Origin of the sequence: Variovorax sp. YR266 (assembly GCF_900107295.1) — a bacterium.
In the GTDB taxonomy this organism is placed as follows: Bacteria; Pseudomonadota; Gammaproteobacteria; order Burkholderiales; family Burkholderiaceae_C; genus Variovorax.
In genome coordinates this window covers 390542-446495 of the sequence record NZ_FNPM01000002.1, presented here as the reverse complement: position 1 = coordinate 446495, position 55954 = coordinate 390542, and the positions used below count along the sequence as shown (strand labels likewise).

At 66.8% G+C, this 55954-nt stretch carries 54 protein-coding genes (2 of these 54 cut by a window edge); 33 read left to right on the top strand and 21 right to left on the bottom strand.

All coding sequences use genetic code 11. The features are described 5' to 3' along the window. The 6 genes in view from BLW48_RS07615 to BLW48_RS07590 are tightly spaced (at most 43 nt apart) and all read left to right on the top strand, a layout consistent with a single transcriptional unit that may run on beyond the window. Window positions 1-73, top strand: partial view of a GlcG/HbpS family heme-binding protein gene (locus BLW48_RS07615; protein WP_093173834.1) — the 3' end only. It extends 428 nt beyond the left edge of the window; only the last 73 of its 501 coding nucleotides appear in the window; its start codon lies off the left edge, out of view; the stop codon is at window positions 71-73. After that, window positions 73-771, top strand: coding sequence for an ankyrin repeat domain-containing protein (locus BLW48_RS07610; protein WP_093173832.1), 699 nt, complete (start codon window positions 73-75; stop codon window positions 769-771). Before BLW48_RS07615 ends, BLW48_RS07610 begins: the two co-directional genes overlap by 1 nt. Before the next feature lie 43 nt (window positions 772-814). Next, window positions 815-1459 carry an FMN-binding negative transcriptional regulator gene (locus BLW48_RS07605; protein ID WP_093173830.1) on the top strand — a complete coding sequence of 215 codons (645 nt, stop codon included), beginning with the start codon at window positions 815-817 and terminating at the stop codon, window positions 1457-1459. Between the two features lies 1 nt (window position 1460). Next, window positions 1461-1697: a hypothetical protein gene (locus tag BLW48_RS07600; RefSeq protein ID WP_093173828.1), complete on the top strand. Its 237-nt coding sequence runs from the start codon at window positions 1461-1463 to the stop codon at window positions 1695-1697. Continuing rightward, window positions 1687-2796, top strand: a complete 1110-nt coding sequence (gene tadA, locus BLW48_RS07595) for a tRNA adenosine(34) deaminase TadA (protein WP_093173826.1) — start codon at window positions 1687-1689, stop codon at window positions 2794-2796. Before BLW48_RS07600 ends, tadA begins: the two co-directional genes overlap by 11 nt. After that, window positions 2793-3764 (top strand): LD-carboxypeptidase, encoded by a 972-nt coding sequence (locus BLW48_RS07590; protein ID WP_093074533.1) that lies wholly within the window; start codon window positions 2793-2795, stop codon window positions 3762-3764. The genes tadA and BLW48_RS07590 overlap by 4 nt, the downstream gene beginning before the upstream one ends. Before the next feature lie 59 nt (window positions 3765-3823). On the opposite strand, the gene BLW48_RS07585 is transcribed toward BLW48_RS07590, so the two are convergent. Beyond that, window positions 3824-4162, bottom strand: a complete 339-nt coding sequence (locus BLW48_RS07585; protein WP_093054829.1) for a hypothetical protein — start codon at window positions 4160-4162, stop codon at window positions 3824-3826. A gap of 311 nt (window positions 4163-4473) precedes the next feature. Here BLW48_RS07585 and BLW48_RS07580 point away from each other — a divergent pair, with 311 nt between their 5' ends. From BLW48_RS07580 to BLW48_RS07560, 5 genes are all read left to right on the top strand, one after another. Beyond that, complete coding sequence (locus tag BLW48_RS07580; protein ID WP_093054831.1) at window positions 4474-5421, top strand: adenylate/guanylate cyclase domain-containing protein; 948 nt, start codon at window positions 4474-4476, stop codon at window positions 5419-5421. A 131-nt stretch (window positions 5422-5552) separates the two neighbouring features. Beyond that, window positions 5553-5903 carry a hypothetical protein gene (locus tag BLW48_RS07575; protein ID WP_093054833.1) on the top strand — a complete coding sequence of 117 codons (351 nt, stop codon included), beginning with the start codon at window positions 5553-5555 and terminating at the stop codon, window positions 5901-5903. Between the two features lie 210 nt (window positions 5904-6113). Continuing rightward, complete coding sequence (locus BLW48_RS07570) at window positions 6114-7946, top strand: DUF1800 domain-containing protein (protein ID WP_093173824.1); 1833 nt, start codon at window positions 6114-6116, stop codon at window positions 7944-7946. A gap of 27 nt (window positions 7947-7973) precedes the next feature. Beyond that, a complete protein-coding gene (locus BLW48_RS07565; RefSeq protein WP_093173822.1) occupies window positions 7974-9440 on the top strand; it encodes a DUF1501 domain-containing protein in 1467 nt (488 codons plus the stop codon). Window positions 9441-9445: 5 nt separating this feature from the next. Next, on the top strand, window positions 9446-9808 hold the full coding sequence (locus BLW48_RS07560) for a hypothetical protein (RefSeq protein WP_256216662.1): 363 nt from the start codon (window positions 9446-9448) through the stop codon (window positions 9806-9808). Here the strand turns inward: BLW48_RS07560 and BLW48_RS07555 are convergent. Continuing rightward, window positions 9781-10692, bottom strand: coding sequence for a LysR family transcriptional regulator (locus BLW48_RS07555; protein WP_093054841.1), 912 nt, complete (start codon window positions 10690-10692; stop codon window positions 9781-9783). The genes BLW48_RS07560 and BLW48_RS07555 overlap by 28 nt on opposite strands. A gap of 102 nt (window positions 10693-10794) precedes the next feature. Here BLW48_RS07555 and BLW48_RS07550 point away from each other — a divergent pair, with 102 nt between their 5' ends. Both BLW48_RS07550 and BLW48_RS07545 read left to right on the top strand, forming a co-directional pair. Beyond that, a complete protein-coding gene (locus BLW48_RS07550; RefSeq protein WP_093173820.1) occupies window positions 10795-11778 on the top strand; it encodes an aldo/keto reductase in 984 nt (327 codons plus the stop codon). Between the two features lie 36 nt (window positions 11779-11814). Next, window positions 11815-12645 carry an SDR family oxidoreductase gene (locus tag BLW48_RS07545; RefSeq protein WP_093173818.1) on the top strand — a complete coding sequence of 277 codons (831 nt, stop codon included), beginning with the start codon at window positions 11815-11817 and terminating at the stop codon, window positions 12643-12645. A 10-nt stretch (window positions 12646-12655) separates the two neighbouring features. On the opposite strand, the gene BLW48_RS07540 is transcribed toward BLW48_RS07545, so the two are convergent. Genes BLW48_RS07540 through BLW48_RS07520 form a run of 5 tightly spaced genes read right to left on the bottom strand, consistent with a single transcriptional unit; the run spans window position 12656 to window position 19190 of the window. Beyond that, on the bottom strand, window positions 12656-13012 hold the full coding sequence (locus BLW48_RS07540) for a response regulator (RefSeq protein ID WP_093074520.1): 357 nt from the start codon (window positions 13010-13012) through the stop codon (window positions 12656-12658). Next, complete coding sequence (locus BLW48_RS07535) at window positions 13009-14238, bottom strand: hybrid sensor histidine kinase/response regulator (protein WP_093173816.1); 1230 nt, start codon at window positions 14236-14238, stop codon at window positions 13009-13011. The genes BLW48_RS07540 and BLW48_RS07535 overlap by 4 nt, the downstream gene beginning before the upstream one ends. Next, window positions 14228-14845, bottom strand: a complete 618-nt coding sequence (locus BLW48_RS07530; protein WP_177142292.1) for a chemotaxis protein CheB — start codon at window positions 14843-14845, stop codon at window positions 14228-14230. The genes BLW48_RS07535 and BLW48_RS07530 overlap by 11 nt, the downstream gene beginning before the upstream one ends. Then, window positions 14842-15678, bottom strand: coding sequence for a CheR family methyltransferase (locus BLW48_RS07525; protein WP_093054948.1), 837 nt, complete (start codon window positions 15676-15678; stop codon window positions 14842-14844). The genes BLW48_RS07530 and BLW48_RS07525 overlap by 4 nt, the downstream gene beginning before the upstream one ends. A gap of 35 nt (window positions 15679-15713) precedes the next feature. Then, window positions 15714-19190 carry a response regulator gene (locus tag BLW48_RS07520; RefSeq protein ID WP_093173814.1) on the bottom strand — a complete coding sequence of 1159 codons (3477 nt, stop codon included), beginning with the start codon at window positions 19188-19190 and terminating at the stop codon, window positions 15714-15716. A 190-nt stretch (window positions 19191-19380) separates the two neighbouring features. Between BLW48_RS07520 and BLW48_RS07515 the strand changes: the two genes are divergently transcribed. The 3 genes from BLW48_RS07515 to BLW48_RS07505 are packed head-to-tail and all read left to right on the top strand — an operon-like array spanning window position 19381 to window position 22854. Continuing rightward, the gene (locus tag BLW48_RS07515; RefSeq protein WP_256330730.1) at window positions 19381-21663 is read left to right on the top strand and encodes an ATP-dependent DNA helicase; all 2283 of its coding nucleotides are present in this window, start codon (window positions 19381-19383) and stop codon (window positions 21661-21663) included. Next, window positions 21650-22267, top strand: a complete 618-nt coding sequence (locus BLW48_RS07510; protein ID WP_093173810.1) for an alpha-ketoglutarate-dependent dioxygenase AlkB — start codon at window positions 21650-21652, stop codon at window positions 22265-22267. The genes BLW48_RS07515 and BLW48_RS07510 overlap by 14 nt, the downstream gene beginning before the upstream one ends. Then, entirely contained in the window at window positions 22264-22854 is a 591-nt protein-coding gene (locus BLW48_RS07505) for a DUF4304 domain-containing protein (protein WP_093054858.1), read from the top strand. Before BLW48_RS07510 ends, BLW48_RS07505 begins: the two co-directional genes overlap by 4 nt. A gap of 7 nt (window positions 22855-22861) precedes the next feature. Here the strand turns inward: BLW48_RS07505 and BLW48_RS07500 are convergent, their stop codons facing one another. The 6 genes from BLW48_RS07500 to BLW48_RS07475 are packed head-to-tail and all read right to left on the bottom strand — an operon-like array spanning window position 22862 to window position 29945. Next, window positions 22862-24427 (bottom strand): ABC transporter substrate-binding protein, encoded by a 1566-nt coding sequence (locus BLW48_RS07500; RefSeq protein ID WP_093173808.1) that lies wholly within the window; start codon window positions 24425-24427, stop codon window positions 22862-22864. Window positions 24428-24462: 35 nt separating this feature from the next. Further along, on the bottom strand, window positions 24463-26127 hold the full coding sequence (locus tag BLW48_RS07495) for an ABC transporter ATP-binding protein (protein ID WP_093173806.1): 1665 nt from the start codon (window positions 26125-26127) through the stop codon (window positions 24463-24465). Continuing rightward, on the bottom strand, window positions 26124-26951 hold the full coding sequence (locus BLW48_RS07490) for an ABC transporter permease (protein ID WP_093173804.1): 828 nt from the start codon (window positions 26949-26951) through the stop codon (window positions 26124-26126). The genes BLW48_RS07495 and BLW48_RS07490 overlap by 4 nt, the downstream gene beginning before the upstream one ends. Before the next feature lie 5 nt (window positions 26952-26956). Further along, window positions 26957-27901, bottom strand: coding sequence for an ABC transporter permease (locus BLW48_RS07485; RefSeq protein WP_093054864.1), 945 nt, complete (start codon window positions 27899-27901; stop codon window positions 26957-26959). Window positions 27902-27916: 15 nt separating this feature from the next. Then, entirely contained in the window at window positions 27917-28798 is an 882-nt protein-coding gene (locus BLW48_RS07480) for an alpha/beta hydrolase family protein (RefSeq protein ID WP_093054866.1), read from the bottom strand. A gap of 13 nt (window positions 28799-28811) precedes the next feature. Further along, a complete protein-coding gene (locus tag BLW48_RS07475) occupies window positions 28812-29945 on the bottom strand; it encodes a C45 family autoproteolytic acyltransferase/hydrolase (RefSeq protein WP_093173802.1) in 1134 nt (377 codons plus the stop codon). A 166-nt stretch (window positions 29946-30111) separates the two neighbouring features. On the opposite strand from BLW48_RS07475, the gene BLW48_RS07470 reads away from it, so the two are divergent. From BLW48_RS07470 to bioD, 6 genes are all read left to right on the top strand, one after another. Next, window positions 30112-31005 (top strand): LysR substrate-binding domain-containing protein, encoded by an 894-nt coding sequence (locus BLW48_RS07470; RefSeq protein WP_093054870.1) that lies wholly within the window; start codon window positions 30112-30114, stop codon window positions 31003-31005. Between the two features lie 105 nt (window positions 31006-31110). After that, window positions 31111-31422, top strand: coding sequence for a plasmid stabilization protein (locus BLW48_RS07465; RefSeq protein ID WP_093173800.1), 312 nt, complete (start codon window positions 31111-31113; stop codon window positions 31420-31422). Between the two features lie 13 nt (window positions 31423-31435). Next, window positions 31436-32305, top strand: coding sequence for an NmrA family NAD(P)-binding protein (locus BLW48_RS07460; RefSeq protein ID WP_093173798.1), 870 nt, complete (start codon window positions 31436-31438; stop codon window positions 32303-32305). A 283-nt stretch (window positions 32306-32588) separates the two neighbouring features. Continuing rightward, complete coding sequence (gene bioA / locus BLW48_RS07455) at window positions 32589-33971, top strand: adenosylmethionine--8-amino-7-oxononanoate transaminase (RefSeq protein ID WP_093173796.1); 1383 nt, start codon at window positions 32589-32591, stop codon at window positions 33969-33971. Beyond that, window positions 33955-35187 (top strand): 8-amino-7-oxononanoate synthase, encoded by a 1233-nt coding sequence (gene bioF, locus BLW48_RS07450; protein ID WP_093173794.1) that lies wholly within the window; start codon window positions 33955-33957, stop codon window positions 35185-35187. Before bioA ends, bioF begins: the two co-directional genes overlap by 17 nt. Beyond that, on the top strand, window positions 35184-35924 hold the full coding sequence (gene bioD, locus BLW48_RS07445; protein WP_093173792.1) for a dethiobiotin synthase: 741 nt from the start codon (window positions 35184-35186) through the stop codon (window positions 35922-35924). Before bioF ends, bioD begins: the two co-directional genes overlap by 4 nt. On the opposite strand, the gene BLW48_RS07440 is transcribed toward bioD, so the two are convergent. Further along, on the bottom strand, window positions 35907-36959 hold the full coding sequence (locus BLW48_RS07440; RefSeq protein ID WP_093054881.1) for an aldo/keto reductase: 1053 nt from the start codon (window positions 36957-36959) through the stop codon (window positions 35907-35909). The two genes, bioD and BLW48_RS07440, sit on opposite strands and share 18 nt — an antisense overlap. Window positions 36960-37203: 244 nt before the next feature. Here BLW48_RS07440 and BLW48_RS07435 point away from each other — a divergent pair, with 244 nt between their 5' ends. Both BLW48_RS07435 and BLW48_RS07430 read left to right on the top strand, forming a co-directional pair. After that, window positions 37204-38196, top strand: a complete 993-nt coding sequence (locus BLW48_RS07435) for an AraC family transcriptional regulator (protein ID WP_093173790.1) — start codon at window positions 37204-37206, stop codon at window positions 38194-38196. Window positions 38197-38355: 159 nt separating this feature from the next. Next, a complete protein-coding gene (locus BLW48_RS07430) occupies window positions 38356-39588 on the top strand; it encodes an SAM-dependent methyltransferase (protein WP_093173788.1) in 1233 nt (410 codons plus the stop codon). A 49-nt stretch (window positions 39589-39637) separates the two neighbouring features. Here BLW48_RS07430 and BLW48_RS07425 read toward each other — a convergent pair whose 3' ends face one another. Beyond that, window positions 39638-41371, bottom strand: a complete 1734-nt coding sequence (locus tag BLW48_RS07425; protein WP_093173786.1) for a carboxylesterase/lipase family protein — start codon at window positions 41369-41371, stop codon at window positions 39638-39640. A gap of 125 nt (window positions 41372-41496) precedes the next feature. Further along, entirely contained in the window at window positions 41497-42429 is a 933-nt protein-coding gene (locus BLW48_RS07420) for a LysR substrate-binding domain-containing protein (protein WP_093173784.1), read from the bottom strand. 127 nt (window positions 42430-42556) lie between these two features. Here BLW48_RS07420 and BLW48_RS07415 point away from each other — a divergent pair, with 127 nt between their 5' ends. After that, window positions 42557-44044: an MFS transporter gene (locus BLW48_RS07415; RefSeq protein ID WP_093074484.1), complete on the top strand. Its 1488-nt coding sequence runs from the start codon at window positions 42557-42559 to the stop codon at window positions 44042-44044. A 6-nt stretch (window positions 44045-44050) separates the two neighbouring features. On the opposite strand, the gene BLW48_RS07410 is transcribed toward BLW48_RS07415, so the two are convergent. Genes BLW48_RS07410 through BLW48_RS07390 form a run of 5 tightly spaced genes read right to left on the bottom strand, consistent with a single transcriptional unit; the run spans window position 44051 to window position 48127 of the window. Beyond that, a complete protein-coding gene (locus tag BLW48_RS07410; RefSeq protein ID WP_093173782.1) occupies window positions 44051-44482 on the bottom strand; it encodes a GNAT family N-acetyltransferase in 432 nt (143 codons plus the stop codon). A 56-nt stretch (window positions 44483-44538) separates the two neighbouring features. Further along, window positions 44539-45402, bottom strand: coding sequence for a substrate-binding periplasmic protein (locus BLW48_RS07405; RefSeq protein WP_256330729.1), 864 nt, complete (start codon window positions 45400-45402; stop codon window positions 44539-44541). A 13-nt stretch (window positions 45403-45415) separates the two neighbouring features. Beyond that, complete coding sequence (locus BLW48_RS07400; protein ID WP_093173778.1) at window positions 45416-46246, bottom strand: ABC transporter permease; 831 nt, start codon at window positions 46244-46246, stop codon at window positions 45416-45418. Then, window positions 46243-47052, bottom strand: coding sequence for an ABC transporter ATP-binding protein (locus BLW48_RS07395; RefSeq protein WP_093173776.1), 810 nt, complete (start codon window positions 47050-47052; stop codon window positions 46243-46245). The genes BLW48_RS07400 and BLW48_RS07395 overlap by 4 nt, the downstream gene beginning before the upstream one ends. Before the next feature lie 10 nt (window positions 47053-47062). Next, window positions 47063-48127 carry an ABC transporter substrate-binding protein gene (locus tag BLW48_RS07390; RefSeq protein WP_093173774.1) on the bottom strand — a complete coding sequence of 355 codons (1065 nt, stop codon included), beginning with the start codon at window positions 48125-48127 and terminating at the stop codon, window positions 47063-47065. 215 nt (window positions 48128-48342) lie between these two features. Between BLW48_RS07390 and mgrA the strand changes: the two genes are divergently transcribed. The 8 genes from mgrA to BLW48_RS36010 form a co-directional block, all read left to right on the top strand. Beyond that, window positions 48343-49383, top strand: a complete 1041-nt coding sequence (gene mgrA / locus BLW48_RS07385; RefSeq protein WP_093173772.1) for an L-glyceraldehyde 3-phosphate reductase — start codon at window positions 48343-48345, stop codon at window positions 49381-49383. A gap of 106 nt (window positions 49384-49489) precedes the next feature. Further along, window positions 49490-49687 carry a hypothetical protein gene (locus BLW48_RS34955; RefSeq protein WP_143047731.1) on the top strand — a complete coding sequence of 66 codons (198 nt, stop codon included), beginning with the start codon at window positions 49490-49492 and terminating at the stop codon, window positions 49685-49687. A gap of 175 nt (window positions 49688-49862) precedes the next feature. Then, on the top strand, window positions 49863-50711 hold the full coding sequence (locus BLW48_RS07380) for a hypothetical protein (RefSeq protein WP_093173770.1): 849 nt from the start codon (window positions 49863-49865) through the stop codon (window positions 50709-50711). Window positions 50712-50724: 13 nt separating this feature from the next. Then, a complete protein-coding gene (locus BLW48_RS07375) occupies window positions 50725-51051 on the top strand; it encodes a hypothetical protein (protein ID WP_093173768.1) in 327 nt (108 codons plus the stop codon). 145 nt (window positions 51052-51196) lie between these two features. After that, a complete protein-coding gene (locus BLW48_RS07370) occupies window positions 51197-52207 on the top strand; it encodes an LLM class flavin-dependent oxidoreductase (protein ID WP_093173766.1) in 1011 nt (336 codons plus the stop codon). A gap of 42 nt (window positions 52208-52249) precedes the next feature. Beyond that, the gene (locus BLW48_RS07365) at window positions 52250-53590 is read left to right on the top strand and encodes an LLM class flavin-dependent oxidoreductase (protein ID WP_093173764.1); all 1341 of its coding nucleotides are present in this window, start codon (window positions 52250-52252) and stop codon (window positions 53588-53590) included. Next, the gene (locus tag BLW48_RS07360; RefSeq protein ID WP_093173762.1) at window positions 53590-54129 is read left to right on the top strand and encodes a GNAT family N-acetyltransferase; all 540 of its coding nucleotides are present in this window, start codon (window positions 53590-53592) and stop codon (window positions 54127-54129) included. The genes BLW48_RS07365 and BLW48_RS07360 overlap by 1 nt, the downstream gene beginning before the upstream one ends. Next, window positions 54126-55954, top strand: partial view of an amino acid ABC transporter permease/ATP-binding protein gene (locus BLW48_RS36010; protein WP_093173760.1) — the 5' portion only. The gene runs 7 nt beyond the window's last position; only the first 1829 of its 1836 coding nucleotides appear in the window; its start codon is at window positions 54126-54128; its stop codon lies off the right edge, out of view. The genes BLW48_RS07360 and BLW48_RS36010 overlap by 4 nt, the downstream gene beginning before the upstream one ends.

Genomic DNA, 55954 nt, shown 5'->3' with positions numbered 1-55954 from the left:
CGGCGCGCCCGGCGGCCACCTCGACGAGCAGTGCGCCAACGCGGCGCTCGAGAAGGTCAAGGGCCTGCTCTGATGGTGGCGCGCGGTATCTGGTCGGGGGTGCTGGCGGCTGCGCTCGGGTTGGGCGTGACGGTAGGCGCGTTCGCCCAGGTGCCGCCGCTGGCGGCCGAGGTGCTGGCCTACGAGGGGCTGCACCAGGCTGCGTGGCATGGCGACCTGCCAAAGCTGAAGGCGCTGATCGCCTCGGGCGCCAATCTCGATGTGCGCGACACGCGCGGCCGCACGCCACTGCATGTCGCCACGCATGCGCGGCAGCGCGAGGCGATCAAGCTGTTGGCCAAGGCCGGCGCCAACCTCGACCTGCTCGAAGACGACCGCTACGACGCGGTCACCATCGCCTCCGTGGCCGACGATGCCGCGACGCTCTCGCTGCTGCTTTCGCTCGGTGCCAAGCCCGGGCAGACAACGAGCCGCTACGACGGCACGGCGCTGATCGCGGCGGCACACCTCGGGCATGACGAGGTGGTGCGCAAGTTGATTGCCGCCGGCGCGCCGCTCGACCACGTCAACAACCTGCACTGGACGGCAGTGATCGAATCCATCGTGCTCGGCGATGGCGGCCCGCGCCATCAGCGCACGCTTGCCGCGCTGGTCGATGCTGGCGCCAATCTCAAGCTGGCCGACCGCCAGGGCAACACGCCGCTGCAGCTGGCGAAGGCGCGTGGCTACATCGCCATGGTGAAACTGCTGGAAGCTCCGCGCGCAAGATAGGCGGCTCGGGGACAATGGCGTTTCTCCACGAGGAAACCGCCCCATGTACATGCCCCCGCAGTTCAATGCCAAGGACCCGGCCATCGCGCTGGAACTGATGCGCTCGCACCCGTTCGCGAGCCTGATCTCGAACGACGACGACGGGCTGCCGTACGTCACGCACCTGCCGCTGGTGGCCGAGCAGCGAGAGGGCGATGAGCTTGTGCTGTGGGGCCATTGCGCCAAGCCCAATCCGCACTGGCGTTACTTGCAGGCGCGGCCCAAGGCGGCAGTGACCTTTCTCGGTCCGCACTCGTACCTGTCGCCCTCGGTCTACCCCGACCTGGCCCGCGTGCCGACGTGGAACTACCTGGCCGTGCACTGCACCGTCGAGGCCCGGCTGATCGAGGAGCCGTCCGAGAAGGACACACTGCTCAAGAAGCTCATCGGCGAGCACGAGCCCGCCTACGCGCAGCAGTGGCGCGACCTGGGCGAGGAATTCCAGCTCAAGATGCTGGCCGGCATCGTCGGCTTCGAGCTGCGCGTGACGGCGCTGCAATGCAAGATCAAGCTCAACCAGCATCGCCGCGAGTCGCATGCGGCAATGCACGCGGTCTACAGCGCAGGCACGCCGGACGAGCAGGCGCTGGCCATGTGGATGGATCGCCTCGGCATGAACGCCGCGGCAACCGTGGCGGAAGGACGCTGAGATGCGCGCGTTCGGGCTGATCGGCCTTGTGCTGGCGCTGGTGATCGTCGGGCTGGTCGCGAAGAAGCAGATGACGAGCATGGCTTCTTCCACGCGGCCGGCCGTGCCCGGCGTTGCCGCGCCGGCCGCCGGCGAAGCGCCTGCGAATGCGCGCGATCAGGCGCAGCAGGTGCAGCAGCAAGTCAAGGAAGCGCTCGACGCGGCGGCGAAGGCGCGGCAGATGCCGGATGACAACTGAGGCCCTTACAACGTCGGCGGCGAAAGACGAGCACTGGATGGCGCTCGCGCTCGCCCAGGCGCGGCTTGCCGCCGAGGCGGGCGAGGTGCCCGTCGGCGCGGTGCTGGTCAAGGATGGCCAGCTGATCGCGGCGGGGCGCAACACGCCGGTCGCGCAGCACGACCCGAGCGCGCATGCCGAGATCAACGCACTGCGCGCCGGTGCCACGGCGCTCGGCAACTACCGGCTCGACGGCTGCGAGCTGTTCGTCACGCTCGAGCCTTGCGCGATGTGTTCGGGTGCCATGCTGCATTCGCGCCTGGCGCGCGTCGTGTATGGCGCGGCCGATCCGAAGACCGGCGCGGCCGGCTCGGTGCTCGATCTCTTCGCCGAGCCGCGCCTGAACCATCACACGCAGGTGCAGGGCGGCGTGCTGGCGCAGGAATGCGCTGCAGTGCTGCAGACCTTCTTCCAGCAACGCCGAAGCGCCGCGCGCGCACAGGCCGAGCCCTTGCGCGACGACGCGTTGCGCACGCCAGCGGAACGCTTCGACGCATTGGCCGGCTACGGCTTCGCACCGCAGTACGTGCAGGACCTGCCAAGCCAGAAGGGCTGGCGCATGCACTATGTCGATGAAGGTGGCGACGCCGCCTGCTGCCTGTGCCTGCACGGCCCCGGCGAATGGGGCTACTTCTTCCGGCATCTCGTGGGCCTGCCCGGGTTGCGCACGCTCGTGCCCGACCTGATCGGCTTCGGCAAGAGCGACAAGCCAAAGCGCGAAGCACCGCATCGCCTCGAATGGCACCGCGATGTGCTGCTCGAATGGCTGGCCCGCGTGCAGCCCGCACCGGCGACCATGGTGCTCGCGCACAGCGCGGCCGCCGCCGACCTGGCCGCGCTGCTGATGGCCGCGGCACCTGAACGCTTCGCGGCGGCGCTCGCCGTACCCGAGGGCGATGAGCACACCGAAGACGCATGGCGCGCACCTTTCCCCGACCGTGGCTACGAAGCCGCGCTGCGCGCGCTCGGCCCCATCGCCACATCGTCGGGACCAACGCTGGTGCAAGCCCGAACGTTCGTGCCGCAGGCGCGAAACGCAATGGGATACTCGAACACGTGACCAAACACATCTACATCTATTCCCCCTCCAGCGCGGTGCGCGACAAGGCCGCCTTCCGGCGCGGCGTGAAGCGGCTCAAGGCACTGGGCCATGAAGTCGAAGTCGACGATGCGGCACTCTCGGTGCATCAACGCTTTGCGGGCGATGACGCCACGCGGCTCGCCGCGATTTCACGCGCGGCCGCGAGTGGCGCCGACGTGGCGCTCATTTCACGCGGTGGCTACGGCCTCACGCGCATCCTCGACGCCATTCCGTACAAGGCCGTGGCCAAGGCGATCGACAAGGGCACCGAGTTCGTCGGCTGCAGCGACTTCACCGCACTGCAGAACGCACTGCTGGTCAAGACCGGCGCCGTGACCTGGTCGGGCCCTGCGGTCGGCGAAGACTTCGGTGCAGAGGCCGGCGCTGACGACATCATGGAAGCCTGCTTCGACGACCTCGTCACAGGGCAGGGCGAAGGCACCGGCTGGCGCATGCCGGCGCGCGATGCGGACCTGAAGTTCAAGCCCGTGCAAGACGCGGTGCTGTGGGGCGGCAACCTTTGCGTGCTGGCCAGCCTGATCGGCACGCCGTACTTTCCCGTGGTGGACAAGGGCGTGCTCTTCATCGAGGACATCAACGAGCACCCGTACCGTATCGAACGCATGCTCGACCAGTTGAAGATGGCCGGTGTGCTGGCGCGCCAGCGCGCCATCGTGTTCGGGCAATTCACGGGCATTCGCAAGGCGCCGGGCTACGACCGGGGCTTTGGCCTGAACACGGTGATCGACCGGCTGCGCGCATCGCTCAAGGTGCCTGTGCTGGCGGGACTGCCGTTCGGCCATGTGCCCACGAAGGTGCTGCTGCCCGTGGGTGCGAAGGTGTCGATGGCGGCGGAGGGGCGCGATGTCTTTCTCGTCTGGGGTCATCGTCACACGCCAGCGCATGACGATCATCACGGCCATGACCATCATCATCACGGCCACTGACCCGGCAATGGGGGGAGAAAGCGGGAAAAAGAAAACGGCCCCGAAGGGCCGTCGCAACTTCAACCGTTGTTGTTGGTAAAGCGCTGATGCGCGCGAGGCCCCATCGAACCGGGCAATCCGCCCTTGAACATGCTGTTGATGGTTTTCATCTGGCGGCGTGCGGCGGTTTCGCCGTCGATGGCGCTCAACGCCATCATCACGTCCTGCCGCAGGTACCAGAGGGCTTCGACGTCGGCCGCAAAGCGCACGCGCTGGCTCACGCGCTGCACCGAGTGGCCGCCATGGCCCTGGAGCACCGACAGCATCGCCGTGCGAATGCGCCCCAGCTGACTTTCCGTCGCCTGGCGGGATCCGAAGCCGGGTACGTTCAGCAGACGAAGAATGCGGCGGAAGAGCATGGGGACGAAAAGCGTATTGCCGGAAGCCAGAACGGCCGCTACCTTAAGCCTCAGTTAACCATTTCACAAGATCTGAAACGGTGTTTCTTGTTTGTAAACAACACGCTTTACTTAGCGTATTTAACAGACGTTGTATTTTGTAATCCAAAGTACTACAAATTGAGGAATGCCCCTCTTGCATCTGCTCCGTTGCCTGCGGCGTATACCTATATGGTCAACACGATAGGTGCGAAGACCGTTTCTCCCGTGCGTAAATGAACGTATGCCCTGAGCATTTACAACCTGCGATAGAAATCGAGAATCACAACAGTATGGGTGTCAATTCCACAGTCGTATTCGCGGACTTGACGGGGAGCACCAGGGTCTTCGAGGCCATGGGGAATGCTCGAGCCACCGAGACCGTGACGCGGCTGACGCAATGGATCGGCGGCGTGTGCCAGGCGCACGGCGGACGGGTGGTGAAGTCGCTCGGAGACGGTGTGTTCGCCATCTTCACCAGCGGCGCCGCCGCCACGCACGCGGTCGTCGAGCTGCAGCGCTATCACCAGAAGCGCCTGCTCGCATGGCCGGCGCCGTTGCGCATGGCGCTGCAGATCGGCGTGGCCAGCGGCGAGGTGGTCGAGGTCGAGGGCGACTGCTACGGCGACGCCGTCAACCTGGCCTCGCGCCTGAGCGACCTGGCCGGCCCCGGCCAGATCTGGGTGACCGACGCCGTCATTTCCCAATTGCGCGAAGGCGCGGTGCAGCATCGCGACCTGGGCCTCATCAACATCCGGGGTCGAAGCGAGATGTCGGTCGTGCACCGGATCGACTGGCAGGAAGAGGTGACGAGCTTCCTCACCGTGCCCGCCGCGCTCGCCCCGTTGCGCATGCCGGATTCTTCCTTCGGCCAGATCGAGCTGGCCTGGCTCGACGTGCGGTCGATGTTCCGCACCGAAGAGCTCCCGATTCATCTGGGTCGCGTCGACGACGCGCAGTTCGTGGTCAACGACCCCCGCGTCTCGCGGCTGCATGCGCGCATCGAGTTGCGGCAGGGCAGTTGTGTGCTGATCGACGTCAGCACCTATGGCACCTGGGTGCGCTTCCATGGCAATGGCGGGCCGAGCACCGAGATTGCCCTGCGGCGCGAGGAGTGCGTGCTGCACGGCCGCGGTGAAATCGGCCTGGGCGCGCCGCTCAGCGACTTCAGCGCGCCGACCATCGCCTTCAACACGAACAGCGGCGACGTGATGTTGTCGCGCCGCGAAATCGCGGGTTGAGCGTTGGTTGCAACGCACCGCGCGGCAGTGACGTTTGGCAACCAGCCTTCGCGGTGACGGGTGCACCACGGGTACGCGTTGGGCGTTGCGTATCAACCTGGGCGCTGTCCGCCCTTGGCCTTGGAGCCTCAGTGAACTTCAAACATCAATCTTCTGTTTTCAAGTGGGCCGCAATCGGTGCCGTCGTTGCCGGTGCATTGCTGGCGGCGGGTGCCGCCAACGCGCGCGGAAGCTGGTCAGTGCAGATCGGCACGCCCGGCTATGTCGCCGGCGGCTACCCGGCGCCGTACTACGCCCCCCCGCCGGTCTATCCGTATCCGGCCCCCATCTATTACGAGCCACCTCCGCCGGTCTACTACCGGCCGCCGCCACCGGTGTACTACCGCCCGGCGCCCATCTACAGCCCGCCGCCCGGCCGCATCTACTACGGCCCCGGCTATCCCTATCGTCCGCCGAACGGCTGGGACGACGAGCGCGACTGACGACTGGCACTGTCACCTGAATGTTTGCTGAAACATTGGCATGTGCGCTGGCATGCCAATTTTGTTTCAAGGGGTGACTAAAAAGTCACATTGGCACACATTTATGTGGCGACTTCGCCAGTTTTAGACACCCGCCCAGCTGTTTTCCGCAGGGCATGCCGCTTGCCTTGATTGCTCGACCGGCGTTGATGCGCCGCAGGAGCGAGGAACATGGTGGAACAGTTCGAGGCCGGCTGCGCAAGCCCGGTCGACGAGGTGGTGCGCGTTACTGCGCCGCCTGCGCATGCAGCAACAAGAACGGCGGCGGCAATCGATGAAACAACGCGGCCCCTGAAGGCCGCGGCTGCGTTCTCCATCGCGGCGGCACTGGCCGCATGCGGTGGTGGCGGAGGAGGAGGCGGCTCTTCCGGTGGCTTCGGCTTCCCCATCGGCGGCAGCCCCAATCCGGGCGAGCAGCCCGACACCGGCCCCTATCACTACACCCAGGCGCAGAACGACGCGGAGGCCGCGCGCTTCTTGCTGCAAGCCCAGTTCTCGGCCTCGGATGCAGAGATCGCCGCAGTACGCGCCAAGGGCTACATGCCATGGCTCAGCGAGCAGTTCAGCGCGGCGCGCGAGCCCACGGCCTGGGAATGGGTCAACGGCAAGACCTACGGCACCGTCGACACCGACGCGATGATCTGGCGCCAGCTCATGGTCGCAGCCGACCCGGTGCGCAAGCGCATGGCTCTGGCGCTCAGCGAAATCTTCGTGGTCTCGGGCACCGAGATCGGGTCGAGCTGGCCCACAGCCATGATGGCCCAGTACTGGGACACGCTGGCCAACGGCATCACCGGCAACTTCCGCCAGCTGCTTGAAGACGTCTCGCTCAACCCCGCGATGGGCTTCTATCTCAACACCCGCGGCAACCGCAAGGAAGACGCCTCGGGCCGGCAGCCCGACGAGAACTACGCGCGTGAAGTCATGCAGCTCATGACCATCGGCCTGTACCAGCTCGAAGCCGACGGCACGGTGAAGACCGGCGCCGACGGCCAGCCGCTCGAAACCTACGTGCAGAGCGACGTGTCGAACCTCGCGCGCGTCTTCACCGGCTACGACCTCGACATCCGCTCCGCGGAGCGCAACGCCTTTCTTCCGCCCGCTGCAAGCAGCCGCATCGAGACCAACGCCTGGACCACGCGCCCCATGGCCTACACGGCGGGCAACCACTCGATGCTCGAAGCGCGCTTCCTCGGCGCCACCGTGCCCGCCGGCACACCCGGCCCGGCGGCGTTGAAGATCGCGCTCGACGCGCTCTTCAACCACCCGAACGTCGGTCCCTTCATCGGTCGCCAGCTCATCCAGCGGCTGGTTACCAGCAACCCCAGCGCGGCCTACGTCAAGCGCGTGGCCGACATCTTCGCCAACAACGGCGCGGGCGTGCGCGGCGACATGAAGAGCGTGTTCGCGGCTGTGTTGCTCGACGACGAGGCACGCGGCCCCACCGGTCTTTCCGACCCGAACTTCGGCCACCTGCGCGAACCTATGCTGCGGCTCGTGCAATGGGGCCGCACCTTCGGCATCGGCTCGGCGCAAGACACCTGGGCGATCGGCAATACCTCCGACACGAGCCAGAGCCTGGGCCAGTGTCCGCTGCGCTCGCCCTCGGTGTTCAACTTCTTCCGGCCCGGCTACGTGCCGCCCTCTACCGCCATCGCCAGCAACAAGCTGGTGGCGCCCGAGTTCCAACTGGTCAACGAGACTAGCGTGGGCGGCTACCTCAATTTCATGCAGGGCATTCTGCAGAACGGCTTCAACAGCAAGGACGTGGTGGCGAACTACGCGGCCGAGAAGACGCTGGTGACCGATCCCGCCGCGCTGGTGCGGCGGCTCAACCTGCTGCTCACGGGCAACCAGCTGTCAGCCGCCACGGTGGCGTTGATCACCGACGCGCTGACCAAGGCGCCGCTGCTGAACCCCACCACCGACGCCCGCAAGCTCGACCTCATCTGCGCCGGCGTGCTGCTGGTGATGGGCTCGCCCGAATACCTCGTCCAGAAGTAATAAAGAAGAAGCCGGAGCGAACCGACCATGCACCTGATAAATCCTGCCCAGCATTCGCGCCGCGCCTTCCTGCGCCGCACGGGCCAGCTCGCGATGGCCGGCACCGCGCTGCCGTTCGCGCTCAACCTCGCCGCCATGGGTGAAGCCGCTGCGCAGGCCGCGCCCGGTGACGACTACAAGGCGCTGGTCTGCGTCTTCCTGTTCGGCGGCAACGACTACGCCAACACCCTCGTCAACTACGACGCCGACAGCTACGCGAAGTACAGCGCCATCCGCGGCGCCATCGCGCTGCCGTCCGATGCGGCTCTCGCAGCCACCGAGCTCAAGCCCACCGTCTCGCTGGCCAACGGACGCAAGTACGCGCTGAACCCGGCGATGACCAAGCTCGCGACGCTGTTCGACGAAGGCAGGATGGCGGTGCAGCTCAACGTCGGCCCGCTGGTCAAGCCACTCACGCGCGCGCAGTTCAACAGCTCCAACCGCAAGGACTTCCCGATTCCGCCCAAGCTGTTCTCGCACAACGACCAGCAGTCGATCTGGCAATCGTCCTCGCCCGAAGGCTCCACCATCGGCTGGGGCGGCAACCTCGGCGACCTGATGCTGGCCGGGCAGCGCAATGCGTCGCTCTTCACCTGCGTCTCGGTGGCGGGCAACGCGGTGTTCCTGTCGGGCGACGAGGCGCTGCAGTACCAGGTCGGCACGCGCGGCGCGGTGCGCATCAACAGCGTGAGCAGCGCCACGGGCAACGTCTACGGCTCGTCGGCGGTCAAGGCGGCCATGCAGCAGCTGGCGCAGCAGGCGCGCAGCCACACGCTGGAGAACGAATACAACAAGGTCACGCTGCGCGCGGTCGAGGCGGAAGGCAAGATCACCGCCGCCATCCAGCCCGACGACCTGAACGGCAACTTTCCCACCGGCAACAACCTGGCCGACCAGCTCAAGATGGTGGCCCGCCTCATTCGAGGGCGCGTCTCGCTGGGCGTGAAGCGCCAGGTGTTCTTCGTTTCCATGGGCGGCTACGACCTGCACGACGACCTCGACACGAAGCAGGGCGGCCTGATGCTGCGGCTGTCCGAGGCCATGTTTGCCTTCCAGCGGCAGATGAAAGCTCTGGACATCGACGACAAGGTGACGGCCTTCACCGCCTCCGACTTCGGCCGCACGCTTTCGAGCAACGGCAATGGCTCCGACCACGGCTGGGGCAGCCATCACTTCGTGGTCGGCGGTGTCAATGCCGTGAAGGGCAAGGCGTTCTACGGCACGCCACCGCCGGTGAGCATCGGCAACACTGCTGCCGACGACGACCAGTGGCACGTCGGCCAGGGCCGGCTGCTGCCGACCACCTCGGTCGACCAATACGCGGCCACGCTGGCCAAGTGGTTCGGCGTGCCTGACGCGGACCTCAACGGCATCCTGCCCAACCTGAAGAATTTCAACAACGTGACTGCGCCGAGTGGCATCAGCTATCCGCGCGATATGGGGTTCATGACATGAACGCAATGAGCAGCATGGCCGCCATCGGCGGCCTCAACGGCATGGAAGGTGGGGCCAGCGTGAACTTCAGCGCGGACCCTCCCGAGGCGCCCGCACTGGCGCGCAGCAAGGCCGTGACGCACGTGCGCCCCTTCACCAGCGTCGAGGCCGCCATCGCGGCACTGGAATCGCTGGACCGCGAGCTCAAGAAGTTCGAGCTCGCGGTGGCCGACAGCCTGCAGGACTACCTGGGCGTGCAGATGGCGCAGATCACCGACTGCGCGCTCGCACGCGGCTGGGAGCCGGTCAGCTTCTTGCAGAAGGACGGATTCCGCGTGTATCGCTACGAGGCCATGCGCAGCTACAAGGGGCGCAGCAAGAGGCGCTGAGTTTCCGGAGGCCGCAACGCCTCCACGACGAGCATCAAGGCTGGCGAAGCGCGTCGGCCGGCATAGTAGGCGTGATACCCGTCAAAGGTTGCCGCCCAATCATCGAGTACCGGCACCAGCCGGCCTGCCTCGATGTGTTTCTCGACGAGGTCGGAGGGCAGCCATGCCAGCCCGTGCCCGGACAGCGCCGCGGCGACGATCAGCTCGCTCGAGTTGAAGACGAGCCGGCCCGTGACGTGCGCGTTGACGCCTTTCCGGCGCCGCGTGAATTCCCATTTCAGAAGGCCGCCGTGGGATGCCAGGCGCAATCCGATGCAGTCGTGCAGGGTCAGATCCTGCGGGGTAGACGGCCGGGGGTGGCGCGAGAAGTAGTCGGGGCTGCCCACCACGGCCATGCGCATGTCGGGCGCGATGCGTACGGCGATCATGTCCTTGGCCACGTCGCCGCCCAGTCGCACGCCGATGTCGAAGCGCTCGGCAACGATGTCGGTGAAGCGGTTGTCGCCGCTGATCTCCACCTTGATGTCGGGGTACAGGGGCAGCCATGGTTGAAGCCTGGGCCAGATCAAGGTTCGCATCGAGTGTTCGGTCGCCGTGATGCGGACCATGCCGGCGGGCTTGCCGCGCATCTCGCCCAGAACGGCGAGTTCTGCTTCGATGTCCTCGAAACGCGGGCCGACGGCTTGGTACAGGCGTTCGCCCGCTTCCGTGGGCGCGACGCTGCGCGTGGTCCGGTTGAGCAGCTTCAGGTCGAGGCGGCGCTCCAGCGCGCGGACGGTCTGGCTGAGCGCGGACTGCGTCACCCCAAGCTGGGCCGCCGCGCGCGTGAAACTGCCTGCGCGCACCACGGCCGCAAAACTGGCCAAGTCGTCGAAGCGTGCCATTGATTAGCCTGCCTTCTAGGTACATGTCGATCCAGCAGTCTAGTCATTGGCAAGCAGGCTGCCTAAAGTTCTTGTGATCGGTTAGCGACAAGGACACACACCATGAAAACACGTCAACTGGGCCGCGGCGGCCTCACCGTTTCGGCCCTCGGTCTCGGCTGCATGGGCCTGAGCTTCGGCTATGGGCCGGCGACCGGCACGGCCGAAGCGGTCAAGCTCATCCGCGCGGGCTTCGAACGCGGGATCACGTTTTTCGACACGGCGGAAGTCTATGGGCCCTTCGTCAACGAAAGCGTGGTCGGGGAAGCGCTGGAACCTGTGCGAGATCAGGTCGTGATCGCGACCAAGTTCGGGTTTCGCGAGGGTGATGCCGGCAAGGGCCTCGACAGCCGGCCGGAACGCATCCGGCAGGTGGCCGACGAGGCGCTGAAGCGCCTGCGCACCGACCGCATCGATCTGTTCTATCAGCACCGTGTCGATCCGCAGGTTCCGATGGAAGACGTGGCGGGCGCCGTGAAAGACCTGATCCGCGAAGGCAAGGTGAAGCACTTCGGTCTTTCCGAGGCCGGCGTCGACAGCATTCGCCGCGCGCACGCGGTTCAGCCGGTCGCCGCCCTTCAGAGCGAATATTCCCTGTGGTGGCGCGAGCCGGAGAAAGAGATTCTTCCGCTGCTGGAGGAGCTGGGCATCGGCTTTGTGCCATTCAGTCCGCTCGGAAAGGGTTTCCTGACGGGAGCGATCGACGCGCAGACATCGTTCGGCGCGACAGATTTCCGCAGCACAGTGCCTCGTTTTGCACCGCAGGCGCGCCAGGCGAATCGCGCCCTGGTCGATGTTCTGGCGGAGATCGCCGCGCGCAAGCAGGTCACGCCTGCCCAGCTTGCACTTGCCTGGCTGCTCGCCCAAAAGCCGTGGATCGTGCCGATTCCCGGCACGACGAAGTTGCTCCGCCTCGAGGAAAACGCCGGCGCCGCCTCTGTCGTGTTGTTGCCGGAAGACCTGAAGGAAATCGAGGCGGCCGTCTCGGGTGTCCAGGTCCAGGGCGACCGCTATTCGGCGGATCGACAAAAGCTCGTCGGCCGCTGAGCGATGACGACTGACGCCGAGCAAAAGGAATTGATCATGACCCAAGTAGTTGTTGTCATCGGAGCTGGGTCCATCGGCCAGGCCATCGCCCGCCGTGTCAGCGCGGGCAAGCACGTTCTGCTCGCCGACTTGCGGCAGGAGGGGGCCGACGCAGCGGCCAAGGTGCTCGCGGATGCCGGCTTCGAAGTGAGCACGGCAGTCGTGGACGTGTCTTCGCGCGCCTCGGTCCATGCGCTCGTGGAGACGGCCACCGCGCTTGGCAGCGTCACCGGCCTGATCCACGCTGCGGGCGTTTCTCCTTCGCAGGCATCGCCGGCCGCGATCCTCAAGGTCGACCTGTACGGCACCGCGCTCGTCCTGGAAGAGTTCGGCAACGTTATCGCGGAGGGAGGCGCTGGCGTCGTCATCGCGTCGCAGTCCGGACACCGGTTGCCGGCGTTGAGCCCTGAACAGAATGCGGCTCTCGCGACGACGCCGACTGAAGACTTGCTTGCGTTGCCGATGCTTCAGCCTGACCAGGTGAAAGACTCCCTGCACGCGTACCAACTTTCCAAGCGTGGAAATTCCCTGCGGGTCATGGCGGAGGCCGTGCGATGGGGCAAGCGTGGCGCCCGGGTGAACACCATCAGCCCCGGCATCATCTTCACGCCGCTCGCAAGAGACGAACTGACAGGCCCTCGCGGCGAAGGCTACCGGCGCATGATCGAAGCGTCGTCCGCCAAGCGCGGTGGCACACCGGACGAGGTCGGCAACGTCGGCGCGCTGCTGATGGGGCCAGACGGCGGCTTCATCACCGGCAGCGACTTCCTCATGGACGGCGGCGTCACCGCGGCCTACTGGTACGGAGAGCTCGCTCCGGCGAAGTGACTCGCCAGGCTCAGGTCTGTGCCAGGATTCGCCCCAGCTCGTCGATATCGATCGGCTTCTGCAGATGGTGGTCGAACAGCCCCTCGGCCGCCTTGCCGCCCGCATCCTGCGCCGAGAAACCCGAGATCGCGACCAGCAGCTTCGGCGTGCCTTCCGCCGTGCTCGCGCGCAGCCGTCGCGCGACTTCCGTGCCCGGAAGGTCGGGCAGCGTGAGGTCGATCAGCGCGGCGTCGAAGCTTTCGGCCGCTGCCGCGTCCAGCGCCTGCTGCGCGGTGTAGGTGCAGCGGGCGGTGTGGTCGTGCAGGCTCAGCAGCTCCTGCAGCAGATCGGCCGCGGCCTTGTTGTCGTCGACGATCAGCACGTTCACAGGGGTGTCTCCTTTTGGGTGTCGGCCGGGGGGGCCGGTGGTTGCAGCGGCAGGTCGACCACGAAGCGCGAGCCTTCGCTCGGCGCGCTTTCCACGCTGATCTGCCCGCCGTGCAAGGTCACGATCTTGCGCGTGATGTAGAGCCCGAGGCCCAGCCCCGCGGCGTGCTTGCGGCTGTCGTCGGTGCGCTCGAACTGCTCGAAGATGCGGCCCTGGTCTTCGGGCGCAATGCCTATGCCCTGGTCGCGTACGGCCACCTGCGCGGTGTTTCCCACTTGCTGCACGACCATCTCGACCGGCTTGCCGCCGCCGTAGCGCAGCGCGTTGGTCAGCAGGTTGGTCAGCACCTGTTCGATGCGGAACTCGTCCCATTCGCCGCGCAGTTCGGCCGGCGCCGCGAGCGTGATGACCGAGCCCGCGGCCTCGGCCTGGTGCCGCAGGCTCTCGACCACCGCCTGCGCCAGCGTCGCGAGGTCCACCGGTGTGGTCTTGATCGACAGCGCGTCGCGCCGCATGCGGGTGACGTCGAGCATGTCGTCGATCAGCCGCACCATGTTGCGGATCTGCCGCTGGTCGCGCTCGATCATCGTGGGCAGCCGCTCGGGCGTGAAGTTGGCGAGGTTGCCTTTCGACAGATGCAACTGCCGCAGCTGCGCTTCGAGGTAGAGCGTGTTGAGCGGCGTGCGCAACTCGTGCGACACCATCGACATGAAGTCGTCGCGCATGCGCACGGCGCGTTCCAGCTCGTGCTGCGTCTGCTGCAACTGCTGCACCAGCTCTTCCTGCTTCTTGTGCGCGGCCGCGAGCGATTCCATTTCGTGGCGCAGCGCCTTGCGGTGCTGGTACAGGTCGACGAACACGTTCACCTTGCTGACCACCGCGTGCGGGTCCAGTGGCTTGTGCAGGAAGTCGACCGCGCCGCTCTCGTAGCCCTGGAAGGCGTAGTTCAGCTCGCGCCCGGCTGCGCTCACGAAGATGATGGGAATGTGCCGCGTGCGCTCGGTGCCGCGCATCAGCTCGGCCAGCTCGAAGCCGTTCATGCCCGGCATCTGCACGTCGACGATGGCGAGCGCGAATTCGTGCTCCAGCAGCAGCGCCAGCGCCGCATCGGCCGAGTCGGCGCGGTACACGAGGCGTCCCGGCGCGCGGATCAGCGCTTCCAGCGCCAGCAGGTTCTCCGGCAGGTCATCGACGATCAGCAGCTTGCTTTCGATGTCAATGTTCATGGGCGGCCTCCAGCTGGAGCAGCAGCGTGCGCAGTTCGCGCAGGGGGAGCACGTAGTCGGGAATGTGGCGCGCAATGGCGGCTTGGGGCATGGTTGGAATAAGAGCTTCTTTCGGTTCCTGGACGGCGGTGAGTCCGCCGGCCAGATGAATGCGGTGCAGGCCTTCGGCGCCGTCGTCGTTCGCGCCGGTCAGCAAGAAGCCGGCAAGGGCGGGGCCGTAGACGTCGGCGGCGGAGCCCATCAGCACGTCGATGGACGGGCGCGAGAACAGCACCGGCGGCTCGCAGCTCAGCGAGAAGGTGCGCTCGCGCTCGATCGACAGGTGGTAGCCGGGCGGCGCGAAGTACAGGCTGCCGGCCGCCAACGGCATCTTGTCGTTGGCCTCGTGCACCGGGATCGGCAGGCGCTGCGCGAAGATCTCGGCGAGATGGCTCTCGTGATCCCCGGGCAGGTGCAGCACCACGGCCATCGGAATGTGCCAGCCTGCGGGCAGGTCGTGCAGCAGCGTGGAGAGCGCATCGATGCCGCCGGCCGAGGCGCCCAGCACCACGGCGTCGACGCGCTTGCGAACGGGGGGGCGAAGGTGGCGCTGCATGTGGGTCGTCATGCGGCCTTCTTGCGGTAGATGCGCTCGACGCGCGCGTGCGTGTCGAAGCGGTCGGAGTAGCCCGAGAAGTCGATGCTCTCCTTCGAGCCCAGACCGAGAAAACCGCGGTGCGACAGCGACTCGTGGAACAGGCCCAGCGCCCGGTCCTGCAACTCCCGGTTGAAGTAGATCAGCACGTTGCGGCACGACACCAGCTGCGTTTCCGCGAACACGCTGTCGGTTGCCAGGCTGTGGTCGGCAAAGATCACGCCGGCGCACAGCGAGGGGTCGAAGCGCGCGGCATCGTAGGCGGCGGTGTAGTAGTCGGAGAACTCGCCGCGTCCGCCCGCGCGCTGGTAGTTGGTGGTGTAGCCGCGGATCGCTTCCAGCGGAAAGATGCCCTGGCGCGCCTTCTCCAGCGAGGCGGGGTTGATGTCGGTGGCGTAGATCTGCGTGCGCGCGAGCAGGCCCTCTTCGCGCAGCAGGATGGCCAGCGAGAACACTTCCTCGCCCGTGCTGCAGCCCGCCACCCACACCTTGACGGACGGGTAGGTGTGCAGGATCGGCACCACGTGCTGGCGCAAGGCCAGAAAGTAGGCCGGGTCGCGGAACATCTCGCTCACCGGGATCGTCAGGAACTGCAGCAGCCGGCCGAACAGCGACGGGTCGCGCAGCACCCGCTCCTGCAGCGCCGAGATGCTCGGCAGCCCGAGTTGGTCGAGCGCGTGCAGCACGCGGCGCTTCTGCGAGGCCACGGTGTAGTCGCGGAAGTCGTAGCTGTACTTGAGGTAGATCGCCTCCATCAGCAGGCGCAGCTCGATCTCCGTGTCGCTCAGCGGATGTAGCGGCGGCATATGCGTGGCGGTCTTCGAGGTGCCGTGGCGTGTTGTCACAGGCGCTCCATCTTCGGCATCCACACGCGCAGCAGCGAGAACAGGCGCTCCAGGTCCACCGGCTTGGCAAGGTAGTCGTTGGCGCCGGCGGCAAGGCATTGCTCGCGGTCGTCCTTGGTGGCCTTGGCGGTGATGGCGATCACCGGCATCTTCTCGAAGCGTGGGTCGCCGCGCAGGCGGCGCGTGGCTTCCAGGCCGTCCATCTCCGGCATCATCACGTCCATCAGCACGAGGTCGATCTCGCTCACCTGGTCGAGCCGCGCCAGCGCCTCGCGGCCGTTGCGGCCGATCTCCACGATGGCGCCACGCTGCTCCAGCGCGCTGGTCAGCGCGAAGATGTTGCGCACGTCGTCGTCCACCAGCAGGATGGTGCGGCCCTCGAAGATGCGGTCGCGCCCGCGCGCCGTCTTCAGCATGCCCCGGCGCTCGCTCGAAAGCTCGGCCTCCACCTTGTGCAGGAACAGCGTCACTTCGTCGAGCAGGCGTTCGGGCGAGCGCGCGCCCTTGATGATGATCGAGCGCGAGTAGCGCTGCAGCTCGGCTTCTTCGTCGCGCGTGAGGTTGCGCCCGGTGTAGACGATGACCGGCGGGAACGACACGATTTCTTCCGCCGCCATGGCCTTGAGCAGCTCGCTGCCCTGCATGTCGGGCAGCTTCAGGTCGGTGATCATGCAGTCGAACACGCGGGTGCGCAGCAGCTCCAGCGCTTCTTCGCCGGAGCCGACGGCAACGATCTCGATGTCGTCGTCGCCGATCAGCCTGATGACGCTCTCGCGCTGCAGCTCGTCGTCTTCCACCAGCAGCACGACCTTGACCTTCTGCGTGAGCTTTTCTTCCAGCCGGCCGAACACCTTCATCAGTTCGTCGCGCGTGGCCGGCTTCAGCGCATAGCCGATGGCGCCCATCTGCAGCGCCGCGCCCTGTACGCCTTCGGCGGCGGACACCACGTGGATCGGAATGTGGCGCGTGTGCGGCGAATCCTTCAGCCGCTGCAGCACGTCGAGGCCGGTGCTGTCGGGCAGGCGCATGTCGAGCAGGATCGCGTCGGGCAGGAACTGCGTGGCCAGTTCGAAGCCGTCGGCCGCGCCGTGCGCCACCAGGCAGCGGTAGCCCAGCTCGTGCGCCAGGTCGTAGAGGATGTGCGCGAACTGCGGCTCGTCCTCGATCACGAGCACGCGGCGCACCTGGTCGCGCGGGATGGAGCGGTCGTCGGCGAACTGCGGTGCGGGCACCGGGGCAGGGGGCTTCGGCGCCAGCGAGGCAACGGATGGCGCCTGCGCGGGCCGGGGCGTGTAGACCGCCGATGGCTGAAGCGCTGCCGGCGAAGCCTGTGGTGCCTTCGCCGGCAGTTGCAGGACGAAGGTGCTGCCCTGGCCCGGCTCGCTCTGCACCGTGAGCGTGCCGCCCAGCAGCTGCGTGAGGTCGCGCGAGATCGACAGGCCCAGCCCGGTGCCGCCGTAACGTCGGCTGGTCGTGCCGTCGGCCTGGCGGAAGGCTTCGAAGATCAGCTCGTGCTGCTGCGGATCGATGCCGATGCCCGAGTCGGACACCGCAAAAGCGGCGCCACCGTCCGCGGTCGGCGAGACGGTCAGCGCCACTTCGCCGCGCTCGGTGAACTTGATCGCGTTCGACAGCAGGTTCTTCAGGATCTGCTCGACCCGCTGCCTGTCGGTGACCAGCGAGGCCGGGGCATCGGGCCGCACTTCGAGCCTGAAGCTCAGGTTCTTCTGCATCGCGAGCGGACTGAACGTGCTCTCCAGGCTGCGGCCCAGCTTGGCGAGCGTGACGTCTTCGGGCACCACTTCGAGCTTGCCGGCCTCGACCTTCGCGATGTCGAGGATGTCGTTGATCAGCACCAGCAGATCGTTGCCCGACGAGTAGATCGACTCTGCGAACTTCACCTGCTCCGGGGAGAGATTGCCTTGCGGGTTGTCGCCCAGCAGCTTGGCGAGGATGAGCGCGCTGTTGAGCGGCGTGCGCAGCTCGTGCGACATGTTGGCGAGAAATTCCGACTTGTAGCGGCTTGCGCGCTGCAGTTCGTCGGCGCGGTCTTCGAGGTCGCGCTGCACGCGGCGCAGCGCGGTGTTGCGCTGGTCCAGTGCCTCGGTGCGTTCGGAGAGCTGGCTGTTGGTCTGCTCCAGTTCGGCCTGCTGGTTCTCCAGCATGGCCTGCGAGGCGCGCAGGGCGCGCGACTGCTCTTCCAGTTCTTCATTGGCGGTGCGCAGCTCTTCCTGCTGCACCTGCAGTTCCTCGTTGAGCTGCTGGGTTTCGCCGAGCACCTCCTGCAGCTGCTCGCGGTAGCGAGCCGCCGCCAGCGAGGTGCCGATGTCGTCGGCCACCAGGTCGATCAACTGGCTGCCGCGGTCGTCCAGCGCGCCTGGCAGGCCGAGCTCGACCACGCCGTTGACCATGCCGCTGCTTGCAACGGGTACCAGCAGCACGGCCTTGGGCGCCATCTCGCCAAGGCCAGAGTTGACCTTCAGGTAGTCGGCATCGACCGGGTCGATCAGCATGCGCCGGCGCTCGGCAGCCGCCTGGCCCACCAGGCTTTCGGTAGGGGAGAAAACCTGCGGCGTGGCCTCGGCCGCGCTCGAAAAGCCGTAGCTCGCCGCCCGGCGCAGCGGGCCGTGGCGCTCGCGCACGTACATGGCGCCGACCGAGGCGCCCAGGTAGCGCGAGAAGAACGCGAGCACCTTGCGGCCCATGTCCGGCGCGCTGAGTTCGCCGACCAGCTCGCCCACCAGCCCGGTCTGCGCGTTGCGCAACCACGCTTCGTGAGCGAGCCGTTCGGCGTGCGCAGCCTGTTCCTTCAGCACCACGTCGTAGCTGTCGGACAGCAGTACCAGCTGGCGCCGCCCGAAGTAGGCCATCAACCCGGTGAAGCTCAAGGTGAACAGCAGGAACAGCCCGACGACCCACCAGGCAGTGCTGTTGGCCGCGTTGTTGCGCTGGAAGCGCAGGGCCTGCTCGGTCTCCATGAAGGCGGTGAACTCGGCGCGCATGTCGTCCATCAGCCGCTTTTCGTCGCCGAGGCGCACGGCGGTCTGCGTGCCGCTGCTGGCGTCGCGCGCGGCAATCATGCCGTTGGCAAATTCGAGCCAGGCTGTCTGCAGCGTGGCGAGGCGATCGATGCGCTCCACCTGCTGGGGGTTGTCCGACACCAGGTTGCGCAGCCCGACCGTATCGCCCTTGAGGCGGGTCAGGGCGCTTTGATAGGGCTCCAGAAAGCTCCGCTCACCGGTGATCAGGAAGCCGCGCACGCCGGTTTCCATGTCGATGGTGCGGCGCTGCAACTCGCTGGCGGCGCGGGTGACACGGTCGGTGTGCTCGACCCAGCCGATGGTGTTGAGCAGGAACAGGATCAACCCCACGAACACCACGGCGCCGAACACGCCGCCGATCAGGGGCAGCTTGATGTTCCGGCTGAGCAGGCGCTCGAAGTCGTCGGGGTCGATCGCGGTGGGAGTGTTCATCGGTCGCAGTTGTAGGCAAAACTTGTCAAGTTTTGTCGATAAATCGAAGACGCCCTGTCGGAGAAGGCCCCGTCACGGTCTTGATGCGGATAGGGAAACCGCAAGCGGCGTATTGGCGTGGCTATACTGTAAATTCATACAGCATTCCCAGATGGGCTCCGAACCCTCCAACCCGCAGGATGCGGCCTCCATGATCGCGCATGTAGTTTCCGTCAAGGCCCTGTGCGCCTTCGGCGCGAAGGCGGGCGACCTCGACCTGCGCTTCGTGCCCGCACCCAGCGCGCTCGAAGGCATGGCCGGGCACGCGATGGTGCAGCACCGGCGTGATCCCGAGCACTACGCCTGCGAGGTCGGGCTCGAAGCCACCTGCGGCGCGGTCCGCGTGCGCGGCCGGGCCGACGGCTACGAGGCACGCGCATCCCGCGTCGAAGAAATCAAGACCTTCCGCGGCGATTTCGACGCCATCCGCGGCAACCACCGCGCACTGCACTGGGCGCAGGCCCGCACCTACGGCTGGATGCTGTGCGAACTCAACGGCCACGAAGAGATGACCGTGGCGCTGGTGTACCTCGACCTGGCCACCGGCGACGAAACCGTGCTCGAAGAGCACCACACCCGCGAAGCGCTGCGGGAGCACTTCGAGCAGCTGTGTGGCCGCTACAGCGCCTGGGCGCACAGCGAAGCCGGCCACCGCGCCGCGCTCGACGCCACGCTAGGCCAGCTCGAGTTTCCGCACCGCGCCTTTCGCACCGGCCAGCGCGAACTGGCCGAAGCCGTCTACCGCGCGGCCGTGGGCGGACGCTGCCTGATGACGCAGGCGCCCACGGGCATCGGCAAGACGCTGGCCACCATCTTCCCGCTGCTCAAGGCCCGCGCGGCGCGCAAGATCGACAAGCTTTTCTTCCTCACCGCCAAGACCTCAGGCAGGCCGGTGGCGCTCGACGCGCTTCGCGTGCTCGACAAGGGCAGGGGACAGGGTCGCCTGCGCGTGCTCGAACTCGCGGCCCGCGAGAAGGTCTGCGAATACCCCGATCGCGCCTGTCACGGCGATGCCTGCCCACTCGCCAGGGGCTTCTACGACCGCCTGCCCGCCGCGCGCGAACAGGCCGCGCAGGTGGCGTGGCTCGACCGCGAGGCGCTGCGCAACATCGCGCTCGCGCACGAGGTGTGCCCCTATTTCCTCGCGCAGGAAATGGCGCACTGGGCCGATGCCATCGTCGGCGACTACAACTACTACTTCGACAGCAGCGCCTTCCTCTACGCCACCATGCGCGACGCCGACTGGCGCGTGGCCGTGCTGGTGGACGAGGCCCACAACCTGCTGGAGCGCTCGCGCGGCATGTACACCGCGCAACTCGAAGGCGCGGCGCTCGAAGAGGCGCATCGCGTGGCGCCCGCCGCATTGCGCGGCCCGCTGGCCCGGCTGTTTCGCGAGTGGGATACGGTGCAGCAGTCGCAGGTGGCCGACTACGAAACCGCCGACGAAATTCCGGAACGTTTCCTGCGAACCCTGCAGGCATCCAACACCGCCATGGCCGAGTATTTCGCGGCCACGCCCGATGCCTCGCAGGGGCCGCTGCAGCGTTTCTTTTTCGACGCACTGCACTTCGCCCGGCTGGCCGAGGCCTTTGGCGACCACTCGGTGTTCGAGCGCACGCTAGGGGCCACGCAGCAGGATCGCAGCCTGGCCATCCGCAACCTCGTGCCCGCGCCGTTCCTTGAAGCGCGCTTCGGCGATGCGGTGTCGGTCACCTGCTTCTCGGGCACGCTGTCGCCTTTCGAGTTCTATCGCGATGCGCTGGGGCTGCCCGAAGACACCGCGCTGCTCGATGTGGCCTCGCCCTTCGACAGCCATCAATTGCGCGTCGAAGTGGCGATGCATGTGTCGACGCGCTTTCGCGACCGCGCGGGGTCGCTGCGCAACGTGGCCGACATCATCGGCGCGCAGTTCGAGCGCCTGCCGGGCAACTACCTGGCCTTCTTCAGCAGCTTCGACTACCTCGAGAAAGCCTGCGCCGCGTTCTCGCAGCGACACCCCGGCGTACCCGTGTGGACGCAGACGCGCGGCATGCGCGAGGCCGACCGCCACGGCTTCATCGCACGATTCGAGGAGGGCGGGCAGGGCATCGGCTTCGCGGTGCTCGGCGGCGCGTTCGGCGAGGGCATCGACCTGCCAGGCAGCCGGCTGATCGGCGCCTTCGTCGCCAGCCTGGGCCTGCCGCAATACAACGAACTCAACGAGATCACGCGCGAGCGCATGCAGACGCGCTTCGGCAAGGGCTACGAGTACACCTATCTCTACCCCGGCCTGCAGAAGGTGGTGCAGGCGGCCGGCCGCGTGATCCGCACCGAGGAAGACCGCGGCGTGCTGCACCTGCTCGACGACCGCTTCGCGCGCGCCGAGATCCGAGAACTGATGCCGCGCTGGTGGCATGTGCAACTGGCCGGGGGCAACGAAGATGCGCTCCGCTAGACGCATCGAACACGCAGGCCAGCCGGACCTGTTCGGTGAAGCGTCCGTGGCCGCCATCGAAGGCCTGCGCTACGAGCGCGACTTCCTGTCCGCCGAGGAAGAAGCCGACCTGCTGCACATCGTGCAGGGCCTGCCGCTCAAGGAGATGCGCTACAAGGAATACACGGCACGGCGGCGCGGCACCAGCTTCGGGGGCAGCTACGACTTCGAGAACAACCGCCTCAAGCCCGGCGTGCCGCTGCCCGAAGCGCTGCATCCGCTGCGCGCGAAGGCGGCCGCGTGGGCCGGCTTCGCGCCCGAAGAACTCACTCACATGCTGATCGCCGAGTACCGGCCCGGCACGCCGCTGGGCTGGCACCGCGACGTGCCGGACTTCGAGGACATCATCGGCGTCTCGCTGCGCAGCGACGCGGTGATGCAGTTCCGGCCCTACGTGCCCGGCACACCGGCCTCAGGCCCCGCCACGCTCGAATTCCTGATCGAGCCGCGCTCCGTGTACCTGCTGCGCGGCCCGGCGCGCTGGGCATGGCAACATGCCATCGCACCGACCGAGGCCTTGCGCTATTCCATCACCTTGCGCACACGGAGAATTCGCGTCCCATGAACCGCACCACCTTCCTCAAGCTGCTCACGCAAAAACTCTTTCCTGTCCTGAAGGCCGAAGGCTTCGAGGGTTCGGGCCAGACGCTGCGGCGCATCGACGGGCCGCTGATCCATGTGTTCAACGTGCAGGGCGCGAGCGGGGGGAAGGCGTGCTACCTGAACCTCGGCGCGCATCTCGACTTCCTGCCGACCGAAGGCGGTGCCCAGGTGGCGCCCGATGCGCTGGAGGAATCGCATTGCGTGTTTCGCGACCGGATGGAGCCGCCGCCCGGCGCCGCTTTCGGATGGGCCTATGGCGCGACGAAAGAGCAGGCGGAAGAGAACGTCGAGTTCATCGTGAGCGAATGGGCGGGCCCGGGGCGGGCTTTCTTTGCACGGCATGGCAGCTACCCGCAAAGCTTCGAGCAGATGCTGCGCGAGACCGACCCGAACCAGATCCATGCGCGAACGGCTTTGCATCTCGCGCGCATTGCGGTGCACCTGGGCGATCGGGCACGAGCGCAGGCCCTGGTCGATGCCGGGCTGGCGCGCGCGCCGGAACGGGCCACGTCCTTGAAGGCGGACCTCGCGAAGGTCCTGACGGCCTAGCGCTCGGCTAGCTGCGCGCAGCAGCAGCTGAAACGCCCCACATGCGCGGCTTGCCTTCCCACACCGCAAACCCGCTGATGCGCTTGCGCACCGCCCAGGCGTCGAGGCCGTTGAACAGCATCACCATCGGCACCTGCTGGATCATCAGCGCATGGATCTGGTCGAAAAGGGCCTGGCGCTTCTTCGGGTCAGACTCGGCGAAGCTGTCGTCGATCAGCTTCAGCGCCTGCGGGTCTTCCCACACCTTGCGCGCCTGCTTGTCCTTCGGGCCCGAGAACTGTTCGTAGCTCAGCGCCGGGTCGAGGCGGGAGGAGTAGCTGAACGAGCTCATCTGGTAGTTGCCGCTGTTGTAGCGGTCAAGCTGCGTGGCCCATTCGAGCACCTCGATCTGCGCGTTGATGCCCACCGCCTGCATCATGGCCTGCGCCAGCACCGCCACCGTATAGCTGGGCACATGGGCGCGCTTGTTGGTCTGGATGGTGATCTTCTCGCCCTTGTAGCCCGCCTCTCGCAGTAGCTTGGCGGCCTGCGCCGGGTCGTAGTGCCAGCCCTTCTTCTGCGCGGCGCTGTAGAAGGCCGAGCCCTTGTGGATCGCGGAGTTGTTGACCGAGCCAAGCCCTTCGGAGGCGGCCGCCACGATCTGCTCGATGTCGAGCGAGGCCGCGATGGCCTGGCGCAGTTTCTGGTTCTTCAACTGCGGGTCGCGCGTCTGGATCAGCAGCACGTTCTTGATGGCCTCGGGTGGTGCCTGCACCGTAAGGTTGCGATCGTTCTTCAGCTCCTGCGCATCGTTCGACGTGATCTGGCCCGCATCTATGGCGCCCGACTTCAGGCCAGCGGCCGCGGTGGCCGCGTCGGGCACGACGAGGAACTTCACCGTGTCCACCAGCGGCGCCTTCAGGCCGGTGTAGCCGTCGGATTTGGTGGCGCCGGCCGGCGAGGTGTAGCCCTTGAAGGCCGTGACCGTGACGTATTCGCCGCGCTTCCACTCGCCGAACTTGAAGGGGCCGGTGCCCACGGGCTTGTCCCAGCTGCCGTCGGCCTTCACCGAGCTCTTGTGCAGGATGGCAGTCATGCCGCAATCGGTGCGCGCGAGCGTGTCGAGGAACACGGCCGAGGGCTTGTTGATCTTCATGACGAAGGTGCTGTCGTCAGGTGCGGCGGTCTCGACCACCTTCAGGCCGTTGCGGCCGTCGTACTCGCTGGTGCAGCGCCAGTCGGTCTTCGGGTCCATGTAGCGCTTCCAGTTCCACGCCACATCGGCCGAGGTCATCGGTGCGTCGTTGTGGAACTTCACGCCCTTACGCAGCTTGAAGGTGTAGGTCAGGCCGTCTTTCGACACGTCGACCGACTGCGCCAGCAGCGGGCCCACGCTGCCGTCCATGCGGTAGCCGACCAGCCCTTCGACGATGTTCAGCACCACGCCGTCGGTGGTGTTGTCGCGGTTCACGCCGGGGTTGGTGGAGCGGATGTCCGCGGGCTGGGCCACCGTGACGGTGGTCTGGGCAAAGGCGCCCGAGGCAGCCAGGCAAGCAGTGGCGATGGCAGCATGGCGGAAGGTGAAGCGGGGCATGAAGGACTCCTGCGGTGCGATTGCAAAAAGAAAAATCAGGCGAAGGCCGGGGCTTCGGCGCCGAAGCGCCAGCGCAGCCGCACACCGCCGCCGGCGGTCGGCTCCAGCGCTGGAATGGCCGACAGCAGCTTGCGCGTGTAGTCCTGCTGCGGCGCGTCGAACACCGCGTCGCGCGGGCCTTGCTCGACGATGCGGCCGTCCTGCATCACGATCACGCGGTCGGCCACTTGCTCGACCACACCGAGGTCGTGGCTGATAAAAAGACACGAGAAGCCATGGCGCTTCTGCAGCTCGGCGAACAGCTCCAGCACCTGCGCGCGCACCGTCACGTCGAGCGCCGACACCGGTTCGTCGGCAATTACGAAGGCCGGCCGGCGCACGATGGCGCGCGCGATCGCCACGCGCTGGCGCTGGCCGCCCGACAGCTCGTGCGCATAGCGCGTCGCAAAGGACGCGCCGAGCCCGACCTCGTCTAGCACTTCCTGCACGCGGCGCGCCTTGTCGGTCGCCGACATGCCCTTGATGAGTCGCAGGCCTTCGCCCACCAGCTGGTCGATGGTCATGCGCGGATCGAGCGAGGCATACGGGTCCTGGAAGACCATCTGGCACTGCAGCCGGTAGTCGGACCACCCCGCATCGGAACGCAGGATGGGCCGGCCGCGGAACAGGATTTCGCCACCGCTGGGCTTGAGCAGCCCGGCGATGGTGCGGCCCAGCGTGGTCTTGCCCGAGCCCGAGCCGCCGACCACCGCGACCACCTCGCGCGGGCGCACCACCAGGTCGATGCCGTGCAGCGCGCGCTTGGGTACAGCCTTGGTGAAAAGGCGGCGGTGGCCCGCGTAGTCGACCACCAGGTTGCGCACTTCGACGACCGGAGCCTCGTCGGCCACCTGGCGTGCGGGCAGGCGGCGCGGCATGGCCTGCAGCAGCTCGCGCGTGTATTCGTGCTTCGGCTGTTCGAGCATGTCGTCGGTGCGGCCGGTTTCCTTTACCTCGCCGTGCCGCATCACGACCATGCGCTGCGTGAAGCGCGCCACCATCGGCAGGTCGTGGCTGATCATCAGCACGGCCGTGTTGTTTTCGCGCGTAAGGCCCACCATGAGTTCCAGCACGTCGCGCTGCACCACGGCGTCGAGCGCGGTGGTCGGCTCATCGGCAATCAGCAGCGCGGGCTCCAGCAGCATCACCGAGGCCAGCATCATCCGCTGGCGCATGCCGCCCGAGAACTCGTGCGGCCATGCATCGAGGGCGCCCTTGGGGTCGCGGATGCCGACGCGCGCCAGCATGTCGAGGATGCGCGCCTGCCGCGCGGCCGCAGGCAGCTCGCGTCGGTGCAGCGCCAGCGCCTCTCCGAGCTGCTTGCCGATAGTCATCGACGGGTTCAGCGAAGTCATCGGCTCCTGGAACACCATGCCCACGCGCGCGCCGCGCAGCTCGCGCAGCCGCGCCGGCTTGGCCAGCGCCAGGTCTTCGCCCTCGAACAGGATGCGCCCCGCGGTGCGCACCAGTGGCGGGGGCGTGAGGCCCATGATGGCGCGCGCCGCCTGCGTCTTGCCGCTGCCCGATTCGCCCACGATGCCGACCATCTCGCCCGGTGCGATGTCGAAGGACACGTTGCGCACGATCTCGCGCCCGCCCATGCCGACGGCGAGCGTCAGCCCTTCCACGCTGACCAGCGGGCCGTTTGTAGTGGTCGTCATTGCACGCCCTTCATGCGCGGATCGAGCCAGTCGCGCACCGCGTCGCCCAGCAGGTTGATGCCCAGCAGCGTCAGTGCGATGCACAGGCCCGGAAGAATTGAAAGGTAGCTGGCCTGCGCCATGAACGGGCGGGCCGAGGCGAGCATGTTGCCCCAGGTGGGCGCCGGCGGCGGCACGCCGAGGCCAAGGAACGACAGCGCGCTCTCGGCCAATATGACCCAGCCGAACATCGAAGTGGCCAGCACCGTCAGCGGCGCGGTGCAGTTGGGCAGCACGTGGCGCACCATGGTGTAGAGCTCGGAGTTGCCCAGCACGCGCGAGGATTCGATGAATTCCTTTTCGCGCAGCGACAGCACCGTGCCGCGCACGATGCGCGTCACCGAGGGCGTGTAGGCCAGCCCGAGCGCCAGGATGATGCCGTACTGGTTCGCACCCACCACCGCGAGCAGGCCCAGCGCCAGCAGCAGGCCGGGGAAGGCCAGCAGTGCGTTGTTGAAGGCCATCACGATGCGGTCGGTCCAGCCGCGCAGGAAGCCCGTCAGCACGCCGACGATGCTGCCCACCACGATCGAGAAGCCGACAGTCAGCACTGCGATCCACACGCTGGTGGCGGCGCCGGCCATGAGGCGGGAGAGCTCGTCGCGGCCGAATTCGTCGGTGCCCAGCAGGAAGGAGCCGCCCGGCAGCTTCAGGCGCGAGCCGAAGTTGATGCGCAGCGGATCGTGCGGCGTCCACACGAGGCTGACGAGCGCCGCGGCCGCGATCAAACCGACGATGACGATGCCGATCAAGGCGTTGAGGGGAATGCGCTTCTTGCGTTTCATCGTGCTCATTCGACGGCGACTCTCGGGTCGAAGAAGGGGTAGCAAAGGTCGATGACGAGGTTCACCACCACGTAGATAACCGCCACGAACAGCAGGCAGCCCTGTATCACCGGGTAGTCGCGCGCGAAGATCGCATCGACCAGCAGCCGGCCCAGCCCGGGAATGGTGAACACCGTTTCCACCACCGCGATGCCGCCGAGCAGGTTGCCCAGCACCAGGCCGATGAGCGTCCACGTTGGCCCGAAAGCGTTCTTGAAGGCATGGCGCATCAACACCGCGCGCTCCGACAGGCCCTTGGCCCGCGCGTGCGTGATGTAGTCCAGCCGCAGCACTTCGAGCGTACTGGCGCGCGCCATGCGCATCAGCACGCCGATCTCGTGCAGGAACAGCGTGAGCACCGGCAGCACCAGGTAGAGCAGGCCGTTCTTCCAGTCTTCGGCGATGCCCACGTAGCCCACCACCGGCAGCCAGCCCAGCTTCAGGCCGAACAGCAGCAGCAACAGCAGGCCCAGCCAGAAGGTCGGAATGGAGACCAGCAGCGTGGCCGTGCCGACCAGCAGCAGGTCGGGCGCGCGGTTCTGCTTCCACGCGGCGATCATGCCGGCGGGCACCGCCACCATCGCGGCCAGTGCCACGGCCACCAGCACGATGCGGCCGCTGATGAGAAAGCGGTCGGTCACCAGCGAGAGTACGTCCTGCCCGCTGTTGATCGAGGTGCCCAGGTCGCCCTGCAGCACGTGGCCGAACCAGATGCCGAACTGCGCCGGCAGCGAGCGGTCGAGCCCGAGGCGGGCACGCAGCTCGGCCAGGCTGGCCGGCGTGGCGAGGTCGCCCAGCAGCAACTGCGCGGGGTCCCCGGGAATCAGCCGTATCAGCACGAACACCGACACTGCCACGATGAGCAGTGTGGGTATCGCCATGGCGATGCGGGACGCTGCGAAACGGAACATGGGCCGTCTTCCTTGTTATGCGGCGCGCGGCTCGCGCAGCGCATGCAGTGCGTCGGCGAAGAAGTCCTGCACGTGGCCCACGCAGGCCAGGCCGTTGTGCGGCACGTTGTCGAGCAGGTCGAAAGTGACCTTCACGCCCGCCGCCTCGAATGAGCGGCGCAGCGTTTCCAGCCGCTCGGGCCGGGTGCGGCCGGCATCGTTGGCGCCGGGCATGTAGTACTTGCCCCCTTCGCGGTGCGTGATCTCCCAGGTCTCGATGTCGGCCTTGCCGGCGATCATGTGGACCGGCACGCGGCGCAGGGCTTCGAGGTTCATCGGCTTGCCGAAGCGGCCGGCAAAATCTTTCGTGCCCACCCACCAGCCTTGCTCGGGGTCGATCAGCGTGACCGAGCCGGGCGCGCCTATCGACACGGCCCACAGTCGCTCGGGGTGCAGCATTGCGAAGCGATTGGCGAACTGGCCGCCGCCCGAGTAGCCGAAGAGCGCGAACTGGCTGAAGTCGCAGCCGAACTTCTCGCCCACCTCGGCCACCATGTCGAGCAGGATGCGGTCGTAGTGGATGTCGGCCTCGATCAGGTGCTTGAAGCCGTCGCGATTGCCGTCGCCGCGCACGCCGGCCGGGAACAGCGGGCACAGCACGATGCAGTCGTTCCACTTGGCGAAGCCGCTGAAGGCCTCGCGGTAGTTGACGAAGCCGCGGCCGGTACCGTGCATCACCACCACCAGCTGCATCGGCCGCGCGCCGGGCTTGCCGATGTGCTCGGGCACGTAGGTGCAGTAAGAAAAGCGCGGGTCGCTGCGCGAGGCGTAGATGGTGCTGGGGCCCAGGTCGTAGATGGAGCGGGCGCGCTGGTCGGCCAGGGCCGTGGGGGCTTCGGTGGAAGTGTTCTGGGTCATGGGAGCGGGGCGATCAAAGCGTGTATTCCTGGAAATTGCGGGCCTCGTAAGGCTTGCGCGCGACCCACATCACGCGGTTGGCCGCGTCCATGAGCGTGGTGGCCACGGTGGCCGAGATGCTGCTGAAGTCGGCCGGCTTCGGGGTGCGCAGCACGCCGTCGGGCTTGCCGAATTCGTCGGCGAGCGCGGCCTTCACGTCGGTCCAGTCGATGCGGCCCTCCACGCGGCGCAGGGCGTTCTCCACGCGGTGCTGACGGTAGATGCTGTCAGGGCGCTGCGGCAGGCCCGGGTCGCGCAGCTTGATGACGGCCGAGGGCGACATCCAGTGGTTGGCATGCACGAGCAGGTCGTTTTCGGGCAGCGTCCAGAAGATCTCGCCGGGCGAGGTCTCGAGGCTGATGCCCGAGCCGTCGTTGCCGCTGGCCTGCGCCAGGATCATGTTGTTGGCGCAGTAGCGCTTCGAGGCCCAGATGGTCTTCATCGCCTGCGCGAGGTTGGTGGCCTCCAGTACACGTCGGCGCAGCAGCACCAGCGGCACGCCGGCGCCTTTCTGGAAGTCTTCATGGCAGGTCAGCGAATTACCGGTGAGCGACACGCCGTTGCTGTTGAAGCCGTGCCGGGCCAGCGCGCCGGCTTCGGTGAAGGTGAGCATGTCGGGGCCACCTGCATTGCGGATGCGCAGCACGATGCCGGTGTCCACGCATTCCTGGCGCCAGTCCCAGTTGTGGGCGTGCATCAGGCGGCCGGTGGCCGAGCGCGCGGGCAGCACGACGAGGCCGGTGCAGTCGCCGTCTTCGGAGGGGGCGGCGTCGGCCGAAGTTTCGGCGGGGCGCTTCATGTCGGCATAGCCGAAGAGCATCTCGGTGCGGCAGTTGAGCATCACGATGTCTTCGAGCGGCACGCCGGCGCCTTCGGCGATGCCGCGCATCTCCTCGAGATAGCTCGCGTCGTAGGCCTCGATCAGCGGCAGCATCGACTGCGCCAGGTGGCGGATGGTGGCGTCGTCCAGGCCGCGGCGGCCGAGCTGGGCGCGGTAGAGCGCCACGCCGCCGGCCACGCGCTCGGGCACGGCACGGCCGTGCTGCAGGCCGCGCGCATGCGGCGTGCCGGAAACATCGACGAGGGGAAAGTATTCAGGGGTGGTCATGAGGTGAAAGGGGCTGGGGTGTTCCTGTCATCGGCCTGCCGCCTGAAGGCGCTAGGGCAATGACCATGGCCCGCATTCTTTGGCAGGTACAGGAAAAAATAAATTTAAAAATTATTTAGAATTAGTAAATAAATTCTTTTCCTTTCACCGCGGCACGCAACACGCCATGAGCAGCATCCGCTTTCTTCGCACCTTCGTGGCCGCCGCCCGTGGCGGCTCCTTTGCCGCGGCTGCCGACCAGGTCGCGCTGACGCAGGCCGCCGTGGGCCAGCAGATGCGCGCGCTCGAAGCGGAAATGAAGAAGACGCTGTTCGACAAGACCGGCCGCACCATGGTGCTGAGCCCCGCGGGCCATCTGCTGCTGCCGCGCGCCGAAGAGCTGCTGGCGCAATACGAGTCGATGCGGCGCGACCTGCAAGACCAGCGGCAGATCGCCGGCACCATCAAGCTCGGCTCGCTGATCTCGGCCATGGGCTTGCTGTCGAGCACGCTGGCGCAGCTCAAGTCGCTGCATCCGAACCTCGAAGTCGAACTGCGCGTGCGCGAGCAGACTCAGCTGATGCAGGACGTGGTGAGCGGCGAGCTCGACGCGGCCGTGGTCGTCGAGCGGCAATGGCCCGAGGTGCCGGGCCTGCTGTGGACGCCGTGCTACGACGAGACGCTCACCGTCATCGCCAACTCGGGCATCGCCGCGCCCGACACGAGCATTGCGAGCCTGTTCGCCAGCCAGCCCTTCATCCGCTTCGACCGGCGCACGCCGACCGGCGCGCGCATCGACCGCATCCTGCGGCGGCTGCAGCTGGTGCCGAAAGAGTTCCTGGAGCTCAACTCGCTGCTGGCCATTGCGGAGCTCGTGCGCAAGAACGTGGGCTTCACCATGGCGCCGCTGCTGAAAAATTTCGACTGGGAAAGCGACCCCGCGCTGTGCGTGCTGCAGCTGCCCGGCCGGCCGATCGCGCGGCGGCTGGGCATGCTGGAGAACGGGCGGCGCAGCCACATCACCGGCGTGGTCCGAGAAGAGATGCTGGCGCACCTGCGCCGCATGAAGCCGGGCTCCTGACACGCACGACAGACAAGGCTGACGCGCAGCCCGCGCGTCTTCCGACCCACGGCGCGCCTCGCGCGCGCCCAGCATGGAGGCTTCTCATCGAGCAGGAGCAATGCCATGCCAAGAGGCGACAAGTCGTCCTACACGGACAAGCAGAAGCGACAGGCCGAGCACATCGAGGAAGGCTACGAACACCGCGGCGTGGGCAAGGCCGAAGCCGAGCGTCGCGCCTGGGCCACGGTGAATGCCGAGACCGGCGGCGGCAAGAAGTCGGGCTCCGGGCGCGGCAAGGCCGAGAACCATGCGCCGGCACGCAAGGGTGGGCGCATGGGTGGCGCTGCCGCCGCGCATCGCCCATCGGCCGCACGCTCGGCTTCCGCGATGAAGGCCGCCGCCACGCGGAGGCGCAACGCCGAAAAGCGCGGCTGACACGGAGCCGACGATGCACATCATTCTGGGAGCGACGGGCCACGTCGGCTCGGCGCTGGCGCAAGACCTGCTCGCGCGCAGCGAGCCGGTGACGGTGGTGACGCGCGATGCGCACAAGGCCGAAGCCCTGCGGACCAAGGGCGCGCACGTGGCCGTGGTCGACGTGTTCGACACGCATGCGCTGCACCGCGTGTTCAAGGGCGGCCATCGGTTGTTCGTGTTGAACCCGCCGGCAGCGCCCTCGACCGACACGGTGGCCGAAGATCACAGGAGCCTGCGCGCCATTCTCTCGGCGCTCGAAGGCTGCAGGCTCGAGAAGATCGTCGCCGAGTCGACCTACGGCGCGCAGCCCGGCGAGGGCCTGGGCGACCTGGGCGTGCTGTACGACATGGAGCAGGCGTTGCGCGCCGGCCCGATGCCGTTCAGCGCCATTCGCGCCGCGTACTACATGAGCAACTGGGACGCTTCGCTGAAGACCGCGCGTGAAGAGGGCAAGGTGTACAGCATGTACCCCGCCGACTTCAGCTTGCCGATGGTGGCGCCGCACGATCTCGGGCAGTTCGCCGCCAGGCTGATGCTGGGCCCGCCCGAGTCCTCGGGGCCGCATCACGTCGAGGGGCCGGAGCACTATTCGGCGGGCGACGTGGCGAGGGCTTTCTCGCAAGCGCTGGGGCGACCGGTGGAGGTGGTCGAGACGCCGCGCGAGCAGTGGGAGAAGGCGTTCAAGTCGCTGGGCTTTTCCGACGCTGCCGCCAGGTCGTACGCGGCCATGACGCGCGTCACGCTGGACCAGCACTACGAACCGCCCGACAAGCCGGAGCGCGGCGCGATTTCATTGGGTGAGTACATCTCCGCGCTGGTGAAGAAGAGTCCGGACCGCTGAAACCCGCCAATATGCTGTCCGATATCCGGGTCTCAGGCCGTGAAGTCGCTAAAACCGGACATTCGTGACATGTTTCTGGCGGCAGCCGGACAACTTGCGTTTTCCCGCCATGGCGGCCCGGGCGCGAGAAGCCGTCTTGTTCGTTGACGTTGCTCCGAACGCGGCTTCTACGCCTGCAAACGTCGCTGATTCGTCCGTCATTTCGCAAGCCGTCCAGCGGTTTGCCGCACGGTGAACCCATCGATACGATCCCGCGCCTTGCCCTCACGAAAGGAATGCGCGGGTGCCTTCTACGACTGCTTCTTCCTCATCTCCCAATGCCGCTTTGCAGCAACGCAGCCGGCGCCATGTCTGGCATCCGTGCACGCAGAGCATTCGCCTCGAAGCGGTGCCGCCGTTGCCCATCGCGCGAGGCGAGGGGGTCTGGCTTTTCGACCATGAAGACCGCCGCTACCTCGACGCCACCAGCTCGTGGTGGGTCAACCTTTTCGGCCACGCACACCCCGCGCTCAATGCCGCGCTGAAAGACCAGCTCGACAAGCTGTCGCACGTGATGCTCGCGGGCTGCACGCATGCCCCGGCCGTGGAACTGGCCGAGCGCCTGTCCGCGCTGACGGGGCACGCGCTGGGCCATTGCTTCTACGCCTCCGATGGCGCTTCTGCGGTGGAGATCGCGCTGAAGATGAGCTTCCACGCCTGGCGCAACGCTGGCCGTGGCGGCAAGCAGCGCTTCGTCGCGCTGAAGCAGGGCTACCACGGCGAGACGCTCGGCGCCTTGCACGTGACCGACGTGCCGGTGTTCCGCGACGCCTACTCCCCCTTGCTCGCGAATGCGCACCTCGTTGCTTCACCTGATGCACGCAACGCCAAGCCGGGCGAAAACGCGGCCGCCGTCGCCCGCCGCGCCGCAGCCGAACTCGAAGCTCTGCTGGCCGAACAGCACGACACCATCGCCGCCGTGATCGTCGAGCCGCTGGTGCAATGCGCCACCGGCATGGCGATGCACGACCCTGAATACCTGCGGCTCGTGCGCGCCTTGTGCGACCGCTACCAAGTTCACCTCATCGCCGACGAGATAGCGGTGGGCTGCGGCCGCACCGGCAGCTTCTTCGCGTGCGAGCAGGCCGGCATCTGGCCTGACTTCCTGTGCCTCTCGAAGGGCATCAGCGGCGGCTACCTGCCGCTGGCGTTGGTGATGACGCGTGACGCCATCTACGAAGGCTTTGTCGACGACGACGTGGCGCGCAGCTTTCTGCATTCGCATTCGTACACCGGCAACGCGCTGGCCTGCCGCGCGGCGGTGGCCACGCTGGACCTGTTCAAGAGCGAAGACGCGCTGCAGCGCAACCGCAGCCGGGCGGCGCGCCTGCTGCAGCGACTGCACGACGGGCTCGAGGGCCAGCCGGTCGATCACCTGCGGCAGCGGGGAATGATCACGGCCTTCGACGTGCGTGAGCCCGGCGCGCGCTTTGCCGAGCGCTTCCACATGGCGGCGCGTGCGCAGGGGCTGCTGATGCGGCCTATCGGCAACACCGTCTACCTCATGCCGCCGTATGCGATCAACGACGGCGAGATCGACCAGCTGGTCGACGGCACGCTGGCCACGCTGAAAGCCGTCATGGCCACGAGTTCAAAGGAAGGAGCCCGCGATGTCGCGCTTGCTTGACCGCCTGCAGGGCGAGATCCATGCGCTCGACGCCCAGTCGCTGCGCCGCCGCAGGCAAATCGCCGAGACTGCCTGCGCCCCCGAACAGACCTTGACGCTGGCCGGCGCGACCGCTCCGCGCACCATGCTCGGCTTCAGCAGCAACGACTATCTCGGCCTCGCCGCGCACCCCACATTGGCGAAGGCATGGGCCGAAGGCGCGGCGCTGTACGGCACCGGCAGCGGCGGTTCGCACCTGATCCTTGGCCACTCGCGTGCCCACGCACTGCTCGAAGAGCGGCTGGCCGGCTGGATGGTGCCTTTCATTCCCGAGGCGCAGAGCCTGTTCTTCTGCACCGGCTACATGGCCAACCTCGCGGTGCTGTCCGCGCTCGGCGGAGCGGAGGCCGTCATCTTTTCGGAGTCGCTCAACCATGCCTCGCTGATCGACGGCGCGCGGCTGGCCAAGGCGCGCGTCGAGCGCTATCCACATTGCGACGTGGCCGCGCTCGACGCGCAACTCGCGGCTTGCGATGCGCCGGTCAAGCTCATCGTGAGCGATGCGGTGTTCAGCATGGATGGCCACATCGCGCCGGTGGCCGAACTGCTCGCACTGGCCGAGCGGCACGACGCCTGGCTGGTGATCGACGACGCGCACGGCTTCGGCGTGCTGGGCGACACGGGGCGCGGCGTGCTCGAAGCAATGAGCCTGCGCTCGGAGCGACTGGTGCTGGTGGGCACGCTGGGCAAGGCGGCTGGCGTGTCGGGCGCTTTCGTAGCGGCGCACCGTACCGTCATCGACTACCTGGTGCAGCGCGCGCGGCCCTACATCTTCACCACCGCCGCGCCGCCAGCCGTCGCACATGCGCTGCTCGCGAGCCTGACGCTGATCGAGGGCGAGGAGGGTGCGGAACGCCGTGCGCGGCTGCAGGCCCGCATCGCGCAGTTGCGTCGCGGCCTGAAGGAAGTGCTGCCAGCAGATAGAAGCGCGTGGCTGCCGGAGTCACCCACCGCAATCCAGCCGCTGATCGTCGGCGACAACGCACGCGCGATGCGAGTCATGGCACAGCTCGATGCGCGCGGCCTGCGCGTCGGCGCGATCCGCCCGCCGACCGTGCCCGCCGGCACGGCGCGGTTGCGCATCGCGCTGTCGGCCAGCCACAGCGAGGCCGATGTCGCGCGGCTGGTCGATGCGTTGGGCGAAGCCCTCGCGCAGCCTTTGAAGGAAGCCGCATGACGCGCCGGGCCTGGTTCGTGACCGGCACCGACACGGGCATCGGCAAGACGCTGGTCAGCAGCGCCATGCTGAGCCTGCTGGCCGGCTCTGGCCTGCGCGCGGTCGGCATGAAGCCGGTGGCCGCGGGGCTGGAAGACATGAATGGCGAATGGCGCAACGAAGACGTGGAGCAGTTGCACGCGGCCGGCAACGTCGATGCGCCGCTGGCGCTGCGCTGCCCGTACCTGCTGCGCGCGCCGATGTCGCCGCACCTGGCGGCCAGGGAAGAGGGCGTGCACATCGCGCTGCAGCCGATGCTCTCGGCCTTCGCGGAACTGTCGGCGCGTGCCGATGCGGTGGTGGTCGAAGGTGTGGGCGGCTTCTGCGTGCCGTTCGGCGACGACCTCGACAGTGCCGATCTCGCTGTGGCGCTGGGCCTGCCTGTGATCCTCGTGGTCGGCCTTCGACTGGGTTGCCTCAACCACGCGCTGCTGAGCGCCGAGGCCGTTCGCGCGCGTGGCCTCGTGCTGGCCGGCTGGATGGCGAGCATGGTCGATCCGTCGATGCTCGCGCCGCAGGCCAATCTGCAGACGCTGCGCGCGCGTCTCGGTGCGCCCTTGCTCGGCATCGTGCCGCACCTCGAACACCCCGATGCGGCCAGCGCGGCCCGCCACATCGACCTGCGCGCACTGCGTGCGACGGCGGCGCATGCCGCGCGCCGCGCTGCTGCGTCGGAAGTCTCAGCCGCGCTGGTTTGATTCCACCAGCCGCTTGCCGCGCACGCCGCCCTGGCGTTCCAGCATCCAGCCCGGGTACTCGGCCGGCAGCGCGCTCACCTTGTCCAGCGTGGCGAGTTCATCGGCCGTGAGCTTGATGGCCGTGGCGGCGATGTTGTCGTCCAGCTGCTCGGCGCGCTTGGCGCCGATGATCACGCTGGTCACCACCTGCTGGTGCAGCAGCCATGCCAGCGCGATCTGCGCGACCGACACCTTGCGCGCCTCGGCCAGTTGGCGCATCACGTCGATGCAGTCGTAGGCGCGTTCGACGTTCACCGGCGGAAAGTCGAAGGTGGTGCGGCGGCTGCCTTTTTCCGCTTCGGTATTGCGGCCGAACTTGCCGCTCAGCAGGCCACCCGCGAGCGGGCTCCAGACCATCAGCCCGACGTTCTCGCTGCGCAGCATCGGCGCCAGCTCGCGCTCCAGGTCGCGCCCGGCGATCGTGTAGTAGGCCTGCAGCGATTCGAAGCGCGCCAGCCGGTCGCGCTCGGCGATGCCCAGCGCCTTCGCGATCTGCCAGGCCGCCCAGTTCGACACGCCCACGTAGCGCACGTGGCCCTGGCGCACGAGGTTGTCCAGCGCGTGCACGGTTTCCTCGATGGGCGTGGCCGGGTCGAAACCATGGATCTGGTACAGGTCGATGTGGTCGAGCTGCAGGCGCTGCAGGCTGGCCTTCACGCCATCCATGATGTGAAAACGCGAGGCGCCGGCCGAGTTGACGCCCTTGCTGCCGGTTTCGCCCAGAACCTTGGTGGCGAGCACGAAACTGTCGCGCGGCGCCTTGAGGTTCTTCAGCGCCTGGCCGGTGATGATTTCTGACTGGCCGTCGGAGTACACGTCCGCCGTGTCGATGAAGTTGATGCCGGCGTCCATGGCCTTGCCGATCAGCCCTTCGGCCTCGGACTGCTGCAGGTTGCCGATCTGGCCCCAGATGCCGGAGGAGCCGCCGAAAGTCATGGTGCCGAGGCACAGCTCGGAAACGAAGAGGCCGGTGCGGCCGAATTTGCGGTATTGCATGGAGGAATCCTTTGCGGTGGAGGCGCCCGAGGGAGGCCGAAAGGGCCGGAAAGCCCGGGCGACTGCAAAAAGTATCCGGCTGCCGCCCCCGGCGTGGCGAGCGCGTTCCTGCAAAGTATTTGCCTGATTCTCCAGACCTCCCCGCCGGCAGGTGCGAATCCAAGGGAGGCGCGCTAAGCTACAAAACCGCTCAATCCTCCATGGTGGTCATTCCCTAGCCTCCCACCGCGACAAGGCCCCGAACATGCCCGACGAAACACCCGAAATCGCCGCCGTCATCGCCCAGCCGATGCCGCTGGAACCCGAACTCGACGAAGCCCGCAAGGAACTGGTGGCGCTGATCGAGCACATCACCCAGGGGCAGGACGGCACAGTCATCACCGCCGTGTCCGGCCTGCAGGTGTTCTGCATCAGCAAGCCCGAAGGCCCCAAGCACGGCTTTGCGTCGCCGGCGCTGGGCCTCATTGCACAAGGCTCCAAGCGGATCATCGTGGGCGACGACATCTACGTGTACGACCCCATGCATTACCTCGTCACCTCGGTCGACCTGCCGGTGTGCGGCCAGGTGTGCGTGACGAGCGAGAAAGAGCCGTACCTCGGCGTGCGGCTGGAGCTGGCCCTCGACGAAATTGGCGACCTCATCGGCGACGAGAAACTGCCGGCCAAGGCCAACGCGCCGGCCTCGCGCGGCATGTACGTCAACCGCATCGCCATGCCAGTGCTTGAGCCGGTGCTGCGCCTGCTGCGGCTGCTCGACACGCCGGAAGACGTGCCGATCATGGCGCCGCTCATCAAGCGCGAGATCATGTACCGCCTGCTGGTGAACGGCGAAGGCGCGCGCCTGCGGCAGATCGCGCTGCAGGACAGCCACACCCAGCGCATTGCCAAGGCCATCAGCGCGCTGCGCGTCAACTACGCGCAGTCGCTGCGGGTGGAAGACATGGCGCGGGCAGTGCACATGAGCGTGTCGTCGTTCCACCATCACTTCAAGGCCGTCACAGCGATGAGCCCGCTGCAGTACCAGAAGCAGCTGCGCCTGCAGGAGGCGCGCCGCCAGATGCTGATTGCCGGCGCCGACGTGGCGAGTGCCGCGCACAACGTGGGCTACGAAAGCCCGTCGCAGTTCGCGCGCGAGTACGGCCGCATGTTCGGCGCACCGCCGCTGCGCGACAAGCGCCGCTGGCTCGGCGAGGCGGGCAACGACGCGATGGGCGCGGAGTCGATGGAAGCGGCCTGAGGGCTACAGCTGGTACGGGCGGGGTGGCCGCCTTGTAGCACTTGCTGCAATTTCTTGCGTCGTCCCGACCATGCAGGTTTTGCAAAATTTCGCTATTGTTTTGTTCGCTGCAGCAGCCCGTTCATGTGATCGGGAGAACCAAACAACACGGAGAAATGCATGCTTTGGGAAAAGAAGCTGGCGCAGTGGAGCGCCGCCGTTCGTGCACGCGCCAACCTGCCTGCGCGGCTCACCTTGTGGGACGGCCAGTCTTATGACTTCGGCACCTTCAGCGGGCCTTCGGTCACGCTGCACGTGAAGTCGCCCGCGGCGCTGTCGCTGATGCTGCAGCCCACGCTCGACAACCTGGGCGAGGCCTACGTCAAGAGCAAGATCGACATCGAAGGCAAGCTCAGCGACGTCATCGACATTGCCTACGGCCTTGCGAAGACATCGATGGACAAGCCCGGCGGGGCGCTGCGACACATGGCGCGCTACTTCGCGCACACCAAGTCGTCGGACAAGAGGTCCATCGAGTACCACTACGACGTTTCCAACGACTTCTACCGGCTGTGGCTCGACCCGAACATGGTCTATTCGTGCGCCTACTTCGAGAACGGCGACGAAGACCTTGCCACCGCGCAGCTGAAAAAGATCGACCACATCCTCACCAAGATCGAACTGAAGCCCGGCCAGACCCTGCTCGACATCGGCTGCGGCTGGGGCGCGCTGGTGATTCGCGCGGCGCACAAGTTCGGCGCGCGCTGCGTGGGCGTGACGCTGTCACAGAACCAGTTCGACCTGGCGACCGAACGCGTGAAGGCCGCCGGCCTGCAGGACCGCATCGAGATCCGCCTGCAGGACTACCGCGACGTGACCGGCCAGTTCGACCGCATCACCAGCGTCGGCATGTTCGAGCACGTGGGCCGCAAGAACCTGCCCGCGTACTTCAAGCGCGTGCAGGAGCTGCTGGCCGACGACGGCGTGGTCATGAACCACGGCATCACCTCGTCCGACCCCGAGGGCGGCGGCGTGTCTTACGGCGGCGGCGACTTCATCGACCGCTACGTGTTCCCCAACGGCGAACTGCCGCACATCAGCCTGACACTGCAGGCCATGCAGCAGGGCGGTCTCGAAGCCTTCGACGTGGAGAACCTGCGCCGCCACTACGCGCAAACGCTGCGCTGCTGGAGCGATGCCTACGAAGCCAACAGCGAGAAGGCGCACGCGTTCGTCGACGAGGAGAAATTCCGCATCTGGCGCATCTACCTCGCGGGCTGCGCCTATGCCTTCGAGAACGACGACGTGGCCATCTACCAGATCGTCGGGCGCAAGGCGGGCAGGTCGGCGAAGACGCTGCCCTGGTCGCGCCGCTACATCTACGACGGCACTTCGGCGTTGAATGCGGGCTGACTGATGGTTGCGGCGGCGTGCGGCCCGAGGGCCGCGCGCCTGAGCCGCTTCAGTAGCCCAGAAGACCGTCCCAGATGGCGAGTTGCGCCAGCTTCGGCACAGTGCCGACGACCACGCCTGCGCTGCTGCCTTCGCCCATGCGCACCGCATTCGCCAAGGGGCCCGTGTAGCGCGGCCACGTTGTGCCGGTGCCGAATGCCGTGGCCTGAGGCTCACGCGCGAAAGACACCAGCGCCGCTGCCATGCTCGCCGATAGCTGCGCTTCCGCGGTGCCGTTGCCGACCTTGTCCTTGTAATAGTCCAGCCCGTAGGTGCCGAAGAGCAATGGCAGGTCGGCGCAGTGCGGCACGCCGTGTCCCGGTGCCTTGAGGGCGTGCGCGTAGGTGCCGAAGCGCACGTCCTTGCCTTCACTGGCGAGCCTGCCGGCGTAGTGCACCGAATGAACGCGAATGGCGTAGTCGCCATAGATCTCCACCATCAGGTCGCCGGCGCCCGTCGGCCGTCCCTCGTCGGCGGCAGCCTGGCGGTAGCTTGCAAGCACCTGGCTGCTCACCGTGGCCGAGTTGGTCAGCGATGTGATGTATGCCAGCAGCTGCGTGTCGTTTTGCGGCAGGGGCGCCGTCAGCGCCTTGCCGGTGGCGGGGTCGATCAGGTCGACGAAGAAGCTGCCTTCGGTCAGCGTGGTCGTGATGATCACGGGCAGGTCGGCCGGCCATGCGGCACGCGTCCAGTCCGCGAGGCAGAACTGCGCATCCACGACCGGAACGAACTTCGAACTGCGCCCGGTCGTGATGGTGGCTGGCAACGGCTGCGCGTTGAGCGCTATCTCCGCCGTATGGAGCGTGGCGGCCGGCACATCGCGCAGGCCCCGCGGCGTGGTGTTCAGGTGGGTGGCCAGCAGTTCGGTGTATGCCGCCGCGTCCTTCAGGCTGAAGCTGTTCGGTGCCGCGTTGCTGCCGGGGCTCAACAGCACGACCTTGCGCAGGAACTTCCGGGAGGTGGGGTTCTGCGCAATGACCGCCGCGCTGGTGCCGCCGGCCGATTGCCCCATCAGGCAGATGTTGTCCGGGTCACCCCCGAAGGCGGCGGCGTTCTGGTGCACCCATTGCAGCGCGGCCATCTGGTCCTGCAACTGCCAGTTGGCGACGCTGCCGGTGTCGGCATCGACAAGGTCCGGGTGCGAAAGGCCACCCAGCGCACCCAGCCGGAAGTTGACTGTGACCACCACCACGCCGAGTGCCGCGAGTGCTGCGCCGTTCATCAGCGGCATGCTGGTGGCGCCGGTGCGCCAGGCGCCGCCGTGCAGCCACACGATCACCGGCGCCCTGGCGGCATCGGCAGGCGCCCACACGTTGACCGTCAGGCAGTCTTCGCTCTGCTGCGCCGGCACGGGGTAGATCCATGTGACGTACGGCGGCAGCGTCTGCAGGCTGGCAGCGCCGAACTTGTCGGCGTTCACTACGTCGGACGCGGGCTTGAACGGTTTCGGCGACTGGAAGCGCAGCGCGCCGACAGGCGCCTGGGCATACGGAATGCCGAGGTACGACGCAACGCTGCCGCTGACCTGTCCCTTGAACCGCCCCGAGGTGGTGTCGGCGACCGGCGCAGCGGCCTGTTGTCCGGTGCCTGTGCCGTTCCCGGCAAAAGGTGTCGAGAAGCCGCCACCGCCTCCGCCGCCGCAACCGGCCAGCGGCAGCGCGATCAACGCGCCGGTCGCCTGGATGAACCGCCGCCGGCTTTCGGGCCAGATCGGGAAAGAACTCTTCTTCTCGTGATGCGCCATCGTCGTCCTCGGGTGGCCGGTTCCACAGCGGACCCGACTTGCGGCCGATGCTAGGAGCGATGACCGTGCGATGACACCCGGGCTAATGCAACGCAGCTTTCTGAATATGCAGTTTCGAAACGACGCTATCGCACCGTTTTCGAATAGGGCTCGGTGGCCTCCACCAGCATCGCCAGAAACTGCCGCCCCGCCAGCGTGAGATCGCGGCGCGAGGGATACAGCGCGTGAATCGAGATGGTCGGCGGCGCCCACCCCGGCGCCACCACACGCAGGCGGCCCTGTTCCAGGTCTTTGGCACACAGGCTGACCGGCAGCCGCGCGATGCCGATGCCCGCGAGCGCCGCCTGGTGGATCTGCAGCAGGCTGTCGCTGGTGAAACGTGGATGCACATTCAGCTCGACCTCGGCATCGCCGGGCCCGCGCAGCAGCCAGCGCGAGGGATGCGGGCCGAAGGTCCAGCCGAGGGCGGGGCAGTCGTCCAGCGCGGCAAGCGCTTGCGGCGTGGCCGGCTCGCCCAGCGACTCGAACAGCGCCGGCGCGGCTGCCAGCAGGTACGGAAAATCGCCGAGCTTGCGCGACACCATGCTCGAATCGGGCAGCGTGTCGATGCTCGGGCGAATCAGCAGGTCGGCCGCCTCGCTCCAAGGGGAAGGGCGCCCGTCTGTGGAGTCCAGCGTCAGCGTCACCTTCGGATGCCGCTTGACGAACTCCACGCACAGTCGTCCGACCAGGCCCGTGGCCATGGCGACGGGGCACGACACCCGCAAATGTCCCGACGGCTCGTTGAGCGTGTCCTGCGCCACGGCGAGCGCGTTGCGGGTCTCGGCGCGAATCGCCAGGCCGTGCTGGTACAGGCGTTCGCCGATTTCCGTCACCTTGAAGCGCCGGGAGCTGCGCACCAGCAGGCTCACGCCAAGGCGCTTTTCGAGGCCCGCGATGCGGCGGCTCAACCGGGACACGGGAATGTCGTGGCGCGTGCTCGCAGCGTTGAACCCGCCGGCTTCCACCACCAGCACGAGCGCGATCAGGTCGTCGACGACGCCATTGAGTTCATCCATTCGCAGCTTTCTGAAGCGCCCGGCGCCCGGATGACGCCGGCCGGCTGCACCGGACTGTAGCCAACGAACGGCGCCGAGAGCCCGAGCAGCGGACAGGGACTCGTGCCGTCTATAGCATGCACGGCTCATGACCTCCCCCAACAGAACAACAAACCGCCCGCTGGTCATCGCCTCCATCATGGCCTCCATGGCGATGGTGGCCATCGAAGCCACCATCGTCTCCACCGTGATGCCGCAGATCGCCTCCGAGCTGGGCGGCCTGCATCTCTACAGCTGGGTGTTCGCCTCCTTCCTGCTCGCACAGACCGCGATGACGGTGGTGTTCGGCAAGCTCTCCGACCTGTACGGCCGCAAGCCCATCATGTTCGTGGGCATCGCCGTCTTCGTCATCGGCTCGGTGCTGGCGGGCTTCTCGTGGTCGATGCCGGCCATGATCTGCTTCCGGCTGATCCAGGGCATTGGCGCGGGTGCCATCCAGCCCGTGTCGCTCACCATCGTGGGCGACCTCTATCCGGTGCGCGAGCGCGGCAAGGTGCAGGGCTGGCTCGCGAGCGTGTGGGCCGTGTCTGCAGTGGTCGGGCCGATCATCGGCGCGCTGATCGTGCAGAAGCTGTCGTGGGCCTGGATCTTCTGGGTCAACGTACCCATCGGCCTGGCCGCGGCGGCGGGCTTCTGGTTCTTCTTGCACGAGGCGCCCACGGTGCGGCGCTCATCCATCGACATGGTGGGCGCGGTGCTGTTCACCATCGGCATTGCGGCGCTGATGATTGCGCTGACCGAGTTCGGTGTCGGCAATTCAGGCGTGGCGCTCGCGTGGGCCGGGTTATTCGTCGTCACGCTCGCGCTGTTCATCGCACAGGAGCGCCGCGCGGCCGACCCCATGGTGTCGCTGCGCCTCTGGGGCGCGCGGATGATCGCCACCGTGAACGGCGCGGCCATGCTCGCCGGCATGGTGCTGATCGGCATCACGACCTTTTTGCCGATGTACGTGCAGGTGGTGCTCGAGCGTTCGTCGGTCACGGCCGGCCTCACGCTCACGATGGTGATGCTCGGCTGGCCCATCGGCGCGACGCTGACCTCGCGCACCTTCCACCGCATCGGGCTTTGGCGCATGGTGGTGGCCGGTGCGGCGCTGATTCCGCTGGGCACATCGACCTTCGCCTTGCTGGGCGCCGGCAGCTCGCCGGTGCTGCCCGCCGTGGGCTCTTTCATCATCGGCCTCGGCATGGGCGTGATGAGCCTGAGCTCGCTGATCCTGATCCAGGAGGGCGTGGAGCTTTCGCAGCGCGGCGTCGCCACCGCATCGAACGTGTTCTCGCGCAACCTCGGCAGCGCGCTGGGCGCGGCCTTCTTCGGCGCGGTCTTCAATTTCGGGCTGACGCGCGGCGACGGCACGATGATGTTCACCGACGACCAGTTGCGCCTGCTGCTGCAGGGCGTGCACGGCTCCGTCGCGGGGGATGCAGGCATCCGTCTGTCGCTGGGTGGCTCGCTGCATCTCACCTTCGTGGCGATGCTGGTCGTGAGCCTGGGTGTGATCGCGCTGGCATTGCTGCTGCCCAAGGAAGGGCTGGAGAGCCATGCAGTCGGGGCGGGGAAGCCGGCGCCGAAGTAGCCGGTTTCAGGGCCCCAGCAGAGACTTCTTCATATACGCCAGGTAGAAGCCGGGCGCGTAGTCGTCGATGCGGGCGAACTCCTCGTAGCCGTGCTTCAGGTAGAACGGCCGGGCCTGCCATTGGAAGGTGCTGACATTCGCGTTCTTCGCACCTAGCGCGATGGCCTGCCGCTCTGCTTCGGCGAGCAGGCGGCTGCCGAGGCCCGCGCCTCGCGCGTCTTCCTCGACGAAGAGCACTTCGACGTTGAGCCAATACAGGAACACGAAGCTGCGCAGTCCGCCAAGGAGGCTGCCGTTTTCGTCCCTCGCGTTGAGGCGGATGTACTGCTGCTCGGGGTACTCGCCGACAAAGCCGTAGTTGTAGTGCCGCAGCTTGAGGCCCAGCTCGCCGGAGTGGACTTCTTCGGGCGTGGGTGTCGTGATCGTGATGTTCGTCATGGCATGTGGGCTGGGTAGGAGCTGGGCAACTGTACCGGCCCCGAACCGCCGCCCGCTCAGGAATGACAGACGAACCCGTCCTTGAGCAGCGTGATCTCGAACTGCAGGTTGCCCGCGCGCGCACCGCGCGCCTGTGCCAGCGTGCCGTCCGCGCGCCATTGGCGCAGCGCGGCGGCCAGGTAGTCGCGCGAAGCGGCGTCGCCTTGCGGCAGGCGGATGGCGGCGTCCGATGGCGGGCGCAGGCCGCTTGCCAGCGGCTTGTAGAAGCGCCATTCGTCGTTCTTCAGCAGGCGTTCCAGCACTTCGGCATCTTCGGCCAGCGCAGCGCATTCGCCCGCCATGAAGGCCGACACGGCATGCACGGAAGAGGGATAGCTGCGCGGCTCAGCCCCGTATCGCAGCGACACTGCACCGGCATAGCCCGAGCCTTCGCCCACGCAGACCGGCGCGCCGCGTAGCGCCTGCGCATCCTGCACGCGACCCTTGCGCAGCGCGACCACCAGGCCGCTGCCTGTGTCGTAGCTGCCGGGTGCAGCGTCGATGCCTTTCGGCGCGGCGGCAGACGGCACTCCTGCGATCAGCAGGTCGACGCGGCCATCGCGCAGCGCCGCGTCCTGCGCGGCAGCGTCCAGCCCTACCAGTTCCAGCGTCACGCCCAGCGAGCGGGCCAGCTCGCGCGCGAGTGCGGCATCGAAGCCATCGGGTTCCGGCGGCGTCGGTGCTTCGGGAGGGGCGGGGCGTGGATAGCGGCGCACGCCGACGACCAGCGTGCCACGTTCGATGGCCTTGGCCAGCACCGGCCCCTTGGGCAGTTCGCTCAGGCGGCTCCCCGAAGCCCACGATGCACCCAGGCCCGCCAGCGCGGCTGCCGCGACGAGCGAGGCGCCTGCCAGCGCGAGCCGGCGGGGGCGCGAAGCCACTGGGGAAGCAGCGTCACTCATCGAGACTCAACCCCCTCCGCCAGCGCAGCAACCGCCGCTCCAGCAGCGCAAGCAGGTAGTTGAGCACCAGCCCCAGCACCGCCAGCAGCAGGATGCCCGCATACATGGTCGGTATCTGGAAGGTCTCCTGAGAATTCAGCGTGAGAAAGCCCAGCCCCGAGTGCGCGCCGATCATCTCGGCCGCCACCAGCGCGGTGATGCTGTACGCCCCCGCCAGCCGCACGCCGGTAAAGATCGACGGCAGCGACGCCGGCAGCACCACCTTGAAGAAGATGAAGCGCTGCGACGCGCCCATCGACAGCGCCGAGTTCACGAGCAGCCGGTCGACCTGCTTCACGCCGCTCACTGTGCTCAGCAGCACGGGCCAGAACGAAGCCCAGAAGATGATCGCCACCTTCGACAGCTCGCCGATGCCCAGGAACAGGATGAACACCGGAAACAGCGCGAAGGCAGAAGTCTGGCGAAAGAGCTGCAGCACCGGATCGACGATGGCCGCCAGCCGCCTTGAACTGCCGATCAGCAGGCCCAGCACCACGCCAGAGAAGCTCGCGAGCACCAGTCCCCACAGCGAGCGCTGCAGGCTCGCTGCCATGTGCTTCCAGAGCTGGCCGGTGTCGACGAGCTGGGCGATGCTCGCGATCACGGCGGAAGGCGGGCTCAGGTAGGCATCGCTCACGATGCCAAGGCGCGGCAGGGCCTCCCACAGCGCCAGGAAGATCACGATGCCGATGCCGCGTTCGGCCACCCGGCCGAGGCCGCGAGCGAACTTCTTGAAGAAGCTGCCCGGCTGGCGAGCTGCAGGTGCGTCGAGCACGGCGCTCATGACACGACCCCTTCGAGCGACCTGGGCCGCAGGCCGATCTGCACTTCGTCCTTCAGCACCTCCCACGCACGCTGGCGCAGCGCGGCGAACTCGGCCGAGTGACGAAGCTCCGCCGAGCGCGGCCGTGCAAGCGGAATGTCGATGATGTCCTTGATGCGGCCGGGCCGCTGCGTCATCACCGCCACGCGGTCCGACAGGTACACCGCTTCTTCCAGGCTGTGCGTGATGAACACGATGGTCTTGCGGTACTGCTCCCAGATGCGCAGCAGCTCGCCCTGGAGAATCTCGCGCGTCTGCGCATCGAGCGCGGCGAAGGGCTCGTCCATCAGCAGCACGTCGGGCTTGTAGGCGAGCGAACGTGCAATGGCCACGCGTTGCTTCATGCCGCCAGAAATCTCGTGCGGGTATCGGTCAGCAAAGCCATGCAGGCCGACCAGTTCGAGGTATTCGTGCGCGGTGCGGCGGCGCTCGGCCTTGCCGACACCGCGTATCTCTAGCCCGACCGCAATGTTGTCGAGCACCGAGAGCCACGGAAACAGCGCATAGCCCTGGAACACCACACCCTGGTTGCGATTGATGCCCGCGAGCGGCTGGCCGTTGATGGCGATGCGCCCGCCGGTGCGCTCGGTCAGCCCGGCCAGGATGCCGAGAAAGGTCGACTTGCCGCAGCCCGACGGGCCGAGCACCGAGAGGAATTCACCCTCGCGCACGTCGAGGTCGAAGCCTTCGAGCACACACACGCGCTCGCTCGCGCCGCGGGCTGCGTAGTCCATCCGCACATCGCGGGCAGAGATCTTGATGGTCATCGGCGCGTGCTCAGGCCTTCGTGGCGATCTTGTTGACGAAGGGGTTGAACTCGTTCGTGTACACGTCCTTCACCGCCACCTTGCCGGAGGCGAGCTTGCCTTCGGATTGCAGGATGTCGATGTAGTACTGGATCGGCGGCTCGGTCACCACCAGGTCGTCGACGTAGGCATAGCGGTCGACGTTCTTCAGGTCCATGTTGATGCGCTTGGCCACCAGCTTGCGGGCTTCCTCGGTGTTGGCGTTGACCCAGTTGCCGGCCTTGGCCAGCGCAACGACCACGTCGCGCACCGCCTCGGGGTGCTGGCGGATGAACTGGCCGTGCGCGCTGTACGGCGCCATGCCGCCGAGGCCGCCGTCGAGGTCGAAGTCGCTCCACAGCCGTACCAGCTGCTCGGCGTTGTCGGCACGGCCCGAGAAGGGCGCGTGGATGATCGCCAGGTCGGTGTTGCGCGTTACCAGCGTCTGCTCGGCCTGCTCGTCGGGAATGACGACGAAGTTGATCTTGTTCACGTCCACGCCGTGCTGGCGCAGGTACTTCTTGGTGACGAACTCGGCGCACGCGCCGAAGCTGTTGAAGCCGATGGTCTTGCCTTCGAGGTCCTTCGGTTCGCGGATGCCCGAGTCCTTGCGAACGAAGTACTTCATGTGCGGCGCTTCCTGCAGCGTCTTGCCGCCTGCTGCCACCACCTTGAGGTCGGCACCCGAGGCAATGGCAGAGATCACCAGCGGCACCATGCGGCTGCCGAAGTCGATCTCACCCGTGCCCACCAGCGGAATGATCTGCGGCGCGGCGATCTTGCCCACGTACTCGGGGCGCGTGTTCGTGCCCTCGAAGTAGCCGAGCTCGTCGGCCAGGTAGATCAGGTCGAACGAGGGGTTGTTCGGATACTTGAACGCAACCTTCTCGCCGACCTTCTTCACCACGGCCGGAGCGCCGCCGGCCGATGCGGTCTTGCCTTCGTCGCGCGAGCAACCCGCCAGCAACAGGCCACCGAGGCCCCCGGCCGCGGTCAGCGAGGCGAAAGTCTTGAGCGCAAGGCGGCGCGAAGGGAGGGAAGAGGCTTCGATGGGCATGACGGCGCGCTCCGGCAGGGGAGCGGTCTGGGAGTTGGCGGAGCGCCGATGCTAGAAAGCGCCCCGCGCTGCGCCAACGAAGAAAACCGCCTATGCATATGCGGCGACGGATAAGCGCGACAGCGGCGTGGAAATGCTTGCCGCGCTGTGCCTGCGGGGGCATCCTCGACGGCTCTTTTCCTTTTCTCCATCCACCGTCAAGACAAGACACACCCATGACCTACCACGCCGACTCCAAGCGCTACGACGCCATTCCCTACCGCCGCGTCGGGCGCAGCGGGCTCGTGCTGCCCGCCATCTCGCTCGGGCTCTGGCACAACTTCGGGGACACCACCTCCATTGCCACGCAGCGCCAACTGCTGCGCACGGCCTTCGACCTGGGCATCAACCACTTCGACCTGGCCAACAACTACGGCCCGCCGTACGGCAGCGCGGAAACCAACTTCGGCCGGCTGCTGCGCGAAGACTTCAAGCCGTACCGCGACGAACTCATCATTTCGAGCAAGGCCGGCTGGGACATGTGGCCGGGCCCGTACGGACAGGGCGGCGGTTCGCGCAAATACGTGCTCGCGAGCCTCGACCAGAGCCTGCAGCGCCTGGGCGTGGACTACGTCGACATCTTCTATTCGCATCGCTTCGACCCGCACACGCCGCTGGAAGAAACCGCTTCCGCGCTGGCCCAGGCCGTGCAGCAGGGCAAGGCGCTGTACATCGGCATTTCGTCCTACTCGGCCGGCAAGACGCGCGAGATCGCCGCGCTGCTGCGCGAGTGGAAGGTGCCGCTCTTGATCCATCAGCCGGCCTACAACCTGTTCAACCGCTGGATCGAGAAAGACCTGCTGAACGCGACTGATGAACTGGGCGCCGGCGTCATCGCGTTCACGCCGCTCGCACAGGGCCTGCTGACAGACAAGTATCTGAAGGGCATTCCGGCCGATGCTCGAATCAACCGACCCGGCGGCGGCTCGCTCAAGCAGGAGCACCTGTCCGAAGCCAACGTTGAGCGTGCCCGCGCGCTCAACGAGATCGCGAAGCGCCGCGGCCAGACGCTGGCGCAGCTCGCGCTGACGTGGACGCTGCGCGATCCGCGCGTCAGCTCCGCGCTGATCGGCGCGAGCCGGCCCGAGCAGATCGTCGACAACGTTGCGGCGCTGTCGCACGCGCCGTTGAGCACAGAGGAACTGGCCGAGATCGACAAATACGCGGTGGAAGGCGGCGTCAATCTCTGGGAGAGGCCATCGACCGATTTCGCCTGAACCCCGGGATCGCGATTCGCGAACCGCATCAGGTAACTTGGAATCCGTCTTTGGAAAAGCAGTGGCACTGCGCAGAATCGGCCGAAGTTTTCTTTCGACCGTTGCCATGCCACTGCGCACCCACTACGTTTCTCCGGCGGCCCAGGCCCGCCACGTTCTCGCCCTGACAACCAAGGCCTGGCGCATTCCGCCAGGCTCGGCACACGAAGTGGCGCGGCGTGCGCCGCATGGCTATGTGCCGGTGAGGGCGCTGCGGCGGTTGCATGCTGCGGCCGCTCTGGCCTTGCTGCCGCATTCGTGGTGAACTGCGCGTGCTTTCCAGTGTGCGCTGACTCAGCGCAAGTCCTCCACCGCCTCTCTCTTTTTGCTCGGTTCTCCATCCCCAGTTTTGGGGATGTCACCGGCGCAGGTGATACCTACATTCGGCACTGCCCGTAAGCGGAACAAGGTAGCGCAAAAGCGCGAGGAGAGAGGAACCCATGAGAATCCGTAATCTTCTGGCGGTAATTGCCGCCGTTATCTCAACCGGCTGCACCACCGTTGTCGTCGATCGAGCTCAGAGCGTTGCCACTGCCGGCAAGGCATATGCTGAAACGCTTGGCCAAGTGAACGAGCTCGCGCTAGAGAACTCGATCTCCTTCAATGCGGTTTTTCTTTCGAACGAGGCGACAAGAAACCCGGCGATGCTGAATCAGACGACTGCACTCATTCTGGAGAGGCGGGCTCTGGTCGGCGAAGCGAATGTCTATTTCAGGAAGATCGGCTCCTACTTCGAAGAGCTGGGAGCCTTGGCCAAGGACGATCAAAGTGCAGCCACTGCCGCATCGGTAGAGCAGGTTGCGGACGCCTTGAAAAAAGAGCCCGTGGGGCTGAAGCTCAGCGACGAGAAAAAGAAATCCCTGTCCGGCCTGGCGGGATTCGTTGCGAAGCAGGTTCATGCGGCTGCGGTTGAAAGAGCACTCAGAAGAGATGCGGTCACGGTAGGGGAAGCTCTTGCGTTGAGCGAAAAACTTCTTGATGAGGAGATTCGCTGGATAGCAGTCAGGGCCGAAGCCGAGCGCGCCAAAGCCTACAAGCTCAAGGTGGAGAAGCCCTACCTCGATCCCAAGACCGAGCTGGGTGCACCATGGCGCGATGCTTGGACTGCCTACGTGAAGACGACGCCGGTCATCGAGATCCTGCAAAAGGCCAAGAAGGCCAGCGTGGACATGCAGAAACAGTGGATCACTACGCTGCGTGGAGATTATTCGGCGGAAGAGATCAAGCAATCGCTCGCGAACATCAAGGCGGGTGCCGAGGCGATCAAATCCGTCAAGAGCGCGTACTAGCGAGGAGAACATCATGAACGACTATGACTACGAGGCTTTCCGCACTGCCATCGAGGACTCGTTTATCTCTCTCTATGCAATAGATGCCGCGTCGCTGACGGCCGCACAAAGAAAAGTTCATCAGAAGCAACTCAATACGACCTACCTTGCCTTGCTGAAGGTAGAGAACAATGCGTTCGCGAGTTTGACGGGTCAGGCAAAAATCACTCTCGCAGGACTTTCGAGCTCCGTGCTTCTCCTTCAAAGTCAACTGGCGGGGTTCAAGAAAGCGCAGGAGACACTCGAGATCGTTGCCGATTTCCTGGGTGTTCTGGAGACGATCGTCACCTTGCTGCCTTGAGGGGCAAATCGCGGAATTTCAGTCCAGACCATTGCGGCGACCGAGCATTCAACAGATATCGATATAGAAATTCGGCGCAACCGGTGCGCGCGATGCCCGAGAGAATTTGAAGCAATTCTTTCAAGGGCGCTTCCCGCCTCATACCGTGTCCTACTCGCTGTCCCTTCTCGACAAGAGCCTGATTCCCGAAGGCTCCGACGCCGCACAGGCGTTCCAGCACACCATCTCGCTCGCACAGAGCGCTGAGCGACTGGGCTACCGCCGCTACTGGCTCGCCGAACATCACGGCAACAAGAACTACGCAGGCTCGGCGCCCGAAGTGCTGGCTGCGCATGTGCTTGCGAAGACTTCGCGCATCCGCGTAGGCACGGGTGGCGTCATGCTGCAGCACTACAGCCCGTTCAAGGTGGCCGAGATCTTCCGCGTGCTGGCCTCGCTGGCGCCGGGTCGTGTGGACCTGGGCATTGGCAAGGCGCCCGGTGGCCTGCCGCTGACGAGCAAGGCGCTGCAGTGGCTGCACGATCCGGTGAAGAGGGGCGAAGACTTCGGCGTGCGCCTGGCCGAGCTCGATGCATTCCTGCACGACGGCATTGCCTCCGGCCATGCGCTGGCCGGTGCGGTTGCCACGCCAAATCCGCCACAGCTGCCGCAGCGCGTGCTGCTCGGCGGCAGCCCCGAGAGCGCGGTGCTTGCTGCGCGACTCGGCTGGCAGTTCGTCTATGCGGGGCACTTCAACGGCGACCCGGTGAATCTCGCGCAATCGCTAGAGGCCTATCGCGCGGAGTCCGGGCGCGCACCGCTGCTCGCGCTCTTTGCATTCGCAGCAGAAACGCACGAGAAAGCCGCGGAGCTTGTCGGCGCGCTGCGCAGCTTTCGCGTGCACCTGCCTACCGGCCAGAGCGTCAACCTGCCGAGCCTCGAAGCCGCTGCCGAGTTCGCGCGGCAGGCCGGCGTGAGCGACTACCGCACCGAAGAACGCCGCCCTCATGTGGTCGCGGGCACCGGTGAAGAGGTGCGCGATGCGCTCGATGCGCTGAGCGAGCGCTACGGCATCGAGGAGTTCGTCATCGACATCCCGGTGGCCGGTTTCGCGGAGCGTCACGCATCCGTCGAACTGCTCGCCAAGGCGAACAAATCGACACCCGTGCCGGCCTGAGCCTTCCCTTTCCATTCCAGAAGAGACAAGAGAGCGATCGTCATGAGCAACAACATCAAGTTCGGCGTCATGCTGCAAGGAGCAGGCAGCCATATGAATTCGTGGAAGCATCCGGGCGGGCCTGCGGATGCCAGCGTGAATCTCGACTTCTTCGTGCGCACCGCACAGAAGGCCGAAGCAGCAGGCATCGCCTTCGCATTCGTGGCGGACGGGCTCTACATCAACGAGAAGTCGATCCCGCACTTTCTCAACCGCTTCGAGCCGATCTCGATCCTGTCAGCGCTCGCGACCGTGACCTCGAAGATCGGCCTCGCGGGCACTGTCTCCAGCTCGTACAGCGACCCGTTCACGGTGGCGCGCCAGTTCGGCTCGCTCGATTTGATCAGCGGCGGCCGCGCGGGCTGGAACGTGGTGACCACGCCGCTCGAAGGCAGCGCCAAGAATTACAGCCGCGCGCACCCCGAGCACGCATTGCGCTACGAGATCGCCGACGAGTACCTGGCCGTCACGCAAGGCCTGTGGGACAGCTGGGACGACGACGCCTTCGTGCGCAACCGAGAGAGCGGCCAGTTCTTCGACCGCGAGAAGCTGCACACGCTGGACCACAAGGGGCGCTTCTTCCAGGTGTCGGGCCCGCTGAACATCCAGCGCTCGCCGCAGGGGCAGCCGGTGATCTTCCAGGCTGGCTCGTCGGACGCGGGCATCGGGCTTGCGGGCAAGTATGCGGACGCGGTGTTCACCCATTCGCCTTCGCTGGAAGACACGCGCAGCTTCCTGAGGCAGGTGAAAGCCAGCGCGGTCGCACAGGGCCGGCAGGCCGACGACGTGAAGATCTTCCCCGGCATCGGCCCCGTGGTCGCGGCCACAGAGGCGGAGGCCGAAGCCAAGTACCGCGCCATCCGCGAGCTGCTGACGGTGGAAGAGGCACTGGCCTACCTCGGCCGCTTCTTCGACCACCACGACTTCAGCCAGTACCCGCTGGACGCGCCGTTCCCCGAGCTGGGTGAGATCGGCCGCAACAGCTTTCGCTCGACCACCGACCGCATCAAGGCCAATGCGAAGGCCAAGGGCCAGACCCTGCGCGAAGTGGCGCTCGAAGTGGCCACGCCGCGCACGCAGTTCGTGGGCACCGGCGAGCGCATTGCCGACGAGATCATCCGCTGGGTGGACGAGGGCGCGGCCGATGGCTTCATCCTCGGATTTCCGGTGCTGGGGCAGGGCCTCGACGACTTCATCGAGTTCGTGATTCCGGTGCTGGAAGCGCGCGGGCGCTACCAGCGCGAACTGCCCGGTCACACGCTGCGTGACCACCTGGGCCTGCCGCGCAAGGCGAGCCGCTATGCGGCGCAGGAAGTTGCGCCCGCGGTGCAGAAGGCTGCCTGATGAGCGAACAGTTCCTCTACACCACGCCGCTCGACCCGCGCGCGAAGCCGCTCATCGAGGGCTTGGCCTTCGAGTACGACAGCCGCTACGGCGACGTGCTGCGCGAGCCGGGTGCGCCGCGCGAGATGGATCGCTATCCGCCCGAGGTGTTCGCGCCATCGCACGGCGGCAACTTCGTGCTGCTGCTGCGCGACGGCGTTGCCATCGGTGGCGGCGCGTTCATGCGCCACGACGAGCGCACAGCGGAACTCAAGCGTGTGTGGACGCACAGCGATCTGCGGCGGCAGGGCCTGGCCAGCAAGGTGCTCGCTGAACTGGAAGCTCAGGTGCTGCGGCAGGGCTATGAGCGCATTTACCTGACGACCGGCTTTCGCCAGCCTGAGGCCGTGGGCCTGTATCTCGGCCATGGCTACACGGCGCTGTTCGATCCGCCTGTCGACCCGGAGACGCCGCGCAAGCTGCCGTTCGAGAAGTACTTGAACACGGGGCGCCATCACGGTCGCCTTGCCGAGCAACAGGCTGAGGCGGTGCAGCGATGAATACGACCGTTCTCGATGCCGGCGCCGAGCCGCGAAGCCCCGTACCGGTTCGCGCGCCGCAACCGCAGCGCCCAGCACCTGCACCAGTGCCCGCGAAGGGCGACTACTCGCACTTTCGCGTCGTGCCGGCCAGATACCCCGCGCGAACGGCCGGCACGATCTTCGCGGTGCTCGTCATCGGCATCGTGCTGCATTCGACGCTGACCAACCCGCGCTGGGGCTGGGGCGTATTCGCGCAATGGTTCTTCGCCGAGCCTGTGCTGCAAGGCCTGGGCCGCACGTTGCTGCTGACGGCGCTGGGTGCGCTGCTGGGCTTTTTCTTCGGCACTGCCCTGGCGCTGGCGCGTGTGTCCCGCTCGCCGCTGTTGGCGCGGCTGGCCTGGGTGTTCACCTGGATCTTCCGGTCGATTCCGGTGATCGTGCTGCTGCTGATCATCAACAACCTGGGCTATCTCTACGAGACGGTGACGCTGGGCATTCCGGGCACCGACGTCACTTTCTTCTCGTATCCGACAACACAACTGATCAGCCCGTTCGTGGCGGCGCTGCTGGGCCTCACGCTGAACCAGGCAGCCTTTGCCTCGGAGATCGTGCGCGGCGGCATCCTGTCGGTGGAGCAGGGGCAGCTCGAAGCCGCGGCGGCGCTGGGGCTGTCGCGCACACGGCAGTCCTTTCGCATCATGCTGCCGCAGGCCATGCGGACCATTCTGCCCACGGCGTTCAACGACATCATCGGGCTGGCCAAGGGCACATCGAACCTCTACATCCTGGCGCTGCCCGAGCTGTTCTACACGATCCAGATCATCTACCGGCGCAACCTGGAAGTGATTCCGCTGCTGATGGTGGCGACGGTGTGGTACCTCATCATCCTCACGGTGCTGTCGGTGGTGCAGCACTACGTCGAGCGGCATTTCTCGCGCGGGGCGCTGCGCAATCCGCCGAGCTCGTGGCTTGGCGGCGTGGTGCGCGGGCTGTGGCGCGCGAAGGTGCCGGCAGCGCGGCCTGTGGCCGAGGAGGCATCTGTTGCCGATGCCCCTGCACAGGTGCCGCGATGGACCGATCCGCTCACGCAGGGTGGCGAGGTCACTATCCACGGCGTTTCGAAGAGCTTCGGTGCGCTCAAGGTGCTCGACGACGTGACGCTGACCGTGGGGCAGGGCAGCGTGACGGTCATCCTCGGCCAGTCGGGTTCGGGCAAGTCGACGCTGCTGCGCGCCATCAACCACCTGGAGCGCGTGGACGACGGCTTCATTGCCATCGACGGTGAGCTCATCGGCTACCGCCGCGACGAAGACACGCTCTACGAGCTGCACGAGAAGGAAATTCTCAAGCGCCGCGTCGACGTGGGCATGGTGTTCCAGAACTTCAACCTGTTCCCGCACCTCACGGTGCTGGAGAACATCGTGGAGGCGCCGGTGTCGGTGCGCGGCCTGCCGCGCGCGGAAGCCGAGGCGCTGGCTTCGGAGCTGCTGGTGCGCGTGGGCCTGAGCGACAAGACGCATGCCTATCCGAGGCAGCTCTCCGGCGGCCAGCAGCAGCGCGTGGCGATTGCCCGTGCGCTGGCGCTCAGGCCGAAGGTGCTGCTGTTCGACGAGCCCACCTCGGCGCTCGACCCCGAACTGGTCGGCGAAGTGCTGGCCGTCATCAAGGAGCTGGCGCGCTCGGGCACCACGCTGGTCATCGTCACGCACGAGATCGGCTTTGCCCGCGAGGTGGCCGACACCATCGTCTTCATGGAGCGCGGGCGGATTCTCGAAACCGGCTCGCCCGACAAGGTGTTCAACGCGCCGGAGCATCCGCGCACGGCCGAGTTCCTGGCCAAGGT

Coding starts and splice junctions, on each gene's coding strand:
- BLW48_RS07610 (WP_093173832.1), top strand. CDS start 73: ATGGTGGCGCGCGGTATCTGGTCGGGGGTGCTGGCGGCTGCGCTCGGG.
- BLW48_RS07605 (WP_093173830.1), top strand. CDS start 815: ATGTACATGCCCCCGCAGTTCAATGCCAAGGACCCGGCCATCGCGCTG.
- BLW48_RS07600 (WP_093173828.1), top strand. CDS start 1,461: ATGCGCGCGTTCGGGCTGATCGGCCTTGTGCTGGCGCTGGTGATCGTC.
- tadA (WP_093173826.1), top strand. CDS start 1,687: ATGACAACTGAGGCCCTTACAACGTCGGCGGCGAAAGACGAGCACTGG.
- BLW48_RS07585 (WP_093054829.1), bottom strand. CDS start 4,162: ATGCTCTTCCGCCGCATTCTTCGTCTGCTGAACGTACCCGGCTTCGGA.
- BLW48_RS07580 (WP_093054831.1), top strand. CDS start 4,474: ATGGGTGTCAATTCCACAGTCGTATTCGCGGACTTGACGGGGAGCACC.
- BLW48_RS07570 (WP_093173824.1), top strand. CDS start 6,114: ATGGTGGAACAGTTCGAGGCCGGCTGCGCAAGCCCGGTCGACGAGGTG.
- BLW48_RS07565 (WP_093173822.1), top strand. CDS start 7,974: ATGCACCTGATAAATCCTGCCCAGCATTCGCGCCGCGCCTTCCTGCGC.
- BLW48_RS07560 (WP_256216662.1), top strand. CDS start 9,446: ATGAGCAGCATGGCCGCCATCGGCGGCCTCAACGGCATGGAAGGTGGG.
- BLW48_RS07555 (WP_093054841.1), bottom strand. CDS start 10,692: ATGGCACGCTTCGACGACTTGGCCAGTTTTGCGGCCGTGGTGCGCGCA.
- BLW48_RS07550 (WP_093173820.1), top strand. CDS start 10,795: ATGAAAACACGTCAACTGGGCCGCGGCGGCCTCACCGTTTCGGCCCTC.
- BLW48_RS07545 (WP_093173818.1), top strand. CDS start 11,815: ATGACCCAAGTAGTTGTTGTCATCGGAGCTGGGTCCATCGGCCAGGCC.
- BLW48_RS07535 (WP_093173816.1), bottom strand. CDS start 14,238: ATGAACATTGACATCGAAAGCAAGCTGCTGATCGTCGATGACCTGCCG.
- BLW48_RS07530 (WP_177142292.1), bottom strand. CDS start 14,845: ATGACGACCCACATGCAGCGCCACCTTCGCCCCCCCGTTCGCAAGCGC.
- BLW48_RS07525 (WP_093054948.1), bottom strand. CDS start 15,678: ATGCCGCCGCTACATCCGCTGAGCGACACGGAGATCGAGCTGCGCCTG.
- BLW48_RS07520 (WP_093173814.1), bottom strand. CDS start 19,190: ATGAACACTCCCACCGCGATCGACCCCGACGACTTCGAGCGCCTGCTC.
- BLW48_RS07515 (WP_256330730.1), top strand. CDS start 19,381: ATGATCGCGCATGTAGTTTCCGTCAAGGCCCTGTGCGCCTTCGGCGCG.
- BLW48_RS07510 (WP_093173810.1), top strand. CDS start 21,650: ATGCGCTCCGCTAGACGCATCGAACACGCAGGCCAGCCGGACCTGTTC.
- BLW48_RS07505 (WP_093054858.1), top strand. CDS start 22,264: ATGAACCGCACCACCTTCCTCAAGCTGCTCACGCAAAAACTCTTTCCT.
- BLW48_RS07500 (WP_093173808.1), bottom strand. CDS start 24,427: ATGCCCCGCTTCACCTTCCGCCATGCTGCCATCGCCACTGCTTGCCTG.
- BLW48_RS07495 (WP_093173806.1), bottom strand. CDS start 26,127: ATGACGACCACTACAAACGGCCCGCTGGTCAGCGTGGAAGGGCTGACG.
- BLW48_RS07490 (WP_093173804.1), bottom strand. CDS start 26,951: ATGAAACGCAAGAAGCGCATTCCCCTCAACGCCTTGATCGGCATCGTC.
- BLW48_RS07485 (WP_093054864.1), bottom strand. CDS start 27,901: ATGTTCCGTTTCGCAGCGTCCCGCATCGCCATGGCGATACCCACACTG.
- BLW48_RS07480 (WP_093054866.1), bottom strand. CDS start 28,798: ATGACCCAGAACACTTCCACCGAAGCCCCCACGGCCCTGGCCGACCAG.
- BLW48_RS07475 (WP_093173802.1), bottom strand. CDS start 29,945: ATGACCACCCCTGAATACTTTCCCCTCGTCGATGTTTCCGGCACGCCG.
- BLW48_RS07470 (WP_093054870.1), top strand. CDS start 30,112: ATGAGCAGCATCCGCTTTCTTCGCACCTTCGTGGCCGCCGCCCGTGGC.
- BLW48_RS07465 (WP_093173800.1), top strand. CDS start 31,111: ATGCCAAGAGGCGACAAGTCGTCCTACACGGACAAGCAGAAGCGACAG.
- BLW48_RS07460 (WP_093173798.1), top strand. CDS start 31,436: ATGCACATCATTCTGGGAGCGACGGGCCACGTCGGCTCGGCGCTGGCG.
- bioF (WP_093173794.1), top strand. CDS start 33,955: ATGTCGCGCTTGCTTGACCGCCTGCAGGGCGAGATCCATGCGCTCGAC.
- bioD (WP_093173792.1), top strand. CDS start 35,184: ATGACGCGCCGGGCCTGGTTCGTGACCGGCACCGACACGGGCATCGGC.
- BLW48_RS07440 (WP_093054881.1), bottom strand. CDS start 36,959: ATGCAATACCGCAAATTCGGCCGCACCGGCCTCTTCGTTTCCGAGCTG.
- BLW48_RS07435 (WP_093173790.1), top strand. CDS start 37,204: ATGCCCGACGAAACACCCGAAATCGCCGCCGTCATCGCCCAGCCGATG.
- BLW48_RS07430 (WP_093173788.1), top strand. CDS start 38,356: ATGCTTTGGGAAAAGAAGCTGGCGCAGTGGAGCGCCGCCGTTCGTGCA.
- BLW48_RS07425 (WP_093173786.1), bottom strand. CDS start 41,371: ATGGCGCATCACGAGAAGAAGAGTTCTTTCCCGATCTGGCCCGAAAGC.
- BLW48_RS07420 (WP_093173784.1), bottom strand. CDS start 42,429: ATGGATGAACTCAATGGCGTCGTCGACGACCTGATCGCGCTCGTGCTG.
- BLW48_RS07415 (WP_093074484.1), top strand. CDS start 42,557: ATGACCTCCCCCAACAGAACAACAAACCGCCCGCTGGTCATCGCCTCC.
- BLW48_RS07410 (WP_093173782.1), bottom strand. CDS start 44,482: ATGACGAACATCACGATCACGACACCCACGCCCGAAGAAGTCCACTCC.
- BLW48_RS07400 (WP_093173778.1), bottom strand. CDS start 46,246: ATGAGCGCCGTGCTCGACGCACCTGCAGCTCGCCAGCCGGGCAGCTTC.
- BLW48_RS07395 (WP_093173776.1), bottom strand. CDS start 47,052: ATGACCATCAAGATCTCTGCCCGCGATGTGCGGATGGACTACGCAGCC.
- BLW48_RS07390 (WP_093173774.1), bottom strand. CDS start 48,127: ATGCCCATCGAAGCCTCTTCCCTCCCTTCGCGCCGCCTTGCGCTCAAG.
- mgrA (WP_093173772.1), top strand. CDS start 48,343: ATGACCTACCACGCCGACTCCAAGCGCTACGACGCCATTCCCTACCGC.
- BLW48_RS34955 (WP_143047731.1), top strand. CDS start 49,490: ATGCCACTGCGCACCCACTACGTTTCTCCGGCGGCCCAGGCCCGCCAC.
- BLW48_RS07380 (WP_093173770.1), top strand. CDS start 49,863: ATGAGAATCCGTAATCTTCTGGCGGTAATTGCCGCCGTTATCTCAACC.
- BLW48_RS07375 (WP_093173768.1), top strand. CDS start 50,725: ATGAACGACTATGACTACGAGGCTTTCCGCACTGCCATCGAGGACTCG.
- BLW48_RS07365 (WP_093173764.1), top strand. CDS start 52,250: ATGAGCAACAACATCAAGTTCGGCGTCATGCTGCAAGGAGCAGGCAGC.
- BLW48_RS07360 (WP_093173762.1), top strand. CDS start 53,590: ATGAGCGAACAGTTCCTCTACACCACGCCGCTCGACCCGCGCGCGAAG.